Consider the following 54,524-nt stretch of genomic DNA (forward strand, 5'->3'; position numbering starts at 1 on the left):
GCCCGCGAGCGCGGCTTCGGCCGCGGCGGCGCCCGCACCGGGCAGCGACGTGCTGCGGTCGCGCGAAGCGTTCCGCAGCCGCTCGCGCGAAGACGATACGAAGTAACGGGAGCGCAGAACATGAACCGAATCATTGCGCTCGTCGTCGCAATCGTGATCGTCGCCTTCGCGGCGTCGTCGACCGTGCTGACCGTCGATCCGCGCCATACGGCCGTGCTGTCGGGCCGCGACGGCACGCAGCCCGAACTCGCGGGCCCCGGCATCCATTTCAAGCTGCCGCCGCCGCTGCAGACGGCGACGCTGATCGACACGCGCCTGCAATCGCTCGAATCATCGGATCCGCTGCAACTGGCGACCGAAGACAAGCACGATCTGCTCGTCACGTATGCGGTCAAGTATCGGATCAGCGATCCGATGAAGTACTTCGCGGCGACGGGCGGCGACTCGGCCGCCGCCACCGAGCGTCTGGCCGGCGCGCTGAAGAGCGCGCTCGGTGATGCGTTCGGCAAGCGCGCGCTCGACGACGCACTCGGCGGACAGCGCGACATCGCCAATGCGGCTCGCGATGCGGTGCGCGCGAAGGCATCCGGCTTCGGCGTCGACGTGGTCGATGTCCAGTTGACGCGCGTCGACTTGCCGGCTGCGCAGGCTGACGCCGTCTATCAGCGGATGATTGCCGCGCTGCGCGCTCAGGCCGCACAGGTCCGCGCGGATGGTGCTGCGGATATCGAACAGATCAAGGCCGATGCGGAACGCGAACAGCAGGCGGTGCTCGCGAATGCGTACAAATCCGCGCAGACGATCAAGGGCGAGGGCGATGCGAAGGCCGCGTCGATCGCCGCCGACGCGTTCGGCCGCGATCCGCAGTTCTATCAGTTCTACGCGAGCCTGCAGGCTTACCGGAATACCTTCAAGCGCAACGACATCATCGTTGTCGATCCCGACAGCGAGTTTTTCCGTTTCATGCGCAGCCCGACGGGCGGTGCCGCACCGGCGGCACCTGCTCCCCGCAAACACTGACCTTGGGGCGCCGCGTCGAGCGGCGCCGTCGCTCGCATGGATCTGGCTGGTTCGTTGTTGCTCGCGGTAGCACTGATGCTGATCATCGAGGGGGCGTTTCCCTTCGTGTTTCCCGTCGCCTGGCGCGACACGTTTCGTAGAATAGCGGAGCGGCCGCCGCATCATATCCGGATCGGCGGGCTCATCGTGATGGCGCTGGGGCTCATCCTGCTGCTGCTCGCCACCTGAACGGAGACCTGAACCGGACGGCGCATCCGCCGTCCGTTCCGCACGATTCCGATTTCCGATTCATCTCGTGGCGCGCGCGTCGCGCCCTGTTTCCCGTCGTAGGACCGTACCGATGTCGACCTGGTTACTTCCCGAGAATATCGCCGACGTACTGCCGTCGGAAGCGCGCAAGATCGAGGAGCTGCGCCGCAGGCTGCTCGACCGCTTCCGTTCGTACGGCTACGAAATGGTGATGCCGCCGCTGCTCGAATACCTCGAGTCGCTCCTGACGAGCGGCGGCACCGACCTGCGCCTGCGCACCTTCAAGCTGGTCGACCAGCTGTCGGGCCGCACGCTCGGCCTGCGCGCGGACATCACGCCGCAGGTCGCGCGCATCGACGCACACCTGCTGAACCGCCAGGGCGTCACGCGCCTTTGCTATGCGGGGCATGTGATGCATACGCGTCCGCGCGGCCTGCACGCGACGCGCGAACAGATTCAGATCGGCGCCGAAATCTACGGGCATGCCGGGCTGGAAGCCGATCTCGAGATCCAGCAACTGATGCTCGACGCGCTGCATCTCGCGGGGCTGTCGCGAATCCGTCTGGACCTCTGCCATGCAGGTGTGCTCGCGGCGCTGCTCGCGCGCGACGCGCAGGCCGCCGAGCGCGGCGAGTCGCTGTACGACGCGCTGTCGGGCAAGGACGTGCCGCTGCTGAACGAACTCACCGACGATCTCGGCGCCGACACGCGCGCGGCGCTGCGTGCGCTGCCGCATCTGTACGGCGACGCGAGCGTGCTCGACGAGGCGCGCGCACGGCTGCCGGTGCTGCCCGAGATCACGCGCGCGCTCGACGATCTCGCGCAGCTCGCGGCCCAGGCGAAGGGCGTCGAGGTGGCGATCGATCTGGCCGACCTGCGCGGCTATGCGTACCACAGCGGCGCGATGTTTACGGCATACATCGACGGCGTGCCGAACGCGATCGCGCGCGGCGGCCGTTATGACCACGTGGGGCAGGCTTACGGTCGCGCCCGCCCGGCGACGGGCTTCTCGCTCGACCTGCGCGAGCTCGCGCGCATTTCACCGATCGAGGCGCGCGGCACCGCGATTCTCGCGCCGTGGGCGCAGGACGATGCGCTGGGCGCGGCCGTTGCGGCGCTGCGCGATGCGGGGGAGGTCGTGATCCAGGCATTGCCGGGGCACGATCACGTGCTCGACGAATTCGCGTGCGACCGTTCGCTCGTCGAGCGCAACGGCGCATGGGTGGTCGAACCCCGTTAAACAGGTGTTCGCGGGCCGTCGTTCAGCGTGCATATCGTTGAAGCGAAACGGAAAAATTCGGAAACGCCCGCGAACATAGGTAGAATACGTTTTTAACCAGCTAACGAATCAACATGTCTGCCAGCGCAGTGAACGTGACTCCCGGGCGCAATGTCGTCGTCGTGGGAACGCAATGGGGTGATGAAGGCAAGGGCAAGATCGTCGACTGGCTGACGGACCACGCTCAGGGCGTCGTGCGTTTCCAGGGCGGTCACAACGCCGGCCACACCCTCATCATCGGCGGCAAGAAAACCATCTTGCGCCTCATTCCGTCGGGCATCATGCGTGAAGGCGTCGCCTGCTACATCGGCAACGGCGTCGTCCTGTCCCCCGAGGCACTGTTCAAGGAAATCGGCGAGTTGGAAGAAGCCGGCGTGAACGTTCGCGATCGCCTGTTCATTTCCGAAGCCACGACGCTGATCCTGCCGTACCACATCGCGATCGATCAGGCGCGCGAAGCGCGCAAGGGCGCGGGCAAGATCGGTACGACCGGCCGCGGCATCGGCCCCGCGTACGAAGACAAGGTCGGCCGCCGCGCGCTGCGCGTGCAGGACCTGTTCGACGCGAAGACCTTCGCCGACCGCCTGCGCGAAAACCTCGATTTCCACAACTTCGTGCTGACCCAGTACCTGGGCGGCGCAGCCGTCGATTTCCAGGCCACGCTCGACACGATGCTCGGCTATGCCGATCGCCTGAAGCCGATGGTGGTCGACGTGTCGCGCCGCCTGTACGACGCGAACAACGCCGGTCAGAATCTGCTGTTCGAAGGCGCGCAAGGCACGCTGCTCGACATCGACCACGGTACTTATCCGTTCGTCACGTCGAGCAACTGCGTCGCGGGTGCGGCATCGGCCGGCGCCGGCGTCGGTCCGCAGAAACTGAACTACATCCTCGGCATCACGAAGGCGTATTGCACGCGCGTCGGCGCGGGCCCGTTCCCGAGCGAGCTGTACGATGCGGACAACCCGCAGCGTCAGGACCAGGTCGGCGTCACGCTGGCGAACGTCGGCAAGGAATTCGGCTCGGTCACCGGCCGTCCGCGCCGCACCGGCTGGCTCGACGCAGCCGCACTGCGCCGCTCGATCCAGATCAACGGCGTGTCGGGCCTGTGCATGACGAAGCTCGACGTGCTCGACGGCCTCGATGAAGTCAAGCTGTGCGTCGGCTACAAGATCGACGGCAAGGACGTGGACATCCTGCCGCGCGGTGCGGCCGATGTCGCGCGTTGCGAGCCCGTGTACGAAACCTTCGCCGGCTGGAAGGAAAGCACCGTCGGCATCAAGACGTGGGACGCGCTGCCGGCGAATGCGCAGGCATACCTGACCCGTGTCCAGGAAGTGGCCGGCGTGCCGGTCGACATGGTTTCGACTGGCCCGGATCGCGACGAAACGATCCTGCTCCGCCATCCGTTCAAGGTGTAATTTTCAGCATGACGCAGCAAATCACGATGACGGCGGCAGACTTGATGACCGATCCGCGCAACGACGACAAGAACCTGTGGGTAGGCTGGGACGAATACCATCGTCTGATCGAGCTGCTCGCGCTTCAGGTGCATGAATCGGGCTGGAAGTTCGACCAGATCCTGTGCCTCGCGCGCGGCGGTCTGCGGGTCGGCGATCAGCTCTCGCGCATCTATGACGTTCCGCTCGCGATCCTCGCGACGAGTTCGTACCGCGAAGCGGCCGGCACCGAGCAGGGTGAGCTCGACATCGCGCAGTACATCACGATGACGCGCGGCAACCTCGCGGGCAACGTGCTGCTGGTCGACGATCTCGTCGATTCGGGCGTCACGCTCGCGCGCGTGCAGGAGCATCTTAAGGAGCGCTATCCGTCCGTCACGGCCGTGCGTTCGGCCGTGCTCTGGTACAAGGGCTGCTCGAAGGTGAAGCCTGACTATCACACGCAGTATCTGCCGACGAACCCGTGGATTCATCAGCCGTTCGAAGAGTGGGACACCGTTCGTCCGCACAACATCGAGGCGTGGATCAAGCGTGGTCGCTCGCAGCGCGACGGTTCGGGCGCGTAAGCGCCCGGCCGATCGAAGAAAAGCCTTGTACGGCGCCGCTTGCGGCGCCGTTTTTCATTGGGGCGCCACGCCGGCGGGCGCGGCGATCGGGCATTCGCGGTAGGCAGGCGGCGCGGCCCCGGCTATGATGGCAGCCCTGCCACAGCTTGCGCGGGATTGCATGCGCGGCGTGGATCACGTGGTTTCAGGGCAACACGGCAGGGCGGTGTTTCAGGGGGGCGCGAGTAGAATAGCGCTCGTTTTGTCCGAACCGGACCCGATTATTACGCTTCATATGAACGACACGATCCAGGCGACCGACGCAGCCCATGCGCATTCGACGCACCAACACTCGATGCGGGCGCTTGCGATAGCGGCCATTGGCGTCGTGTTCGGCGACATCGGCACCAGCCCGCTGTATTCGCTGAAGGAGGCGTTCAGCCCCGCACACGGCATCCCGCTGACCGAAAGCTCGATTCTGGGGGTGATCTCGCTGCTGTTCTGGGCAATCATCCTGGTGGTCGGTATCAAATATCTGCTGTTCGTGATGCGAGCCGACAACAACGGCGAGGGCGGCGTGCTTGCGCTGATGGCCCTGTCGCTGCGGCCGCTCGACTCGAAAACCCGCGTCGCGGGCGCGCTGATGGCGCTCGGGATATTCGGCGCGTGCATGTTCTACGGGGACGCGGTGATCACGCCGGCGATCTCGGTGATGTCGGCGGTCGAAGGTCTCGAAATCGCGACGCCACACCTGTCCCACCTCGTGCTGCCGATCACGATCGTGATCCTGATCGCGCTGTTCTGGATCCAGCGCCACGGCACCGCACTGGTCGGCAAGCTGTTCGGCCCGATCATGGTCGTGTGGTTCGTCGTGATCGCGGCACTCGGCGTGTACCACATCGTGCGCGTGCCGGGCATCATGGCGGCGATCAATCCGTACTACGCGGCGTCGTTCATGGCGGACCACCTGCTGCAGGCCTACGTCGTGCTGGGTTCGGTCGTGCTGGTGCTGACCGGTGCGGAAGCGCTCTACGCCGACATGGGGCACTTTGGTGCGAAGCCGATCCGTCTCGCTGCGTACGGGCTCGTGATGCCGTCGCTCGTGCTGAACTACTTCGGCCAGGGCGCGCTGCTGATCCAGAACCCGAAAGCGATCGAAAACCCGTTCTTCCTGCTGGCGCCCGAATGGGGGTTGCTGCCGCTCGTCGTGCTGTCGACGGTCGCGACCGTGATCGCGTCGCAGGCCGTGATCTCGGGCGCGTATTCGCTGACGTCGCAGGCGATCCAGCTCGGCTACGTGCCGCGCATGAAGGTGCTGCATACGTCCGAGCTGGCGATCGGCCAGATCTACGTTCCGGTCGTGAACTGGCTGCTGCTGTTCGTGATTCTCTGCATCGTGATCGGCTTCAAGAGCTCCGACAACCTGGCGGCAGCGTACGGTATCGCGGTGACGGCGACGATGGTCATCACCACCGTGCTGGCGTGCGTCGTGATGGTGAAGGTGTGGAACTGGAACCGGCTGCTCGTCGGCGCGATCATCGCGGTGTTCCTCGCGATCGACCTCGGCTTCTTCGGCGCGAACCTGCTGAAGGTCGCGCAGGGCGGCTGGCTGCCGCTCGGCATCGGCGCGCTGCTGTTCTTCCTGCTGATGACCTGGTACAAGGGCCGCCACATCGTCAAGGAGCGCACGGCCGCGGACGGTATCCCGCTCGAGCCGTTCCTGCAGGGGCTGCTCGCGCATCCGCCGCACCGCGTGTCGGGCACCGCGATCTACCTGACCGGCAACGACAAGCTCGTGCCCGTCAGCCTGCTGCACAACCTGAAGCACAACAAGGTGCTCCACGAGCGGACCATCTTCCTGACGTTCGTCACGCGCGACATTCCGTACGTGCGCGACGACACGCGCCTGAGTTCGCGCGATGCGGGTGGTGGCCTGTACATCGTCAAGGCCCAGTACGGCTTCAACGAGACACCGGACGTGAAGGCCGTGCTCGAGGAATTCGGCCGCTCGCACGACATGACGTTCGAGCTGATGGACACGTCGTTCTTCCTCGCGCGCGAAACGGTCGTGCCGACGCATCTGCCCGGCATGTCGATCTGGCGCGAGCGCGTGTTCGCATGGATGCATCAGAACGCGGCGAAGCCGACCGACTTCTTCTCGATCCCGGCGAACCGCGTCGTCGAGCTCGGCACCAAGATCGAGATCTGACCGACGCGCGTGGGCCGCGGATGCGGCCCGATCCGGCAGTGCGCTTGCCGACGCCATGAAAAAGCCCGCCTGTCGGCGGGCTTTTTTTCGTGCGTCGACGACCTTCGCGCGTTTAGCGCTTCAGCTTCGCGAACGCCGCCGCCATCGCGCCGGCCGGTTCCGGCTCGCGCGAACGCTGCGGGCGGGCCGCACCGCGGCCGGCATTGCCGCGATCCTGACTGCTGCGCGGCGCCATGCCGGGCGCGGCCGCTTCGTCGTCGAGGCGCATCGTCAGCGCAATGCGCTGACGCTTCACGTCGACGTCGAGCACCTTGACCTTGACGACCTGGCCGGCCTTCACGACTTCGTGCGGATCCTTGATGAACTTCGTCGACATCGCCGACACGTGGACGAGACCGTCCTGGTGCACGCCGATATCCACGAACGCGCCGAATGCCGCGACGTTCGTCACGACCCCTTCAAGGAGCATGCCGGGCATCAGATCGGACACCTTCTCGACGCCGTCGCGGAACGTTGCGGTCTTGAATTCGGGCCGCGGGTCGCGACCCGGTTTTTCGAGTTCGGACAGGATGTCGCGCACGGTCGGCAGGCCGAAACGTTCGTCAACAAATTCCGTCGGCGACAGGCCGGACAGCGCGTCGCGGCTGCCGAGCACGTCGTCGATGCGTTTGTTGATCTTCGCGAGGATCCGTTGGACGACCGGATAGGCCTCCGGGTGGACCGAGGAGCGGTCGAGCGGATTCTCGCCGCCGTTGATGCGCAGGAAGCCGGCCGCCTGTTCGAAGGTCTTGTCGCCGAGACGCGGCACCTTGCGCAGATGGTCGCGCGACGGGAACGGCCCGTTCGCGTCGCGGTAGTCGACGATGTTGCGCGCGAGCGTGGCGTTCAGGCCCGATACGCGTGCGAGCAGCGCGACCGACGCGGTATTCGCGTCGACGCCGACCGCGTTCACGCAATCCTCGACGACCGCGTCGAGCGAGCGGGCGAGTTCGCGCTGGTTCACGTCGTGCTGGTACTGGCCGACGCCGATCGCCTTCGGCTCGATCTTCACGAGCTCGGCGAGCGGATCCTGCAGGCGGCGCGCGATCGACACGGCGCCGCGCAGCGACACGTCGAGTTCCGGGAATTCCTTCGCGGCCAGCTCGGACGCCGAGTAGACCGACGCGCCGGCTTCCGACACGACGATCTTCTGCAGCCGCAGTTCGGGGTGCTTCGTGATCAGCTCGCTCGCGAGCTTGTCGGTTTCACGGGACGCGGTGCCGTTGCCGATGCTGATCAGCTCCGCCTGCGTCTGCGCGGCGATGCGCGCGAGCTTCGCGAGCGAGCCGTCCCAGTCGCGGCGCGGCTCGTGCGGGTAGATCGTGTCGGTCGCGAGGAGCTTGCCGGTGCGGTCGACCACGGCGACCTTTACGCCCGTGCGCAGGCCGGGGTCGAGACCGATCACGGCCTTCGGGCCGGCCGGCGCGGCCAGCAGCAGGTCCTTCAGGTTGCGCGCGAACACGCGGATCGCCTCGGCTTCCGCTGTTTCACGCAGCTGCGTGAGCAGTTCGTTCTCGATGTGCGGCTGCACCTTCACGCGCCAGCACCAGCGGCACACGTCGGACAGCCACTTGTCGGCGGGACGGCTCTGGTTCGCGATCCCGAAATGGCGCGCGATCATCGCTTCGCCGGGATGCGGAACCTGCGCGTCGAGTTCCTCGCCGAGGCCCAGCTTGACGGTCAGCACACCGGCGTTGCGGCCGCGGAACAGCGCGAGCGCGCGGTGCGACGGCACGGTCCGGATCGTCTCCGCGTAGTCGTAGTAGTCGCGGAACTTCTCGCCTTCCTCGTTTTCCTTGCCTTCGACCACGGCCGACGACACGACGCCCTGGCTGTGCAGGTAGTCGCGCAGCTTGCCGAGCAGTTCGGCCGTTTCGCCGAACTGTTCGGACAGGATGTCGCGCGCGCCGTCGAGCGCGGCCTTCACGTCGGCGACACCCTTGTCGGCATCGACATACGCGGCGGCTTCCGCCTGCGGGTCGAGCAGGGGATTCGCGAGCAGCGCGTGCGCGAGCGGCTCGAGGCCGGCTTCGCGGGCGATCTGCGCGCGCGTGCGGCGCTTCGGCTTGTACGGCAGATAAAGGTCTTCGAGCACCTGCTTGCTGTCGGCCGCGTCGATCGCGGCGCGCAGTTCGTCGGTCAGCTTGCCCTGTTCGTCGATGCTCGACAGGATCGTCGCGCGGCGATCCTCGAGTTCGCGCAGATACAGGAGGCGTTCCTCGAGCTGGCGCAGCTGCGTGTCGTCCAGGTTGCCGGTCACTTCCTTGCGGTATCGGGCAATGAACGGAACGGTCGAGCCTTCGTCGAGGAGTTGCACTGCCGCCGCGACCTGGCGCGGCTGGACGGACAGTTCGGTGGCGATGCGCTGTACGATCTTGAGTGCTACGGTTTCCGTCATGTCGTGGATGATGTGCCTGCTGAAATCGCGGCGCGGGCCGGCAGACCGCGCGCGGCGGGCTGCGAGACGGGCCCGCCGGACCAGATGCCGCGGGTGAGTGAAGCGGGGCATTTTGCCATAAATGGCGGAGCGTCCAGCCGGGGGTGATAGAATTTGACACATGTCCCGCAGCTTTCCTACGACGTTGCCAACTTCCCGCATTTCTCTCGTCGCGCTCGGCGCAGCGCTTGCCGCGGCTTTGTCCGCCGGGTCCACCGTCGCGTACGCACAGGCATCGGGCGCAACCGCGTCTGACGCCGCTGCCGCCGTGCCCGTCGCAGCCTCCGCCACGCAGGATTTTGACGCCCGTCAAAAAGTGCTCAATCAACGTTCCGCGGAAAACGATTATCGTTATGCCGTGGCGGAGCACGATTGCTACAGCAAGTTCTTCGTCAATCACTGTCTCGGCAACGCGCGCGACCGGATGCGCGAGGAGCGGGCGAGCATCCGTCAGGAGCAGCTCGCGCTCGATGACGAACAGCGTGCGGTGCGGGCCCAGCAGCGCGACCAGCAGCAGGCGCTGAAGCAGGCGCAGAATGCGGCGGAAGCGCCGCAGCGTGCAGCGAACGACGCGGCGAACGCGGCTGCATTCCGCGACAAGCAGGAGCAGAATGCAGTGAAGCAGGCGCAGCGCGGCGCGGAAGGGCCGCAGCACGCCGCGAGCAAGCGGGCATACGACCAGAAGCAGGCCGACTTCCAGCGCAAGCTCGACCAGGCGCACCAGCAGGCTGCGCAGAAGGCGCAGGAGCGGGCGGACAACGCCACGCGCTACGAGCAGAAGCAGAAGGAAGCCGCCCAGCACAAGGCCGATGTCGAGAGGCGTCAGCAGGAAGCGGCCCAAAAGGCCAAGCAGCAGCAACAGCAGGGGCAGTAACGTATTGGATTGATCCGGACCAGTCTCGTGCGTGCCGGCACGCCAGTCGGCGCGCTGCTTTCGATGAGGAGGCGCATATGCAAAACCGTCCCACGGAACAGCAGCAGGAATTGCACAACCGTTTGGCAGCATTGCAGGAGCAGCACCAGCAGCTCGCTCGAGAGATCGAGCTGAAGGAAGGACACTCCGACATCGACGACATTACGCTGCACCGGCTGAAGAAGGAAAAGCTGGCGGCCAAGGACAAAATCATTTTGCTGCAATCGCAGCTGGAACCGGATAAGCGCGCCTGAGCGCGGCCTGGCAAGCGCCGGCGCCGCCTGGGCGCTGGACACAGGAACGCTTGCCTTGAATTCACCGCTTGAAGCCAACCCCGATGCCCGGCGTGACGCGTCGTCTGCCGGGCGCGTTCGTGCGCCCGAAGGCACCTTCGAGCTGAGCCGCAAGCGCGTCGACGAACTCGACACGATCTTCGGTGAAGGCGGACTGCTTGCGCGCGCGCTCGACGGCTATCATCCGCGTCTGTCGCAGATCGAGATGGCGCGTGCGGTCGCGTCCGCGATGGAGGCGTCCGCGCGCCGTCTGCCCGAACCGGAAATCTTCGAAACCCGCAAGCGGCCGGCGCGCCGCCTCGGCGAAGGCGACAAGGCGGCCGAATCCGCCGTGGACGGTGCGGCGGCCGACACCGACAGCGACGCCGGCGACAACACGCTGATCGTCGAGGCCGGCACCGGTACCGGCAAGACCTATGCGTACCTGGTGCCCGCGATGCTGTGGGGCGGCAAGGTGATCGTGTCGACCGGCACGAAGCACCTGCAGGATCAGCTGTTCCAGCGCGACATCCCGACCGTGCGCAACGCGCTCGCGGTGCCGGTGACGGTCGCGATGCTCAAGGGCCGCTCGAACTACCTGTGCCATTACTATCTGCAGCGCACGGCCGACAACGGCCGCCTGCCGTCGCGACAGGACACCGCATACCTGCAGGAAATCGTCCGGTTCGCGAAGATCACGAAAAGCGGCGACAAGGCCGAGCTCGCGAGCGTGCCGGAGACGGCGCCGGTGTGGTCGATGGTCACGTCCACGCGCGACAACTGCCTCGGCCAGGAGTGCCCGCATTACAAGGAGTGCTTCGTGATGCAGGCGCGGCGCGAGGCGCAGCAGGCCGACGTCGTCGTCGTCAATCATCACCTGTTCTTCGCGGACATCATGCTGCGCGACACCGGGATGGCCGAGCTGCTGCCGAACGCGAACACGGTGATCTTCGACGAAGCGCACCAGCTGCCGGAGACGGCGACGCTGTTCTTCGGCGAGACGCTGTCGACCACGCAGATCCTCGAACTCGCACGCGACACGGTCGCCGAAGGCCTGAGCCATGCGCGCGATGCGGTCGAGTGGGTGAAGCTCGGCGGCGATCTGGAGCGCGCGGCGCGCGACCTGCGCCTCGCATTCGCGAATGACCAGATCGTGCGCATGTCGCTCGCGCAACTGGGCGATGATCACCCGATGTTCGGCGCGCTCGACGCGCTCGAAGCGGCGCTCGATGCGCTCGCATCGGCGCTCGCGAGCCAGGCCGAGCGGGCGGAATCGCTCGGTGCGTGCCTGCGGCGTGCGCGCGAGCTGCAGGACCTGCTCGCGGGCTGGGTCGCGCCCGGGGCGGCGCAAGCGGCCGCGCAGGCCGATGCCGCGGCAGCCGGCGACAAGGCGGCTGCCGACGACCCGAACGAGAAGGTGCGCTGGGTCGAAGTGTTCGCGCATACCGTCCAGCTGCACGAGACGCCGTTGTCGGTCGCGCCGATCTTCGCGAAGCAGCGCGCCGGCGTGCCGCGCGCGTGGGTCTTCACGTCGGCGACGCTGTCGGTGCGCGGCGACTTCACGCACTACGCGGCCCAGATGGGCCTCAGCTCGCGGCGCTCGATGACGCTCGCGAGCCCGTTCGACTATCAGACGCAGGGCCTGCTGTACGTGCCGCGCAACCTGCCGCAGCCGTCGTCGCCGGCGTTTACCGACGCCGTATTCGATGCCGCGCTGCCGGCGATCGAGGCGTCGGGCGGCGGTGTCTTCATGCTGTGCACGACGCTGCGCGCGGTCGACCGGATCGCGTCGAAGCTGCGCGACGTGATCGAGTCGCGCGGCTGGAATACGCCGCTGCTGGTGCAGGGCGATGCCAGCCGCACCGAGCTGCTCGACCGCTTCCGTTCGTACGGCAATGCGATTCTCGTCGGCAGCCAGAGCTTCTGGGAAGGCGTCGACGTGCGTGGCGACGCGCTATCGCTCGTCGTGATCGACAAGCTGCCGTTCGCGCCGCCCGACGATCCGGTGCTGGCCGCGCGACTCGATGCGCTGACCAAGAAGGGTTTGAGCCCGTTCGCGGTTCACCAGCTGCCGCAGGCCGTGATCACGCTGAAGCAGGGTGCGGGCCGCCTGATTCGCGCGGAGACGGATCGCGGCGTGCTGATGATCTGCGACACGCGGCTGGTCGACAAGCCGTACGGTCGCCGGATCTGGCAGAGCCTGCCGCCGTTCAAGCGCACGCGCGAGATCGCGGTCGTGCAGGACTTCTTCGACGAACATCGCGCGAAAAAGCGCGCGTGACGCACCGCCGCCTGCTACGGGCGGCGCCAATAAAAAACCCGGCTCGATGGCCGGGTTTTTTTGTACAGCGGGCGTCGCTCAGAACTGCCACCACGACTTCTTCGTGCCGGGGCGCGAGTGGCCGGTGATGTACGGGCTGTCCGGGAAGGTCCCCGCGAGCACGCGCTTCGTGTCTTCTGCGAGTTGCGGCTGGTTCAGCTTGCCGTACGACAGGATCATGATGTGCAGCGCGTCCTCGATCGCCGGCGCGCCCTTGTAGTCCTTGATCGCGAGCTGCGCGCGGTTGATTGCCGCGACGTAGGCGCCGCGCCGATAGTAGTAGTCGGCCGCGTGTACTTCGTGCGACGCGAGCGCGTTGACGATGTAGCGCATCCGCGCCGCGGCGTCGGGCGCATACTTGCTCTTCGGGTAGCGGTCGACGACGACCTTGAACGCATCGTACGATTCACGCAGTGCCTGCGGATCGCGCTCGCTCATGTCCTGGCCGGAGAAGCGGCCGAACAGGCCGAGATCGTCGTTGAAGTGGATCATCCCCTTCAGGTAGTACGCGTACGGGATATCCGGGTGATCCGGGTGCAGCTGGATGAAGCGGTCGACGGCCTGGTCGGCGGCCGCCGCTTCGTTGTCCTTCCAGTTGCAGTACGCGACGTTGATCTGCGCCTGTTGCGCGAAATGACCGAACGGATCGCGGCCTTGCAGCGATTCGAAATATTTCGCGCACTTGCCCCAGTCGCCGCCAGACAGCGCGTCCTGGGCCTCTGAGTATAATTTGTTGTTCGACCAGGTAGCCGTCTCGTCCTGCTTCTGCGGTAAGCCGTGGCAGCCGGCGATGAGGGCCGCGGCCGCTACCGCCGCAGCTCGGGCGGCGACGGTTTTGGCCGTACGTTTGGTCGAATTCATCATGCTCGCATGTCCTAGCTTCAAGTCTCGGTGACCCAGTCTAAATGACCCGTTCAAGTTCGCAGAATGCCCCGCGGGGCAAGTCAAATCGCGAAGATTATAGCCCAAGCGATCGGCCCGCCGACGCTGCATCGGGGGATTCTCCCGATGACGGCCTGGCTGCAGGCGCGATGCAACCGCCTGTCGTGCCGTCCGCGGCGGCCGATGAGACGCCGCGCGTCGTCGAAGTGCCGCTGTCGCTCGCGGGCGAACGCCTCGACAAGGCGCTTGCCCAGCTATTCCCCGAATTCTCCCGCAGCCGCCTGCAGAGCTGGATCGAGGCGCAGCGCGTGCTGATCGACGGCGCGCCGGCGAAGATCCGCCAGCCGGTGCCGCTCGGCGCCAGGATCGAGCTCGTGCCCGACCTGCTGCCGGAGCAGCTGGCGTTCACGCCGGAGCCGGTGCCGCTCGACGTGATCTACGAGGACGATGCGCTCCTCGTCATCAACAAGCCGGCCGGCGTCGTCGTCCACCCCGCCGCCGGCAACTGGAGCGGCACGATTCTCAACGGGCTGCTGCATCGCTACGGCGACGCCGCGGCCGGCCTGCCGCGTGCCGGGATCGTGCACCGGCTCGACAAGGAAACGTCCGGCCTGATGGTGGTCGCGCGCACGCTTGCCGCGCAGACCGACCTCGTGCGCCAGTTGCAGGCGCGCACGGTGAAGCGCCGCTATTTCGCGCTCGTCTGGGGCACGATGCCCGAAGACGGCACGATCGACGCGCCGATCGGCCGCGACCCGCGCGAGCGCACGCGCATGGCCGTCGTCACCGGTGCGTCGGGCAAGCCCGCGCGCACCCATTTCCGCACGGTTGACACATGCCTGTGGCAACGTCAGCCGGTGTCCGCGATCCAGTGCGACCTCGAAACCGGCCGCACGCACCAGATCCGCGTGCACTGCGCGCATATCGGGCATCCGCTGCTCGGCGATCCGGTGTACGGGCGCGCGCGCGGCAAGCGCTCGGTCGCGCCGCTGCCCGACGGGTTCGCGCGGCAGGCGCTGCACGCATGGCGGCTCGGCCTCGTGCATCCGCTCACGGGCAAGACGATGCAGTGGCGCTGCCCGTTGCCGGACGACATGAACGCGCTTATCGCGGCGCTCGGTTTCGGGCAGGCCGACGAGGAATTCGACGATGAAGACGGCGTCTACGACGATGACGATTTCGCCGGCGAATATCAGGATCACGACGAGGATTTCGATGACGAGTCGGATCCGGACGACGAGGAGGAGTGAGTGCCGATGACGAACCTGGCGCCGTTGACGTGGCAGGACTGCGTACAGCCCGACTGGCAGGTGTCACCGCGCGTTCGCGCGCTGATCACGACCCGCGACGGCGGTGTGAGCGAAGGTCCTTACGGGCGCTGGCGGGACGGCGCCGAGTTGCCGGGCGGGATGAATCTCGGCTTGCATACCGGTGACGATCCGGCCCATGTCGCCGCGAATCGCGCGCGCTTGCTCGCGCTGGCCGGCCAGTCGCGCGCGGCCTGGCTCGAGCAGGTTCACGGCGCGCGGATCGTGCGCGCAGACGAGGTGATCGGGGCCGCGCCGGGCGCCGCGGCGCCCGTGCAGGCCGACGCGAGCGTGACGGACCGCGCGGGCGCGGTCTGTGTCGTGATGGTCGCGGATTGCCTGCCGGTGCTGCTGTGCGACGCGCAGGGCCGGGCGGTCGGCGCCGCGCACGCAGGCTGGCGCGGGCTCGCGGCCGGCATCGTTGAACAGACCGCGGCCCGCGTCGCGGCGCTTGCCGGCGGCGCGACGGATGAAGTCCATGCGTACCTCGGGCCCGCGATCGGCCCGCAGGCGTTCGAAGTCGGCGCCGACGTGCGCGACGCGTTTCTCGACACGGCTGCGCAGTCGGAGCATGATGAGACGGGGCAAGCGTTCGTCGCGATCGACGGCGCGCCCGGCAAGTTCCTCGCCGACCTCCATGCGCTCGCGCGCCTGCGCCTCGCGCGTGCAGGTGTTGGGCACGTGAGCGGCGGGTCCGCCTGCACGGTCACCGAACAAGCGCGCTTCTATTCATATCGGCGCGACCGCGTGACCGGCCGCATGGCGGCGGCGATCTGGCTGGCCGATTGACGACTGACCGCGCGCTTGCGCGCGTGGTTTGTTGCGCTGCAAAATCGAGTTATCTCGATATTGACGCGGCAATGCGGCGTTGCATGGACAACCGAATGAATAATCCCGAAGTCAAGTCAACCAAAATATTTTATGGTTCGCCGGAAGCCTTGTCCCGCCTGTTGCGCGCGGATTATCTCCGAGCAGAAATGTTCGGTGGTTTGACGCAGGGCTTCACATGGGGAAAACGATAATGATAAAAGTACCGCACTGCGGCAGAATCTGGAGACGCCTCTCCAGAGCATGACGGCCCGGCTCGCACCGGCACGCCGCGCGCGAGCAGGATTTCACGATTGACGCTCACGAATCACCGGTAAGGCAGGTAATGACAGCATCGAAAAATTCGTCGACGTCCGCTCAGGCGGGCACTTCCGCAAGCAGCGCCGGATTCGGCCAGGCGGTCCAGCCGATGCAGCAGATGTTCGAAGCATGGCTGAACGCCTGGCGTGGTTTCGCCGATCCGGCACGCGCCGCAACGGCGGCGACCACCGCGAACCCGTTCGCCGCATTCCAGTTCCCGACCTCGGTTCCGTTCCAGATGCCGTCGATGCCCGATCTGAGCAGCTTCGGCGGCCTGGCATCGCCGTTCGCGGGGCTGAAGCTGCCGGCGGCCGCGATCTCGCCCGAACGGCTCCAGAAGTTGCAGGCCGACTATGCGCGCGACTGCGTGACGCTGATGCAGCAGGCAGCCGCCGCGAAGCTCGAGTCGCCCGAGCTGAAGGACCGCCGCTTCAGCTCGGATGCGTGGAAGGCCTCGCCCGCGCATGCGTTCGCGGCGGCGTGGTATCTGCTCAATGCGCGCTACCTGCAGGAACTGGCCGACGCGCTCGAGACCGATCCGAAGACGCGCGAACGCATTCGTTTCTCCGTCCAGCAATGGACGGCCGCCGCCGCGCCGAGCAACTTCCTTGCGCTCAATCCCGATGCACAGAAGTCGATCCTCGAGACGCAGGGCGAAAGCCTGCGGCAGGGGATGATGAACCTGCTCGGCGACATGCAGCGCGGCAAGATTTCGCAGACCGACGAATCGCAATTCGTGGTCGGCAAGAACCTTGGGTGTACCGAAGGCGCGGTCGTCTACGAGAACGACCTGATCCAGCTGATCCAGTACTCGCCGAAGACGGACAAGGTGTTCGAGCGGCCGCTGCTGATCGTGCCGCCGTGCATCAACAAGTTCTACATCCTCGACCTGCAGCCCGAGAATTCGCTCGTCGCGCATGCGCTGTCGAGCGGCCATCAGGTGTTCCTCGTGTCGTGGCGCAACGCCGATGCGTCGGTCGCGCACAAGACGTGGGACGACTACATGAACGAAGGGCTGCTCGCCGCGATCGACGCGGTGCAGCAGGTCAGCGGCCGCGAGCAGATCAACACGCTCGGCTTTTGCGTCGGCGGCACGATGCTCGCGACCGCGCTGGCGGTGCTCGCCGCGCGCGGCGAACATCCGGCCGCGTCGATGACGCTGCTGACCGCGATGCTCGACTTCACCGACACCGGCATCCTCGACGTGTTCGTCGACGAGGCGCACGTGCAGATGCGCGAGCAGACCATCGGCGGCAAGAACGGCGCGGCGCCGGGGCTGATGCGCGGCGTCGAGTTCGCGAACACGTTCTCGTTCCTGCGGCCGAACGACCTCGTGTGGAACTACGTCGTCGACAACTACCTGAAGGGCCGCACGCCCGCGGCGTTCGACCTGCTGTACTGGAACAGCGACTCGACGAGCCTGCCCGGTCCGATGTACGCGTGGTACCTGCGCAATACCTATCTCGAGAACAAGCTCCGCGTGCCGGGCGCGCTGACCGTGTGCGGCGAATCCGTCGACCTGTCGCGCATCGACGTGCCGACCTTCATCTACGGGTCGCGCGAGGATCACATCGTGCCGTGGCAGACGGCCTACGCGTCGACGTCGATCCTGACGGGGCCGCTGAAGTTCGTGCTGGGCGCGTCGGGTCATATCGCGGGCGTGATCAATCCGCCGGCGAAGAAGAAGCGCAGCTTCTGGGTCAACGACGGCGACCTGCCCGAATCCGCGGACGACTGGCTTGCCGGGGCGACCGAGCAGCCGGGCAGCTGGTGGACGACGTGGGTCGAGTGGCTCGACCAGTACGGCGGCCGCAAGGTGGCGCCGCCCGCCCAACCCGGTTCCGCGCAGTTCCCGGTGATCGAGCCGGCACCGGGCCGTTACGTGTTGCAGCGCGATTGACGAAAGCCGGACAGCAGCGCACGCTGTCCGGTGCACCGCAGTTTTTTTAACAGGGCCGGCAGCGATGCGCCGTGTCGTGCGGGCCTGGAGGAAAGGGAAATGACGGACGTAGTGATCGTATCGGCCGCGCGGACCGCGGTCGGCAAATTCGGCGGCTCGCTCGCGAAGATCGCGGCACCGGAACTGGGCGCGACGGTGATTCGCGCGGTGCTGGAGCGCTCGGGCGTGAAGCCCGAGCAGGTGAGCGAAGTGATCATGGGTCAGGTGCTGGCGGCAGGCTCGGGGCAGAACCCGGCGCGTCAGTCGCTGATCAAGGCCGGCCTGCCGAGCGCGGTGCCGGGCATGACGATCAACAAGGTGTGCGGCTCGGGCCTGAAGGCCGTGATGCTGGCGGCGAACGCGATCGCGGCGGGCGACGCGGAGATCGTGATCGCGGGCGGCCAGGAAAACATGAGCGCGGCGCCGCACGTGCTGCCGGGCTCGCGCGACGGGTTCCGGATGGGTGACGCGAAGCTGGTCGACACGATGATCGTCGACGGCCTGTGGGACGTGTACAACCAGTACCACATGGGCATCACGGCGGAGAACGTCGCGAAGGAATACGGGATCACGCGCGACGAGCAGGACGCGTTCGCGGCGCTGTCGCAGAACAAGGCGGAAGCCGCGCAGAAGGCCGGCCGCTTCAACGACGAGATCGTGCCGGTGTCGATTCCGCAGCGCAAGGGCGAGCCGCTGCAGTTCGCGACCGACGAGTTCGTGCGTCACGGCGTGACGGCGGAATCGCTGGCGGGTCTGAAGCCGGCGTTCGCGAAGGAAGGCACGGTGACGGCGGCGAACGCGTCGGGTCTGAACGACGGCGCGGCGGCGGTGCTGGTGATGTCGGCGCAGAAGGCGGCGGCGCTGGGCTTGACGCCGCTGGCGCGGATCAAGGCGTACGCGAATGCGGGCGTGGATCCGAGCGTGATGGGCATGGGTCCGGTGCCGGCATCGCGCCGCTGCCTGGAGCGTGCGGGCTGGACGCCGGGCGACCTGGACCTGATGGAAATCAACGAGGCATTCGCGGCGCAGGCGCTGGCGGTGCACAAGCAGATGGGCTGGGACACGTCGAAGGTGAACGTGAACGGCGGGGCGATCGCGATCGGTCACCCGATCGGCGCGTCGGGCTGCCGGATCCTGGTGACGCTGCTGCACGAGATGGTCAAGCGCGACGCGAAGCGCGGTCTGGCGTCGCTGTGCATCGGCGGCGGGATGGGTGTCGCACTCGCGGTCGAACGTCCGTAACCGGCCGTCCGTCAACGCCAAACCAATCCGTGCGCCGGTCGATTGCGGCTTCGACCGGCGCCACGTGAAGTCAGAGGGGCCTCCGGCGGCTCTCGAAACCAAAAAATGGAGTGAGATTCATGTCACAGCGAATTGCGTACGTAACGGGCGGGATGGGCGGCATCGGCACCAGCATCTGCCAGCGTCTGTTGAAAGACGGCTTCAAGGTGGTCGCGGGTTGCGGCCCGAACTCGCCGCGCCGTGTGAAATGGATCGAGGACCAGAAGGCGCTCGGCTACGATTTCATTGCGTCGGAAGGCAACGTCGGCGACTGGGACTCGACCAAGGCAGCGTTCGACAAGGTCAAGGCTGAAGTCGGCGAGATCGACGTGCTGGTCAACAATGCGGGCATCACGCGCGACGTCGTGTTCCGCAAGATGACGCACGAAGACTGGACGGCCGTGATCGACACCAACCTGACGAGCCTGTTCAACGTGACGAAGCAGGTGATCGACGGCATGGTCGAGCGCGGCTGGGGCCGGATCATCAACATTTCGTCGGTGAACGGCCAGAAGGGGCAATTCGGCCAGACGAACTACTCGACCGCGAAGGCCGGCATCCACGGTTTCACGATGTCGCTCGCGCAGGAAGTCGCAACGAAGGGCGTGACCGTCAACACAGTTTCGCCCGGCTACATCGGCACCGACATGGTGAAGGCGATCCGTCCGGACGTGCTCGAGAAGATCGTCGCGACGATCCCGGTGCGTCGTCTTGGCGCACCGGAGGAAATCGGTTCGATCGTCGCGTGGCTCGCGTCGAACGAATCCGGTTTCTCGACGGGCGCCGACTTCTCGCTGAACGGCGGCCTGCACATGGGCTGAACGTCCGGCTGCTCGGGCCCGGTTGGCCGCGCAGCCTGGCGTTTCCGAAAGCCCCCGCTTCCCGGATTCGGGAGGCGGGGATTTGTCACTTGCGCTACGCTGCACTCAAAGGCGTTACATGACTACTACAAAGAAAACGGCCGAGCGGCTCATCAAGAAGTACCCGAACCGCCGGCTCTACGATACCGAGACGAGCACGTACATCACGCTGACCGACGTCAAGCAACTCGTGCTGGAACAAGAGGACTTCAAGGTCGTCGATGCGAAATCCAACGAAGACCTGACGCGCAGCATCCTGCTGCAGATCATCCTCGAGGAGGAGAGTGGCGGCGTGCCGATGTTCTCGTCGTCGATGCTGTCGCAGATCATCCGTTTCTACGGTCATGCGATGCAGGGCATGATGGGCACGTACCTGGAAAAGAACATCCAGGCGTTCATCGACATCCAGAACAAGCTTACCGATCAGTCGAAGAACCTGTACGAAGGCAACGCGATGAATCCGGAAGTCTGGTCGCAGTTCATGAACATGCAGGCGCCGATGATGCAAGGGATGATGACGAGCTACATCGAGCAGTCGAAGAACATGTTCGTGCAGATGCAGGAGCAGATGCAGAACCAGGCGAAGTCGATGTTCAGCACGTTCCCGTTCAAGCAACCGGGCGCGACGGAGCCGGAGAAGAAGTAACGCTTGCGCGGCAGCCGGCCGCCGCGGCGCAAGCCGCCGGACGGCCGGTGCCGCGGCGTGCGGCGGTGTAATGCGGCCGATTGTGTGCTCGGGCGCGACGACGATTGGTGGCCCACTGCCGCGAGATGTCGCCGACGGTCGTTCTTGATCGTCGGCACTGAATGCCCGTGCCCTCGCGTGCGGCGGGCATGACCGTCGTCCGGTCGATCGAATCCAACAAGCAGCGAAATACAACCGGGACATGTCGCGCCTGACGGCACGCGCTTGAGCTATGGCGGCGCGCTGAAGGCCGCGCCTGACGCCGCCATTCGCGACATGCTGGTGGGCAGCCAGCGCCGCCGGATCAACGCGCGGAACAAGCGTCCCGGTTTCCGTGAGCGCCGGACAGGATTCGCGGAAGCCCGCTTCGGCGGGCTTGCTTACGCTCCCGTTGCGGGGCGTTTTCGCGCAAGGCGGTCCGCACGCCTGCGATTGCCCGCGGCAACGCCGACGTTACCGGACCGGATGGTTTCAGAGTGCCGGGAAACCCGGCTCGTCGTCGTGCGGAGGCAGGTCCAGCACGAGCTTGACGGCGCTGTAGTTGGCCTTCAGCGAAAACACGCGACCGATCACGAGAAACGTCTGCCGCGAATTCTCGAGCTCGACGAAGTCGCCGGGTTGCGGCACATGGGCGCCCTGGTCATAGGAAAAGCTGGTGCTGGTCTGCTCATCGATGGCTTCGGTGGCGTGCTCGGTGAATTCGATCGTGATGTGCGTGGTCATGCGAACCCCGTTGGGTAAGTGAAGAGAGCGGATGTCGGGATTTTCGCATGGCGGAGGGGTGGTTTCGGAGCGATTGTCGCGCGGTGGCCAGCGATGATCGTATCGGTCGCTTCATCGCCGCTGGCGTGAAAGGGCAGGATCAACAGTCCGTGGCGGCCCGCTGCGATCGCGTGCGCGGCATATTGGGGGCGCCATCCGCGGCGTCGCGACCGCCGGTTTTGCCTCGCTGACCCATAAATAGCTGTAAACTCACGCTTTTGCTGCCACGCCCCCACATTCCAGATGTCCCAATCCCCCAAAGTAGGGTTCGTATCCCTCGGCTGCCCGAAAGCGCTCGTCGACTCCGAACAAATCATCACGCAGTTGCGCGCCGAAGGTTATGAAATCTCCGGCACGTACGACGGCGCCGACCTCGTTGTCGTCAACACCTGCGGTTTCATCGACGAAGCCGTGCAGGAAAGCCTCGATGCGATCGGCGAAGCGCTGACCGAGAACGGCAAGGTGATCGTCACCGGCTGCCTCGGCGCGAAGTCGAGCGCCAGCGGCTCGAACCTCATCGAGGAAGTCCACCCGAAGGTGCTCGCCGTCACCGGCCCGCACGCGGTGGGCGAAGTGATGCAGGCCGTGCATTCGCACCTGCCGAAGCCGCACGACCCGTTCGTCGATCTCGTGCCGGCCGCCGGCATCAAGCTCACGCCGCGCCACTACGCATACCTGAAGATCTCCGAAGGCTGCAACCACCGCTGCACGTTCTGCATCATCCCGTCGATGCGCGGCGATCTCGTGTCGCGTCCGGTCGCCGAAGTGATGCTCGAGGCGGAGAACCTGTTCAAGTCGGGTGTGAAGGAACTGCTCGTGATCTCGCAGGACACGAGCGCGTACGGCGTCGACGTGAAGTACCGCACGGGCTTCTGGAACGGCAAGCCGATCAAGACGCGCATGACCGACCTCGTCGCCGCGCTCGGCGAACTCGCCGCGCAGTACGGCGCATGGGTGCGCCTGCACTACGTGTATCCGTATCCGAGCGTCGACGAAGTCATTCCGCTGATGGCCGAAGGCCCGTTCAAGGGCCACGTGCTGCCGTATCTCGACGTGCCGTTCCAGCACGCGCATCCGGAAGTGCTGAAGCGCATGAAGCGCCCGGCCAACGCGGAGAAGGTGCTCGAGCGCGTGCAGAAGTGGCGCGAGATCTGCCCGGACCTGACGATCCGCAGCACGTTCATCGCCGGCTTCCCCGGCGAGACGGAAGAGCAGTTCGAAACGCTGCTCGACTTCATTCGCGAGGCGGAACTCGATCGCGTCGGCTGCTTTGCGTATTCGCCAGTCGAAGGCGCGACCGCGAACGAACTGGACGGCGCGCTGCCGGACGACGTTCGCGAAGCGCGCCGCGCGCGCTTCATGGAAGTCGCCGAGGAAGTGTCGGCGCAGCGCATCCAGCGCAAGGTCGGCAAGACCCTCAAGGTGCTGATCGACGAAGTCAGCGCAGAAGGCGGCATCGGCCGCACGGCGGCGGATGCGCCGGAGATCGACGGCGTCGTTTATGTCGAGCCGGCGACGAAGGCGTCGAAGCGCTACAAGGTCGGCGATTTCGTGTCGGTGAAGATCACGGGCGCGGACGGCCACGACCTGTGGGGCGAGGTTTAAGCGATGACCGCCGCATTTCCGCAGATCCTCGCGCTCGGCGAGGCGATGATCGAATTCAACCAGTCGCAGCCGGGCCGTCCTGAGTTCCTGCAGGGCTTCGGCGGCGACACGTCGAACTTCTGCATCGCCGCGGCGCGCCAGGGCGCGTCGACGGGCTTCGTGTCGGCGATCGGTGACGATCCGTTCGGCCGCTTGCTGACCGGCATGTGGGCTGCGGAGCATGTCGACACGACCTACGTGCGGATCGACCGCACGGCGCCCACCGGCGTGTATTTCGTCACGCACGGCGCCGACGGCCACCAGTTCGACTATCTGCGCGCGGGCTCCGCGGCGAGCCGCTACACGGTGGCCGACCTGCCGCTCGACGCGCTGGCCGCGGCGAAGGCCGTGCACCTGTCGGGCATCAGCCTCGCGATCAGCGCGGCCGCGTGCGACGCCGCGTTCGCGGCGATCGACCATGCACGCAGCAACGGCGCGCAGGTCAGCTTCGACACGAACCTGCGCCTGAAGCTGTGGCCGCTACCGCGCGCCCGTGCGGTGATGCGGGAGGCGCTGCGCCAGACGGACATCTGCCTGCCGAGCTGGGACGATGTCACGGCGCTCACGGGCGCGAACGATCGCGATGCGATCGTCGATGCGATGCTCGAACACGGGCCGCGGGTCGTCGCGCTGAAGCTCGGCAAGGAAGGCGCGTATGTCGCGACCCCGAACGAACGGCGCGTGGTGCCGGGCTTCGCGGTCGAGGCCGTCGATGCGACGGGCGCGGGCGACTGCTTCGGCGGCGCGTTCGTCGCGCGGATCGTCGCGGGCGACGATCCGTTCGCGGCCGCGCGTTATGCGAACGCGGCGGCGGCGCTGTCGACGACGGGCTACGGCGCGGTCGCGCCGATTCCGCACCGCGATGCGGTGGAACGCCTGATGCAGGGCTGACGCGGATCGCGCACGCCGGCCATGCGACGCGCTCATTCGAACCTTCGGATGACGGGCGACCTGAACGGGGGCGGGCGGCACGCGTCCCGCATCGGCGGTGACTAAACGCTCGTGACGGTCTGCATCGGCGGCGAGCAACTCATTGCCGCGTTTTTCGAGCGAATCTGAAGCAAGGGAGCAACACAAGGTGGGTCGATATCTGGAATGGCAACGGGCGCTGGTGATCGCCGGCGCGCTGGCGGCGGGCCTCGCGGTGCCTGGCGTGGTCGCGGCCCAGGCCGTCGCGCCGGGCGCGCAGCAGGATGAAGCGGCGCCCGTACGGCCGCTGCGGCCGAACCCGGAATTCGCCCGCCTGCCGCGCTACGAAGGCACGCTCGGCGACCGGCCGATCGTCGCGCATCTCGGCCCGAAGACGGACGAGGAAGGCGTGCACGGCGAATACCAGTTCACGGACACGGGTGAGGTGATCCTGCTCGCCGGCGATCGCGACGGCGACACGCTCGAAATCGAGGAATCGAACGACGGCACGAACATCACGGGCGTGTGGATCGGGCGCTTCGATTCGACGGGCGAGCTGAAGGCCGACCGCATGAACTCGGACGAATCGGATCCGCAACCGGTCGTGCTGCGCGCGGCGCCGGGCAAGCGCGCGGCGCTGCAGGTACGCGAGGGCCGCGTGCAGGAAATCGAGACGGTCGGCAGCATCGTCAACTTGCGCACCGACGACTGAGCGCGCTGGCTCGGTGCGTGCGGCGCGCATTGTACCGGGCCAACCGCGCCGAATTTGGCTAATCTAGCGACACATTCCGCAACCGAACGGCCTTTCCCCCGGCCTCCTGCCATGACTGCATCCACTCCGAAGCGCGCACTCCAGACCCGCATCGTTCAACCCGACGACGTCATTCCGGAAGGCTTCCGTTCGTTCGTGCCGCCGGTTGCACGTGCATCGACGGTCGTGTTCCCCGATCTCGCGACGATGCGCGCGCTGGTCTGGCACAACGACAACCAGTGGCGCTACGGCCTGCACGCGACCCCGACGTCGCTCGCGCTCGCGCAGCGGCTGGCCGACATCGAGGGCGGCACGCATGCGCTGCTGCAGCCGTCGGGCCTCGCGGCGATCATGAACGTCTATTTCGGGGTCGTGAAGGCGGGCGACGACGTGCTGATCCCGCACAACGTCTACGGGCCGAACGCCGATTTCGGCAACTGGCTCGCGAAGGATTTCGGTATCACCGCACGCTTCTACGATCCGCTCGTCGGCGCCGGGATTGCCGACCTGATCCAGCCGAACACGCGGTTGATCTGGATCGAGGCGCCGGGCTCGGTGACGATGGAAGTGCCCGACGTGCGCGCGATCACGACGGTCGCGCAGGCGCGCGGCATCGTCACCGCGATCGACAACACGTATTCGGCCGGGCTCGCGTTCAAGCCGTTCGAGCATGGCGTCGACATCTCGGTGCAGGCGCTGACCAAGTATCAATCGGGCGGCAGCGACGTGCTGATGGGCGCGACGATCACCGCGAACGCCGAACTGCACGCGCAACTGAAGCTCGCGCGGATGCGCTGCGGGATCGGCGTTTCGGTCGACGATTGCTCGCTCGTGCTGCGCAGCCTGCCGAGCATGCAGGTGCGCTTCGATGCGCACAGCAAGAGCGCGCTCGCGCTCGCGCAGTGGCTGAAGGCGCGGCCGGAAATCGCGGCCGTGCTGCATCCGCAGTTGGCTGATTGCCCGGGACACGCGTCGTTCGTGCGCGACTTCACCGGCGCGGGCGGGCTGTTCTCGGTGATATTCGACGAACGCTACAGCAGCGCGCAGATCGATCGTTTCGTCGAGGCGCTCGAACTGTTCGCGATCGGCTGGAGCTGGGGCGGCGCGTGCAGCCTCGCGATGCCTTACGACGTGGCGTCGATGCGTGCGGACTGGCCGCATCGCGGCACGCTGGTGCGCTTCTACGTCGGTCTCGAGGACGAAGCCGACCTGCGCGCGGACATCGAGCGCGCGATGCAGGCTACGCTCGGCTGATAACGAAACCGCAGCGAAAAAACACAACGCCGGCGCGATGCAACATCGCGCCGGCGTTTTTCATGGGCGGCTTGCGCGGCTCAGAACAGCCGCAGCAGCCCGTCGAGGCCGACATGGTCGAATGCGACGGTGGCCGCACCGCGCACGACGGGCTTCGCGTGGAACGCGATCGACAGCCCGGCTTCGGCCATCATCTTCATGTCGTTCGACCCATCGCCCATTGCAATCGCGCGGCTCGGCTCGATGCCGAGCGATGCACAGGTCTCGCGCAGCAGGCGCGCCTTCACGTCCGCGTTGACGATCTCGCCGAGCACCTTGCCGGTCAGCTTGCCGTCGACGATCTCGAGCGTGTTCGCATGCGCGTAGTCGATGCCGAGACGTGCCTTAAGGCGCTCGGTGAAGAACGTGAAGCCGCCCGACACGAGCAGCGTCTTCAGGCCCGCGGCCTTCACGCCGGCGAGCATCGTCTCCGCGCCGGGCGACAACTGCAGCCGCTCCTCGTACACGCGCTCGAGCGCCTGCGCGTCGAGCCCCGCGAGCAGCGCGACGCGGCGCGTGAGGCTTTCGTTGAAGTCGCGGATCTCGCCGCGCATCGCCGCCTCGGTGATCTCCGCGACCTGCGTCTTCAGCCCGCAGAAATCGGCGATCTCGTCGATGCATTCGATCGTGATCAGCGTCGAATCCATGTCCATCACGGCGAGCCCGAAGTCGCCGAGCGTGCGGCCGGCTTCGACGAAGCCGAAGTCGAGCGCATGCGTGCCGCAGTACGCGTCGATGTCGAGACGCTGCGCGGGGTTCGCGTTTTCGATGCGCAGCGCGTGATCGTGGGTCTGCACGATGCGGGCGCCGCGCGACAGCGCGAGCAGCGGTTTGTGATGCGCGTCCGACAGCGGCGCGAGACTCTGGATGACGAGGTTGTGGGTCATGGCGGAATGATTGAAAGCGAATGAAACGCGTGCGCGGCCGGCATGCGACCGCCTGCGAACGCGGGCCCTGTCCGGCGTCGGGCCGCTGCGCCGCGGACGCGCCATTGTAGCCGGTTGGTATCCGCTCGCGGCCGGATCGCCGCGGATGGCCGGCCAGCCCCGCCGCCAGCGCTGCTCACGGGATGGCGTTCAGCGTTCGTCCGCGCGATCCCAGTAAGGCGGATCGCCGAAGTGTTCGGCCAGGAACGCGATGAACGCAAGCGTCTTCAGCGGCACGTGCGCGCGGCTCGGATAGACGGCCCAGATCGCGACGTCGTGCGCGAACGCGTAGTCGTCGAGCACGGTGACGAGCGTGCCGTTCGCGAGCAGCGGGCCGACGTCCCAGGTCGACTTGATCGCGATGCCGAAGCCGTCGACGAGCGCTTCGCGGATCGCCTCGCCGTTGCTCGCGACGAGCCGGCCGCCGACCCGCACGGTGAGCGGACCCTGCGGCGTGACGAACGACCAGTCGCGCTGGTCGCCGAGGATCACGCATTCGTGTTGCGTGAGGTCGGCCGGATGGCGCGGCGTCCCGTGTTCGGCGAGATACGCGGGCGAGCAGCACAGCACGCGCCGGTTCGCGGCGAGCTTGCGCGCGACCAGCGTCGAATCCTTCAGCGCGCCGAGGCGGATCGCGACGTCGTAGCCGTCGTCGACGAGATCGACGATCTCATCGGAGAGCCGCAGGTCCAGCGACACGGACGGGTAGCGGCGCAGGAACGCGGGAATCACGGGCGCGACGTGCTGGCGGCCGAACGACGACGACATCGACACTTTCAGCCGTCCATACGGCTCGCTGCGGCCGTGGCCGACCGACGCCCGCGCGGCGTCGGCGGCCGACAGCAGCGCCTCGGCCCGGGCCATGAAGACTTCGCCGTCCTGCGTGAGGCTGATGCGGCGGGTGGTGCGGTGCAGCAATCGCGCGCCGAGCTGGCGTTCGAGCTGCGCGATGCGCGCGCTTGCGACCGCGGCCGACACGCCGAACTCGCGTCCGGCCGCCGTCACGTTCGCGAGCAGCGCGGCGCGCACGAACAGACCGACGTCGAGCAGGTCGAGCGGCTTATCCGGGGTCGGAATTGGATCGGACCTCATTGTTCTGAAATTCCTGAAAATGTTTCAGGAAATATAGCGGTTTTCTCGAAGGATCGGGCAGCCTACGATGGCATGCATGGGGCTGCGCCGCGGCCCACCCGATTTCCCTGAAGGAGTTTCGTGATGAAAGCCGTTGGATTGACCCGTTACCTGCCGATCGACGACCCGCAGGCGCTGCTCGACGTAGAACTGCCGCAACCGGTGCCGGGCCCGCGCGACCTGCTCGTGAAGGTCGAGGCGATTTCCGTGAACCCGGTCGACACCAAGGTGCGCGCGCCGAAGGCGCAGGTCGAGGCGGTGCCGCGCGTGCTCGGCTGGGATGCGGCCGGCACGGTTGTCGCGGTCGGCGCCGAGGTCACGCTGTTTCGGCCCGGCGACGAGGTGTTCTACGCGGGCAGCATCACGCGCCCCGGCGCGAACAGCGAATTCCACGCGGTCGACGAGCGGATCGCCGCACGCAAACCGCGTACGCTCGATTTCGCGGCGTCGGCCGCATTGCCGCTCACCGCGCTGACCGCGTGGGAGGCGCTGTTCGACCGGCTGCGCGTGTCGCCGCAGGGCGCGGACGCGGGCAAGTCGGTGCTGATCATCGGCGGCGCGGGCGGGGTGGGGTCGATCGCGATCCAGCTTGCGAAGACGCTCGCCAAGCTGCGCGTGATCGCGACCGCGTCGCGTCCGGCGTCGGCCGAATGGGTGCGCTCGCTCGGCGCGGACGACGTGGTCGATCATTTCGGCGACCTGCCCGCGCAGTTGCGTGACATCGGCCATCCGGAGGTCGACTACGTGCTGATCTTCAACGACACGGACCGTCATTTCCCGGCCGCGGCGGAAGTCATCCGGCCGCAGGGCGGCATTTGCACGATCGTCGAGAACGGCAAGCCGGTGCCGGTCGAACTGCTGAAGGCGAAGAGCGCGGCGTTTCACTGGGAATTCATGTTCACGCGCGCGATGTTCGAGACGCCGGACATGATCGAGCAGCACAAGATCCTGAGCGAGGTCGCCCGGCTCGTCGACGGCGGCACGCTGCGCACGACCGTCGGCGAACAGCTCGGCACGATCAACGCGGCGAACGTGCGGCGCGCGCACCAGTTGCTCGAGGCCGGCCGCGCGATCGGCAAGCTGGTGCTGAGCGGCTTCTGAGCCGGCGTCGCGCGTAAGAGGGGCGCTGCGTCGCGAACGCAAGCGGGGTAACACCCGATGCGTTTGCGGCGCATTGCATGCCGCTTGGCGGTAGACTGGCAACGCATCATGCATCGAAAACCGCGCGGCACGCGCGTGCCGCCGCATTACAAGGAGGTCAGCATGAGCCAACGCAGCTTGTCAGTCGCCGCATCGTGGTCGGCCGTGTTCGCGGCGGCGTGCGTCAGCGCGAGCGTATTCGCGGCGCCGCCGGTCAAGGGCAGCCTGAAGGGCGGCGGGACAGGGCAGCTCGAATACACCGTCAAGGTCGACTCGAAGACCTTCGGCAATACGCAGGAGACCCGCAAGATCCGCTCGGGCGAAACGGACGACTTCAACTGGAAGTCGGTGCCGCCGAGTGGCGCGGTCGCGATGCCGGACGGTTGCCCGAACGCCGACAACCTGCCGCGCGACGCGAACGGCGCGATGGTGCGCCAGACCCAGGTGCGGCTCGCGCCGTCGGTCGACGCGAAGGGGATCGCGAACGTGCAGATGAGCTTCCAGGCGGCCGCGCCGAAAGGCACGCGCAACGCGAGCGCGGGCGGCAAGTCGCTGCAATGCCCGGACGTCGTGTCGGTGAGCCAGGTCAAGTGGGTGTCGATTTCGACCAATGGCGGTTCGAAGTCCGTCACGATGAGCGACGGCACCAGGGTGACGGTGTCGATCAAGCGCTGAGTGCTGCGCGCGGGCCGGCGGCGTCCGGTGCGCGCGCAACCAATCGCGGTGCGTTGCAGAGCCGCGCGTGACGGTTTCGTGGCGCGCGGCTTCGGGCTTTTCATCGTGTGAAGTTCGACTTCGTCGAGCCGGGCGTGCGTGACGCCATGCGGGTGTCACGCTATCCTCGCGGCATCCGCCACCTCCTTCCCCGAACGACATTTCCATGAAACATCACATGCGCGCGCTGCTGTCGGCCGCTGCGTTCGTCGCCGCCCATGCGCAGGCGGCCGACGATTGCAGCTTCGTGAAAAAAGTCGAGCTGCCGTCACGACAGCAGACCGCCGTCGTGTCGAGCGGCGTGCTCGAACCGTGCTCGGCGGGCAGCTATGCGGTGCGCGTGTATTCGACCGCGCATACGGCGCCCGGCTTCGATACGGACGACTACGTGACGGGCGTGCTGCATGCGCGTGACGGCAACGTCGCCGATGCGTTCACGGCCGATCTCGGCGCACGTGCGCCGCAGGCGCTCGTCGTCACGACGCGCTCGGCCGGCAGCGGCGGTTATGTCGGTGCGCAGGCCTATGTGACGACGCCGCGGGCGGTGCGGCTCGTCGCGTCGGTCGACGGGCTGGCGCCCGACGCCGACGTGACGGCCGCGTTGCGTCAGGCCCTCGGGAAACGCCGCGCTGCCCGCTGACCGCCCGCCGCGCGAAGGCCGCGTGCGTGGCGGCATTCGCGCGTCACTGCGTGCGCTCCTCGAGCCGCGACGCGAGAAAGCGGTGGTCGGCCGAGAATAGCCGGCGATACGTCATCAGCACCGCGCCGACGGTACCGAGCGCGGACGCCGCGGCGATCAGGAACATGATCACGATCTGGTAGCGCACGGCCTGCAGCGGCGACTGGCCGGCCAGCACCTGGCCCGTCATCATCCCCGGCAGGCTCACGACGCCGACCACGGCCATCTGGTTGAGCGTGGGCAGCATGCCCGCGCGCACGGCCTGGCGCGCGGCGTCCTGCGCGGCTTCCCAGCGCGTTGCGCCGAGCGCGAGTGCGGTCTCGACGCGGTCGCGCCGCGCGGTCAGTTCCTCCATCATCCGTTCGACGCCGAGCGACACGCCCGTCAGCGTATTGCCGAGGATCATCCCGAGGATCGGGATCGCATATTGCGGCGCGTACCACGGATGAATGCGGATCACGACGAACAGGCCGATCGCCGCGACGAACCAGCTGCTGAACCAGATCGATGCGATGCTGTCGACGCGTTGTCCGCGATACGCATGCTTGCCGCGACCGGCGCCCGCCAAGCCGGCGATCAACGTCATCAGCGCGGTGATCGGCAGCACGACGCTCCAGTGCGGGTGGCCGAACACCCAGCCGAGCACGTAGCCGATCGCGAGCAGCTGCACGACGGTGCGCACGGCGGCGAGCGCGAGCTTGCGCCCGAGGCCGAGCGACAGCGCGGCCGAGATCGCGCCGTTGACCGCGACGAGCGCGGCGGCGATGCCGACGTCGACGAGACTCAGGTCCTGCAGTGACGGGCTCATTGCGCCGCCTGCATCGCGCGCGCGGCGTGCAGCACGCCGGCCTGCATCACGAGCCGCGTCGTGCCGATCCGTGCGACCTGCGCCGGATCGTGCGAGATCCACATGTACGCGCGCGCGTCGGATGCCGCGTCGAACCAGGCGCCGACGAGCGCTTCGATCGCGCGCGTCGAGTCGGGATCGAGCGCGGACGTCGGCTCGTCGAGCAGCAGCACGTCGGGATCGAGCTGCAGCACGCGCAGCAGCGCGGCGATCTGCGCTTCGCCGCCCGACAGTTCGCTCGCACGCTTGTCGAGAAAGCCGGCGCCGCGGCCGGCACGCGCCGCGAGCGCTTCGGCGCGCGCACGGTCGAACGTCGCGTCGCGATAGATCGCGAGCGAGTACGGGTAGCGCAATTGCGCTTCGACGGTACCGTCCATCTGCGCGGGCCGCTGGCGCACGTACGCGACACGGCGCCGGTAGCCCGGAATCGCGCCGCGCCGGATGCGCTTGCCGCGCCACAGGATGTGACCGCCGTCGAGCGGATCGAGCAACGCGAGTGCGCGCAGCAGCACGCTCTTGCCGGAACCCGACGCTCCGGTGATAGCAATTCGCGATCCCGCGGCGAGGTTGAAGTCGGTCGGCGTCAGCAATGTCTTGCCGCTGCTGGCGTCGCGGCGCGTGATCTGTTGCGCATCGATGAGACCGGTGGGGGCTGTCATGTCACAAATGAAAAAAAGCGTTAATGGCGCCGAAGCGTTGCCGCAGCGTGCGCCATAATACCGATTGAAAGCCGCCGGTGTCGTGTTCCATTCACTCACGCGAGGGGCCCGACATGGCGCGCAAACTCTGCAGAACAACAACGGAACCGCCATGACGCTAGCCCGAGCCATCGGCAAGTCGGCTGCATGGACCGTCGGTATCGTCGCACTGATCATCGCGGCCACCGGCGTCTTTATTTTCACGTTCGATTGGAACCGCGCGAAACCGTGGGTCAACGAACATGTGAGTACCGCACTTGGCCGTTCGTTTGCGATCAACGGCGATCTCAGGGTCGACTGGCGACGCCCGCAAGGCGAGACCGGCTGGCGCGCCTGGGTGCCCTGGCCGCGTTTCTCCGCCACGCAGCTCGAGATCGGCAACCCGGACTGGGCGAAGGGCCCGAAGTTCGCCACGCTCGACGCCGCCCACTTCGATCTCGCGATTCTCCCGCTCCTCACGCACCAGATCGTCATTCCGTCGATCGACGTCGTCAATCCCGCAGTCGACCTCGAGCGGCTCGCCGATGGGCGCAACACGTGGACCTTCGAGTTCAAGCAATCGGGACAGCCGTCGCGGTGGAACCTGCGGCTCGACAGCTTCGGGTTCGCGAAAGGGACCATCGTCTATCGCGACGCGATCACCAAGGCCGATCTCACGATCGCGGTTGATACGCTCGGCCATCCGATTCCGATCGGCGACGTGCTGAAGGAGCAGGAACAGACGTCGCGCGCGGCGTCGGCACAGCATGTCGGCAAGCAGGGGGCCGCACAAATGGCCGCAAAGGCGAATGCGGAGGCCGCGTCCGCTGCGTCGGGTGCATCCGCTGCGCGGGGCGCGAGCGCGGCGTCGGCGCCCGTGGCCGCGTCGGTGGCGGCGTCCGCTTCCGCAGCCAAGCCGGTCTCGTCAGCATCGACGGCCGTGCCGGCATCCGGCGCGAGCGGTGCATCCGGCGCCGCGGTGCCCGCGAAGCCGTCGGAGCCGACGTATGCGTTCGGCCTCAAGGTCGACGGCCGCTACAAGAACGTGCCGATCAGCGGTACCGGCAAGGTGGGCGGCGTGCTGGCGGTCGAGAACGCGACGCAGCCGTTCCCGCTGCAGGCCGACGTGAAGGCCGGCGATACGCGGCTCGCGCTCGTCGGCACGCTGACCGATCCGAGGCATCTCGCGGCGCTGAACTTGCGGCTGTGGCTGCAGGGCACGTCGATGTCGCACCTCTACCAGCTCACCGGCATCACGCTGCCCGACACGCCGCCGTATGCGACCGAAGGGCGGCTGATCGGCAACTTCAATCCGCCCACGAGCACGTTCCGCTACGAGAACTTCAACGGCCGCGTCGGCGGCAGTGATCTGCACGGCACGCTCACCTGGGCGCAGCGCAAGCCGCGGCCGAAGCTGTCGGGCGAAGTCGTGTCGAACCTGCTGCAGTTCTCCGACCTCGCGCCGGTGATCGGCGCCGACTCGGCCGCGAGCAAGGCGAAGCGCGGCGACACGACGCGCCAGCCGCCGGACCGCGTGCTGCCGGTCGCGGCGTTCCGCACCGAGCGCTGGAGCGCGATCGACGCGGACGTGAAATTCACCGGTCGCAAGCTGATCAAGAGCCCGCAGTTGCCGATCACCAACCTGTACACGCACATCCTGCTGCAGGACGGCGTGCTGACGCTCGAGCCGCTGCAATTCGGCGTCGCCGGCGGCACGCTCGCGACGAATGCGCATCTCGACGGCAGCCGCACGCCGCTCAAGGGCCGCTTCACGCTGAGCGCGCGTCACCTGAAGCTCAAGCAGCTGTTCCCGACGCAGAAGGTGATGCAGACCGCGCTCGGCGAGATCAACGGCGACGCGTCGCTGTCGGCGACCGGCAACTCGCCGGCCGCGCTCGCCGCGACGTCGACCGGCGAAGTGAAGGCGCTCATCACGGACGGCCGCATCAGCCTCCTGCTGATGGAGGCGGCGGGCCTGAACGTCGCGAACGTCGTCTACGAGAAGCTGTTCGGCACCCGCGACGTGAAGATCAATTGCGCGGCGTTCGATTTCGTCGCGAATGACGGCATGCTCGACCCGAAAGTCTTCGCGCTCGATACGGACGACGCGCTGATCAACGTCGACGGCCCGATCAACCTGCGCGACGAATCGGTCGACCTGAAGATCCATCCGCACACGAAGGGTTTCCGGGTCTTCTCGCTGCGCTCGCCGCTGTACGCGAAGGGCACGTTCAAGAACCCGAAGGTCGGCGTCGAGGCGGGCGCGCTCGCGCTGCGCGCCGGCGCGATGGTCGGGCTCGGGCTGATCAACCCGTTCGCGGCGCTGATTCCGCTGATCGCGCCGAGCAATAACCGCGACGTGCCGTGTTCGCAGCTGTTCGGGCAGATGAAGGCCAAGGCGGCGCAGAAAGAAGCGGCGAAAGCCGGCAAGTGACCCGCGACGGCGGTGCGGCATGCGGCACGGCTGCGCGCTGGCCGGCCGCGCTCGTTGCCACGCCGGGCATGGTCGCTCCGTCTGGTCCCGTCACCGTCGCGCCGTGTCTCCAGCAGCCGCTGCTCAGCGGCGGGCGCGCACCCACACGAGTACCGCGTCAACCTGCCGGCCGCTGATGACGACGGGCCCGGCGGTGCCGAGTTGCAGCCGGTCGCCGTCGATACTGACAACGCGCTGCTGGACGTTGCCGATCCAGTTTGGATACAGGCTCACGTCCATTTCATGGGTCAGCGTGCCGTTGTCGTCGACGTTAAAGGGGCCCGAATACGCGATGTAGCCGTGCGCCGCGGCGGCGCGTTCCTCGGCGCTGCCGCCCTGCAGGTCGCCGTCCGCATAAGGGGGCCGGCCGGGCGCCATCAACTGCGCGGACATGTAGCCGTCCGGCGTGTACAGGATCCAGCCGCGCGCGTCGCGGCCGAGCGGGTAGGTGATGGTGCCGCCGTCGCGCGGGCGGATTTCGTAGGAAACGAGGCGCCATGCGCCGACGAGTTGTTCGCGAAGCTGGCTGGTTGGCATGCGGGGTTCCGGTGTGACGGCGAGGGTGCGTCTGCCGTCGTGTTGACGGGGCAGCCCGGCACCGGGCAACGGCCGTATCACGGGGGCCGCAGCGGTGCGGTCGGCAGTTTCTCCGACACCTGCTAAAATACACGGTTTTCCGTCGATTTCTCTCTTACGGGACCTGCCGTGCTTTCTACTGCCAACATCACGATGCAATTCGGGCCGAAGCCCTTGTTCGAGAATATCTCGGTCAAATTCGGCGAGGGCAACCGCTATGGTCTGATCGGCGCGAACGGCTGTGGCAAGTCGACCTTCATGAAGATCCTCGGCGGCGACCTCGAGCCGAGCGGCGGCAACGTCGCGCTGGAGCCGAACGTGCGTCTCGGCAAGCTGCGCCAGGACCAGTTCGCGTATGAAGACGTGCGCGTGCTCGACGTCGTGATGATGGGTCACACCGAGATGTGGGCCGCGATGACCGAGCGCGACGCGATCTACGCGAACCCGGAAGCCACCGACGACGACTACATGCACGCGGCCGAGCTCGAAGGCAAGTTCGCCGAATACGGCGGCTACGACGCCGAGGCGCGCGCGGGCGCGCTGCTGCTCGGCATCGGCATCGAGGAGAAGTTCCACACCGGCACGATGGCCGACGTCGCGCCGGGCTGGAAGCTGCGCGTGCTGCTCGCGCAGGCGCTGTTCTCGAAGCCGGATGTGCTGCTGCTCGACGAGCCGACCAACAACCTCGACATCAACTCGATCCGTTGGCTCGAGCAAACGCTCAACGAGTACAACTCGACGATGATCATCATCTCGCACGATCGTCACTTCCTGAACTCGGTGTGCACGCACATGGCCGACATGGACTTCGGCACGCTGAAGGTCTGGCCGGGCAACTACGACGACTACATGCTCGCATCGGCACAGGCGCGCGAGCGCCAGGCTGCGGCGAACACGCGGGCGAAGGAACGCGTGGCCGAGCTGCAGGACTTCGTGCGCCGCTTCTCGGCGAACAAGTCGAAGGCTCGCCAGGCAACGAGCCGCGCGAAGCAGATCGACAAGATCAAGATCGAGGAATTCAAGCCGTCGTCGCGCCAGAACCCGTTCATCCGCTTCGAGTTCGAGAAGAAGCTGCACAACGTCGCGGTGGTCGCCGAAGACATCACGAAGAAGTACGAGCGCACGATCTTCCAGAACTTCAACCTGTCGGTGCAGCCGGGCGAGCGCATCGCGATCATCGGCGAGAACGGCGCGGGGAAGACGACGCTGCTGCGTTCGCTGCTCGGCGCGCTTCCGCTCGATCACGGGACGGTGAAGTGGTCCGAGAACGCGAATGTCGGCTACATGCCGCAGGATACGTACGAGGAGTTCCCGAACGACATCACGCTGATGGACTGGATCGACCAGTACCGCAAGGACGGCGATGACGAGACGATGGTGCGCGGCACGCTGGGCCGCCTGCTGTTTTCGTCGGACGACATCAAGAAGTCGGTGAAGGTGCTGTCGGGCGGCGAGAAGGGCCGCATGATCTGGGGCAAGCTGATGCTCGGCCGCCACAACGTGCTGCTGATGGACGAGCCGACCAACCACATGGACATGGAGTCGATCGAGTCGCTGCAGATCGCGCTCGAGCAGTTCGAAGGCACGCTGATCTTCGTGTCGCACGACCGCGAGTTCGTGAGCGGGCTGGCGAACCGGATCATCGAAGTGCGCACGGACGGCACACTGTTCGACTTCGGCGGCAATTACGAGGAGTTCCTGACGAGTCAGGGGCAGGAGTAAGTGTTCGGGCGGTCATGCCCGGCCTGATGTACCGGAAGCCCGCCAGGTGGAAGCCTGGCGGGCTTTTTCGTATCGGGGCGGGCGCTCGCGGCGACTGGCGCCGGTTTCGGTCGTGCACGCGCAGCTTGGCGATGTGCTGAAGCAGGCCGGCGGCGGCGACTCGGGCACCAGCGCGCGCGGCGGCAGGAGCCGACTGCCGCCACCGCCCGCGCTATCAGCCCGCCGCCGTCAGCCCGAAAAATCCGTCACGACCGTCACGCCGGCGCCTTCGAACCGGTTCATGTTCATCAGCGCATCAATCGACTGGCCGAGACTGATTTCCTTGCCGATCAACCGGTTCGGCGCGAGCGTGCCGGCGTGCACCATGTCGAGCATCGCGTCGTAACGATGCGCCTGCATCCCGTGGCTGCCGAGAATCTCCAGTTCGTGCGCGATGACCTTGCTCATCGGCACGGCCGGCGTCGCGTGCTCGCCGAGCATCAGCCCGACCTGCACATGCTTGCCGCGGCGGCGCAGATTGCTGATCGAGTTGAAGCAGGTGGTCGGATGGCCGAGCGCATCGAGCGACACGTGTGCGCCGCCGCGCGTGATCTCCTTCACCGCATCGACAACGTCAGCGGCTTGCGACGCATTGACGGTCGCCGCTGCGCCGACCGATCGCGCGAGCGCGAGCGCCTGGTCCGAAATGTCGATCGCCACGACATTCGCCCCGATCGCATTCGCGATCATGATCGCCGACAGACCGACGCCTCCGCAGCCGTGCACGGCGACCCACTGGCCGGCCGACGTGCGCCCCTGGTCGACCACCGCGCGAAATGACGTCACGAAGCGGCATCCGAGGCTCGCCGCGGTCGGGAAATCGAGCGCGTCGGGCAGCCGCACGAGGTTCAGGTCCGCGTGATGGATGCCGACGAACTGGGCGAACGAGCCCCAGTGCGTGAAGCCGGGCTGAAACTGTTGCTCGCATACCTGCTGGTTGCCCGAGTGGCATTCCGGGCAGTGCCCGCAGCCGCCGACGAACGGCACCGTCACGCGGTCGCCAGCCTTCCAGCGCGTGACCGCCGCGCCCGCCGCGACCACGACGCCGGCGAGTTCGTGCCCCGGCACATGCGGCAGCACGATGTCCGGGTCGTGCCCCATCCAGCCGTGCCAGTCGCTGCGGCACACGCCTGTCGCCTTCACTTCGATCACGACGCCGTCGGGTGCCGGCGTCGGATCGTCGACATTCATCAACCGCGGCGCTGCGCCGAACGCTTCATAAACGACTGCTTTCACTATCTCCTCCTGGATCGAATGAGTCTTTCAATATAGCCGGACGAAAGCGGATTTATCTTTCATTTTGCGATTGAGAAACGCGTAGTCTTGAGATAGCCTTGCGAGGATCGGGCGAATGCCGCAAGGAGCTTTCATGGAACAACTGGACAGGATCGATCGCGGCATGCTCGACATGCTCCAGCAGGACGGGCGCGTATCGAATGCGCGGCTCGCCGAAGCGTTCTCGCTGAGCGAGACATCCTGCTGGCGCCGGCTCAGGCGGCTGGAGGAAGCGGGGTTGATCGCGGGCTATCACGCGCGGCTCGACCGTCGAAAGCTCGGGCTCGGCGTGATGGCGTTCGTGCAGATCGTCTGCACGCAGCACAGCGAGGAGGTGACGGCCGAGTTCGAGCGTCTGATCCAGGCGAGCCCCAACGTGCTTGCATGCGACAACACGACAGGCGAAGCGGATTTCCTGCTGCAGGTGGTGGCGGCCGACCTTGACGACTACAGTCATTTCGTCGAAAGGGTGCTGCGCAGATTGCCGGGCGTGCTGAGCATCCGCTCGAACCTGTCGCTGCGGCAGTTGAAGTCGACGCAGCGGCTGCCGATAGCGTGATGGCGCAAGCCGGCGCGCGCGCATGCGTGAGCGGTCAGTCGGCCAGCCGCTTGTCGGCGAGCGCCTTGCAGCAGTCTTCGTAGACCCATTGCACGAGTTTCGCCCGGTAGTCGAGATCGTCGGTATCGACGATTTCCTCGACCGCGTCGCGCGCCCATGACGCTTCAACGAAGCCGGCGTGCCGCTTGGCGATGTCCTGCGCCAGCGCGGCCAGCTTCGCGATCGCGAGCCAGTCGGCCTGCCGGTGATGGCGGTCGAGCCAGCGGTGCGCGGCCTGCACCTGGAAAGACGCGTCCGGCCAGGATTCATTCAGGTAAAACGCGCCGAGATTGCCGCAGGTGAGCCAGCACAGCAGCTCCAGGCGATCTTGCGAACCGAGGGTACGGGATGCGTCGGTCATGGCAGCGCTCGCGAAAGGCATCGATTCCGGGTGGCGCGGCCTGCAACGGCCGGCGCCGATACTAAAAACATAGCACGATGCGGACCACGTCGTGAACCCGCGTGGCGTGGATGCCGCAGCCGCGGGAAGCGGGTGTGCGGCGCACCGTCCGTCCGCGCTTGAGGCCGCTCGACGTCATCGCCGTGCCGCGCCACACTCGTTAGAATGGCCGTTTTCCGGGAGACAGGAAGCGATGAAAATCTACGACCAGTTCTACATCGACGGCGCATGGCGCAAACCGGCCGGAACGGGCACGATCGACGTGATCGACTCGGGTACCGAGGCCGTGATCGGCCGGATTCCCGAAGGCGTCGCGTCGGATGCGCAGGATGCGATCCGCGCGGCGCGCGCGGCATTCGACGCATGGGCCGCGACGCCGGCCGCGACGCGCGCGGGCTACCTGCGCAAGATCGTCGAACGCTTGCAGGCGCGCAGCGAGGAACTCGCGCAGTCGATCACCGGCGAAGTCGGGATGCCGATCAAGCTGTCGCGGGCGATCCAGGTCGGCGGCCCGATCTACAACTGGAAGGCGTACGCGAAGCTCGCCGAATCGTTCGAATTCGAGGCGACGGTCGGCAACTCGCTGGTCGTGCGCGAGCCGGTCGGCGTCGTCGCGGCGATCACGCCGTGGAACTATCCGCTCAACCAGGTCACGCTGAAGGTCGCACCGGCACTCGCGGCCGGCTGCACGGTCGTCCTGAAGCCGTCTGAAGTCGCGCCGCTCAATGCGTTCATGCTCGCCGAAGCGATTCACGAAGCGGGCCTGCCGCCGGGCGTGTTCAACCTCGTGTGCGGTTATGGCCCGGTCGTCGGGGAGGTGCTGGCGACCGATCCGGACGTCGACATGGTCTCATTCACCGGTTCGACGCGTGCCGGCAAGCGCGTGGCCGAACTCGCGGCCGCGGGCGTGAAGCGCGTCGCGCTCGAGCTGGGCGGCAAGTCGGCGTCGGTGATCCTCGACGATGCCGATTTTGCGACGGCGGTGAAGGGCACGGTCAACGCGTGCTATCTGAACGCAGGCCAGACCTGTTCGGCGCACACGCGGATGCTGGTGCCGGAGGCGCGCTACGACGAGGCGCGCGAGATCGCGAAGAAGGCGGCCGAAGCGTATGTCGCGGGCGATCCGCGTCAGGAAGCGACGCGTCTCGGCGCGCTCGCGTCGGCCGCTCAGCAGCAGCGCGTGCAAGCGTATATCCAGCGCGGGATCGACGATGGCGCGGAACTCGTGACGGGCGGCACGGGCCTGCCGGAAGGGCTCGCGAAGGGCTTCTTCGTGAAGCCGACGGTGTTCGGCCGCGTCGATCCGAAATCGACGATCGCGCAGGAGGAGATCTTCGGGCCGGTGCTGTCGATCATCACGTATCGCGACGAAGACGAAGCGGTGCGCATCGCGAACGATTCGCCGTACGGACTCGGCGGCGCGGTGTGGGCGGGCAGCGACGAACGCGCGATGCGCGTCGCGCGCCGCATCCGCACGGGTCAGGTCGACATCAACGGCGGCATGTGGAACGGCGCCGCGCCGTTCGGCGGCTACAAGCAGTCGGGACACGGCCGCGAGAACGGCGTGTACGGGCTCGAAGAGTATCTCGAGTACAAGTCGATGCAGCTCAAGCCGGCGAATCCGGCCTGAGCGTTTTACCCCGCATGACCCGAAACGGCACGCTCGCGTGCCGTTTTTTATTGACGGCCGTCAAGGTGCGCGCCGGTGGATCGTCGATCATCGCGTTTCCGATTTTCGTTTGTCTCGACGAGGTTCAGATGACCGCACGCACTTCCTTCCCGCCGCTCAAGATTCGCGGCCGCACGTTGCTGCCCGTGGTGCAGGGCGGCATGGGCGTCGGCGTTTCCGCGCACCGCCTCGCCGGCAGCGTCGCGCGCGAAGGCGCGCTCGGCACGATCGCCAGCATCGACCTGCGTCACCACCATGCGGACCTGCTCGCGCGCTGCCGCGCGAATCCCGATCGCCCGACGCTCGAAGCCGCGAACCTCGACGCGCTCGCGCGCGAGATTCGCCTCGCGAAAACCTTCAGCGAAGGGCGCGGGATGATCGCGGTCAATGTGATGAAGGCGGTGAGCGCGCATGCGGACTACGTGCGCGTCGCGTGCGACGAGGGCGCGGACGCGATCGTGATGGGCGCCGGCCTGCCGCTCGATCTGCCCGACCTCACGCAGGGTCACGACATCGCGCTGATCCCGATCCTGTCGGACAGCCGCGGCATCGCGCTGGTGCTGAAGAAGTGGATGAAGAAGGGGCGGCTGCCCGATGCGATCGTGATCGAGCATCCTGCGCATGCGGGCGGCCATCTCGGCGTCACGCAGATCGACGACATGCACGATGCGCGCTTCGATTTCGCGCGCGTGCTCGACGAGACCGTGCAGGTGATGGCGTCGCTCGGCCTCGCGCGCGACACGATCCCGCTGATCGTCGCGGGCGGGATCAACAGTCACGACACGGTGCGCGCGGCGCTCGCGGCCGGCGCGAACGGCGTGCAGGTGGGCACACCATTCGCGGTGACGGAGGAGGGCGATGCGCATCCGAACTTCAAGCGCGTGCTGGCCGATGCGCTGCCCGATGACATCGTCGAATTCGTCAGCGTGACGGGGCTGCCGGCGCGCGCGGTGAAGACACCCTGGCTCGATCGCTACCTGCGCAACGAAACGCGCATTCGCGACAAGCTCGGCGCGTTCCGGCAGCGCTGCCCGACCGCGCTCGAATGCCTGAGCGTCTGCGGGCTGCGCGACGGCATCGAGAAGTTCGGCCATTTCTGCATCGACACGCGGCTCGCGGCCGCGCTGCGCGGCGACATCGCGAACGGCCTGTTCTTCCGCGGCCGTGAAGCGCTGCCGTTCGGCAACGCGATCCGCAGCGTACGCGATCTGCTCGATCTGCTGCTGACGGGCCGCGCGGCGGAGCCTGCGACAAACCGTCCGATGTTTACGCTGGCTTGACGGATATCAAGACGGCTCAAAGACCCTACAGGGAGAATGGAATGCATTCTTCGAGGGTCAGCACCATGCATAAAACGATTCGAACTTGTGTCACCGCTGCCGCGATCGCGGCGAGTCTCGCCGCGCTGCCTTCGCTGTCGCACGCGGCTTCGTCGGGTGACGGCATCAACCAGGGTGACGTACTGGTCCGGCTGCGCGCGATCAGCATCCAGCCGAACGAGCGCGCGAGCGACACGCTGGGCGCGATCAACACCGGCGTGAACAACGCGATCGTGCCGGAGCTCGACTTCACGTACATGATCCGCGACTACCTGGGCGTGGAACTGATCCTGGGCACGTCGCGGCACCAGATGACGTCGAGCCTCGGCAATCTCGGCGGCGTGGGCGTGCTGCCGCCGACGCTGCTGCTGCAGTACCACTTCAACCATGCCGGCAAGGTGCGCCCATACGTCGGCGCGGGCCTGAACTACACGTACTTCTACAACAACGGGCTCAATGTCGGCGGCGAGGGCGTGTCGATCAACAAGAGCAGCTTCGGTCCGGCGCTGCAGTTCGGCGTCGACGTGCAGGTCACGAAGAAGGTGTTCATGAACGTCGACGTGAAGAAGATCTGGATGAGCACCGATGCGACGCTCGGCGACAAGGGCATCGGCACACTGCACATCGATCCGCTGATCGTCGGCGTGGGCGTCGGGATGAAATTCTAGGCGCGCGCGGAAAAGAACAGAGTTGGGGTTGGCGGCATGGCAGTCGGCATGCCGCTCTTTTTTTGTGCGGCTTGCGCGACGGACGCGGGCAACGACTCGCACCGCGCGTCGGCCCGCTCGTAATAGCGCGTCGTCGCAGGCGGCGTGGCCGGCAACGCGATCGCCAGGCGGCAGTACGTGCCGTTCGGCAAGGCGACGCGCAGCGGCGTCGTCAGTTGGGCGCCCGTGAGCAGCAACCTGCCTTCGCTTCCGGCGACGGTCACGAACCGGTCGTCGTCGTCGGTGACGGTCGACAGCACCGGCAGCGGCGCACCGTCCGCCAGCGTGACGGTCAGCAGCACGCGCCGCGTTTGCTCGACGGCAAATTCGACACGGCTGACCGAGCCGCGGCCGGCTTCGACGGTCTGTATGCCGTTCTTCAGGTCGAGATTGCGCGGCAGGCTCTTCGTGTTGATCCGCACGAGCGTTCGCGCGTACGCGGGCAGCGATGCGATGACGGCGCGGCCGTGGCGATCGGTCCAGACTGGGCCCGACGGCGTGACGAGTTCGATGCCGGCGCGATCGCCGACGCGGGCGAGTGCGAGCGTGTCGCGGATTTCGTACGGCGACAGCATGCCGACGCCATCGAGCAGCGCGACCGCACCGCGCAGATTGACACCGAGCGTGGCGCGATCGGCGCCGTAGAGGCCCGCGTTGACGATCGCGCGTACATGCTTCGGTGTGGCGCTGACCGTCGCGCGGATCGACGGAGACCGGATCGCGGTGTCGTAGTCGGCCGCGACGCTGTAACTGCCGGTCCGGCCGAACGTGTCGGAATAGCGGGCGCCCGAACGCACCGCGTCGCCGGTGACGTTCGCAAAGGCGCTGACGCTGCGCGTGCCGATCGGCACGGTCGCGCTCACATAAACCTGGGTGCCGACGGCGCCGCGGGTGCCGAACGTCCGGCTCACGTTCAACGCGAGCGAGCCCCGCCCGAACGGGCGCGTCCATGCGCCGGCGATGCGCCGCATCGCGGGGCCGTCGAACACCGCGACCCGCGTGTAGTCGAACGACAGCATGCCGAGCGTGCGATTGCTCCAGCCGAGCGCCGCCGCGAACTGGGTGCGCGCCGGCGGCGTGAATGCGTCGATCGACCGCACCGCATCGGTCAGTTCACGGTATCCGGACGTGCGGCGGACGAACGACACATCGGCGCGCAATGGCGTGTCGCCGTTGCTCGACAGCGCGAGACGCGTCTGGGCGCCGTGGCGACCGGCGGCGCGGGTGACGTCGACGCCGACGGCCGCGGCGACGCCGGCAAGCGGTGCGAATTCGACGCTCGCGGCGCCCGACTGCAACGGCGACGACATGAGGATGCCGGCGTTGAGCCGCGCGCGTTGTCGGATCTGCCAGCCGCGCGTGGCGGTCGCGAGCCACGGGGCTTGTGCGTATCCGTCGTTCCGCAGGCGGCCGACCGCGATCGCCAGCCCTTGCGCGGCGGCGAGCCCGGCACCGGGCAGTGACGAACCCGGCACGATGAAATGCTGCACGTCGCCCGTGGCCTCGACGACGGTCACGTCGAGATCCGCGCTGCCGCTGACGAGCGGCAGGTCGGTCAGCGTGAACGGCCCCGGCGGCAACTGCGACGCATGGATCAGTACGCCGAGCTGGCGCACCTCGACGCGCGCCTGCGTGCGGGCGATCCCCGTCACGCGTGCGGCCGCGCCGGGCGTGACGGCGAGTGCTTCGTCCGGAAACATCTGCACACCGAACGTCCGGCCGATCGCGAACAGCGTCGAGCGCGGGACGATCTGCCCGGCCTGCAGCGTCGTGCCGCGCGATGCGAACGTGCGCTGGGCGTAGGCCGCCTGATGATCGACGCCGGCATGGCCATCCACGACCGTGGCGATCTGGCTGCTGCGCACGATCCAGTCCGCCGCGTTGAAGCCGGCTTCGGTCGTGGCTTGCCAGTATTGCGACGTGCCGGCCGGGTTGCGCGTCGTCATCGCGAGCAGGTCGTAGTTGACGAGCCCGGCGAAGCCGCCGTGCTCGAACATATCGGGCGTGCGCCGGCCCGTGTCGAGCGCGTCGGGCGGCACGACCAAGTCGACGGCGCCGTCGGCCGGGCGCAGCGTGACGATCGCCTGCGGATAGGCGCGCCGGTAGTCGTAGCATGGCGGCGTGTCGGCGCTGGCGCTCCGCGCGGTCGCCGCGGCCGCATCCCGGAGCGCGGCGGGCACGACGAGGCCGGCTGCGCGCAGCAGGCCGGGCGTCGCGCACAGGTTGCCGTTGTCGTCGAATCGCGCATCGGCACGGCCGGCGCGCTTGCCGTTGACCGTCAGCCGAACGGAAGCCGTGCCGGGCATGAAGCGCGGCGCGTGCGCGAAATAGCGGCTCGCCGTGGCGTCGATCCCGTGCTCGCGCAGCGCGCCGGTGTCGAACTCGACCGTGTCGGGCGCGGTGTGGCCCGGACTGGTGGCGGCGGCGCACGGCATGCAGCTCGCGATGGCGGACAGCCCGAGCGCGAAGAGCCCGCGCGGGCCATGAATGGCACCTGACATGGCAGATCCGGAATCGAAGACGCGGTGCTTACCGTTGCGTGACCGCAGCGGGGGCAAGCGCTGCGTCGTAGTGATCGACCGAGTAGCCGTAGACGGTGGCGGGGAAGAGGCGCACGCGTTCCGGCGTCGCGGCCTCGTGGGCCAGTGCGATCCGGCGGGTCTGTCCGGCCAGCACGTAGGGGGCCGGCAGCGACACGATCTGTCCCGACGGCAGCAACTGCACCTTCTGTTCGAGACGCACCACATAGCGGCTGTCGTTGCGCACGATCAGCTTGCCATCCTCGATCGACCACTTCAGCAGTTCCCATGGCCTGTCGTTGCGCGCGAGGTCTTGCGGCTGGATCAGCACCGGCAGGTTCTGGCGAATGATCGTCTGGATCTCGTTTTTGTTCTGGCGTTTCGGCGGAATGCCGGAGAACGATACGCGGGCGAGGCGTTGCGTGACGAGCGGCTCGTTGCCGGCGAGAACGAACCGGACGAGCTGCACCGCACCGCCTTCGACACGCGCGATCGGGGGCGTCACGATGAGGCGCTCGGCCTTGTCCTCGGGAATGGGCTCGACCGTCGTATGCAGGAGCGTCGGGTGGGTGTCGGTGTTCCTGACCGAGATCGTTCCTTCGCCGTCGGCTTCGTCGACGATCACCACGGACGTCTCGGGCACGACGCCCATCGCGTGTACGACGCCCGAACCGATCAGGCAACCGAGGAGCGGGGCGAGCAACGACGCCCGCAAGGTATGGCGTGCAGGGAATTTCATGGCGGTGGCAGGCTAGGCGGTAATCGTGCTGCGCACCGCCGCTTCGGCGAAGCGGCGGTGCGGTCGACGCCTGTCAGGCAATCGACGCGATCGGAGGAAAGACGCGTACCGGAATTACAGGTACACGAGCGACACGGTGGCGAGGCCGTCGAGATTGATTTCCTGGCTCAGGTCGAGATTCGACGTCCTGTCGATCGCGGCCTGCACGTCGAGCGTGCCGGTGAAGACCTTCGCCGCGACCGGGACGGTCTGGCCTTTCTTCGCCCACGACTCGTAGCCGCCGGTGTTGTTGACGATCCCGTTGGACGTCACCCAGGTGGCGCCGCTGGTGTTCGAATAAATCGAATCGACCGCTGCACCATCCGCCTGGAACGTGTTCGTTCTGAATCGGAATGCAAAGGCGCCGATATTCTTGCCGCCGGCCGAGCCGAGTCCGAATTGCGTGGCAATCGAATTGGACGAGCCGAAGAAATTGACATTACCGGTAAATGCGCCGGTGCCGGCGCGATTGTCCTGCGCGGTCAGTGCGACGCGGGCGGCTGCATCACAGGTGATCGTGATCGAATCCGACAGGACCGGGAGCAGCGTGGGCGTGGTCGCACTGAGTTCGGCCGAGCCGATCAGTCCGTAATCGAACGTGCCGCCGCCGGCGAGCGTCGGCGTGCAGGCGCCGGGCTTGATCTTCCCGGTGACCTTGACGTCGAACGAGTCGGCGAACGCCGATGCGCTCCCCAGGGCGAGCAGACCTGCCATCACGAGGTGCGACGCTTGGTTCGTCATCTTAACGAATTTCATATGAGCGGATTCCTTTAACTAGCCGGAGTTCCGAATTCAATTCGGTGATCCGGTTTTTTTCGATTGGTGGAAGATAAATCGCTCACCATAATTTCCGGAGAGCGGATGGAATTTATCAATTAGATTTACGAATTGAAATCGTACTTGTACAGATTTTTACGGCTATTTCCGTGGAATTTATGGCATTTAATCGAGAAAATAATCCGATTTATTGATGGAAGCTGGTGTTTTGATCGTTACGAATGTCAGATGTAATATTTTTCAGCTTCGATAAGGATCGAGCGGTATGGATTCGATCTGAGCGGACAATATCGAAGAACGGGCGCGCGGGCATGCCGGTTGGCGACGGAAGATCGTGACGAAGGACGCGCGGCGTCATTGCGCCCAGGGCGCATGTCGGCAGCGGGAAGTCGGAACGGAAACGGGGTGCGTCGCGTCGATTGCGACGGAGCGAGTGCGGTGGTGAGGCGGGGGGAGTGAGGTGGGGCCGGGTCAGGCCCGCCAGCGGGCAGCCCGTGATCGGGCCCGCGGCGCCCGGGCGGGCGCATCGCGTCGGCATGCGCCGACGCGGGAAGGCTTACAGCTTGTCGTACTGGAAGCGCATCGCAGTGCCTTCGCGCTTGATGCGCTCCCACACGGCCAGCTTTTCGTCGTCGCTCAGGAACACCCAGTTCGATACTTCGGCGGCCGTGCGACCGCAGCCCTTGCAGACTTCGTCGAAGAGGGTCGAGCAGACGCCGATGCAGGGGCTGTCAGGCAGGTCGTGGAGATTGGAGGCCATCGGGAGGTTTTGCGCCGTGAAATCGTCAGGGCGTCATTTTAATGCATGGCGGCCGGGCGGCCGGCCGGATGCCGGATCGCCGCCGGTGCGCACGCGGTTTCGCCGCCGCTTTCTTTTCTTGATGGACAGGCGTCGATTAACCGATAGAATTCCCCCGGAACGCCCCGCTGTGCGGGCCGCCCGGGCGGCTTGCGGCGGGAATCTGTTCCGTTTGCGCGACACGGGCATGATTTTTTTGTGACGGCGCGCGAATGGTGGTAGCGTTCGGGGTTTTCGAGGGGCGGCGTGCCAGAATGCGCCGCCATGACGAGGCAGACGGCAGCCGGACACGCGGTCCGGCCGGAGGGAGAACGGGATGAAAGCAAAGGTAGTGGGCCGGTTCGCAGCGCTCGCGCTGTGCGTGGGTGCGTCGGCCGCAGCGGCGAAGGATACGCAGCTCAATATCTATAACTGGTCGGACTACATTGCGAAGGACACGATCCCGAACTTCGAGAAGCAGACGGGCGTCAAGGTTCGCTACGACAACTACGACAGCGACGACACGCTGCAGGCGAAGCTGCTGACAGGCAGCTCGGGCTACGACATCGTCGTGCCGACCAGCAACTACGCGGGCAAGCAGATCGCGGCCGGCATCTTCACGCCGCTCGACAAGTCGAAGCTGCCGAACCTCAAGCACCTCGATCCGCAACTGATGGCGCTCGTCGCCGGTGCCGATCCAGGCAACAAGTACACGGTGCCCTGGGCATACGGCACGACCGGTCTCGCCTACAACCTGACGAAGGCGCAGCAGGCGCTCGGCAAGGTCCCGCTCGACAATTGGGACATCCTGTTCAAGCCGGAAAACCTCTCGAAGCTGAAGACCTGCGGCGTGTCGGTGCTCGACGCGCCGGACCAGATGTTCGCGGCGGCGCTGCACTACATCGGCAAGGATCCGATGAGCACGAACCCGGCCGACTACAAGGCCGCGATGGAAGTGCTCAAGAAGATCCGCCCGTACATCACGCAGTTCAACTCGTCGGGCTACATCAACGACCTGGTCGGCGGCGACATCTGCTTCGCATACGGCTGGTCGGGCGACGTCGTGATCGCGAAGCATCGCGCGCTCGAAGCGAAGAAGCCGTACAAGGTCGAGTACTACATTCCGAAGGGCGGCGCACCGGTCTGGTTCGACGTGATGGCGATCCCGAAGGACGCGAAGAACAAGGACGCCGCGCTGCAGTGGATCAACTACATCGAGGATCCGAAGGTGCACGCGGCGATCACGAACGCCGTGTACTACCCGAGCGCGAACGCCGAGGCCCGCAAGTACGTGCGGCCGGACGTCGCGAACGACCCGGCCGTCTACCCGCCGGCCGACGTCGTGAAGACGCTGTTCCTGCTCAAGCCGCTGCCGCCTGAAATCCAGCGTCTGCAGACGCGTCTGTGGACCGAGCTGAAATCGGGCCGCTGACGCGAGCCGAAGTGAGCCAGCAGTCATGAAGCCCCTGGTGCCCCCGGGGGCTTTGTTCGTCAAACGCAGGAGAGAAGCAGCACATCATGAATAGCCAGTCGGGTGCGCCGGTTGCGGGCGCGCCGTCCTTCGTTCCTTCGTCCGGCGCGAATGTGCGCGCCGAGAACTTTGTCCAGATCGTCGACGCCGTCAAGAAATTCGGCGAGACCGAAGTGGTGCGCAACGTGAACCTGACGGTGCGCCAGGGCGAGCTGTTCGCGCTGCTCGGCAGCTCGGGTTCCGGCAAGTCGACGCTGCTGCGGATGCTCGCGGGCCTCGAGACGGTCACCTCGGGCAAGATCCTGATCGACGGCGAGGACCTCGCGCAGATGCCGCCGTACAAGCGGCCCGTGAACATGATGTTCCAGTCGTATGCGCTGTTCCCGCACATGTCGGTCGAATCGAACGTCGCCTACGGCCTGAAGCAGGAAGGCACGCCGAAGGCCGAGCTGAAGGAGCGCGTCGCCGCGGCGCTCGAGCTCGTGCAGATGAGCAAGTACGCGAAGCGCAAGCCGCACCAGCTGTCGGGCGGCCAGCAGCAGCGCGTCGCGCTCGCGCGTTCGCTCGTCAAGCGCCCGAAGGTGCTGCTGCTCGACGAGCCGATGTCGGCGCTCGACAAGCAGATCCGCCAGCGCACGCAGATCGAGCTCGTCAACATCCTGAAGAAGGTCGGCGTCACCTGCATCATGGTCACGCACGACCAGGAAGAGGCGATGACGATGGCCAACCGGCTCGCCGTGATGAGCGAAGGGCAGATCGTGCAGATCGGCTCGCCGAACGAAGTCTACGAATATCCGAACAGCCGCTTCTCGGCCGAGTTCATCGGCTCGACGAACCTGTTCGACGGCGTCACGGTCGAGGACGAACCCGACTACGTGTACATCGAATCCCCGGAGCTGCCGAGCCGGCTGTACGTGAGCCACGGGATCACGGGCCCGCTCGGGATGCCGGTCACGGTGTCGGTGCGCCCCGAGCGGATCGCGCTCACGCGCAAGCCGCCCGAAGGCGCGTTCAACTGGGCGCGCGGCAGGATCACCAACGTCGCGTACATGGGCGGCTATTCGCTGTATCACGTGAAGCTCGACGCGGGCAAGACGGTGATCGCGAACGTGTCGAGCCTCGCGATCACCGAGCTCGACACGCCGTCGCTCGGCGACGAGATCTACGTGCGCTGGAGCGCGACCGCAGGCGTGGTGCTGACGTCATGAACACGCTCAAGTCCCTGCTCGCATGGCCCGTGCGGCGCTTCAGCCTGACCGGCGGCTCGGCGGTCGTCGCGGGGCCGTACACATGGCTCGTGCTGTTCTTCCTCGTGCCGTTCGTGCTGGTCGTGAAGATCAGCTTCGCGGAGCTGCAGCTCGGCATCCCGCCGTACACGGAGCTCGCGTCGTACACCGACGGCGTGGTGCACATCGCGCTGAACCTGTCGCACTACGCGTTCCTGCTCACCGACAGCCTGTATTTCGCGACCTACGTCAATTCGGTGGTGGTCGCCGCGATCACGACGCTGCTGTGCCTGCTGATCGGCTATCCGATGGCGTACTACATCGCGCGTTCGAACCCGGCGACCCGCAACCTGCTGATGATGGGCGTGATGCTGCCGTTCTGGACGTCGTTCCTGATCCGCGTGTACGCATGGATCGGGATCCTGAAGAACAACGGGCTGCTGAACAACTTCCTGATGTGGATCGGCCTGACCCATACGCCGATCGAGCTGTACCGCACCAATTACGCGGTGTACATCGGGATGGTGTATTCGTACCTGCCGTTCCTCGTGATGCCGCTGTACGCGCACCTCGTGAAGATGGACCTGCGCCTGCTCGAAGCCGCGTACGACCTGGGCGCCAGGCCGTGGCGGGCGTTCGTGCAGATCACGCTGCCGCTGTCGAGGAACGGGATCATCGCGGGCTGCCTGTTGGTGTTCATTCCGGCGGTCGGCGAGTACGTGATTCCGGAGCTGCTCGGCGGCGCGAACACGCTGATGATCGGTCGCGTGATGTGGAATGAGTTCTTCAACAACGCAGACTGGCCGATGGCGTCGGCCGTGACCTGCGCGATGGTGCTGCTGCTGCTCGTGCCGATGGCGATGTTCCAGCACTTCCAGGCGAAGGAGCAGGAGGGCCGCCGTCGATGAAGCCGAATCGCTACCTGCAGTTCGCGGCGCTGTTTGCCGGCTTCGCGTTCCTGTACATCCCGATCATCAGCCTGATCGTCTATTCGTTCAACGAGTCGAAGCTCGTCACCGTGTGGTCGGGCTTCTCGTTGCGCTGGTACGCGGCGCTCGTGGACGACGACGAACTGCTGACGGCCGCGTGGCTGTCGCTGAAGATCGGCGTGCTGACCGCGTTCGCGTCGGTGTTCATCGGCACGTGGGCCGGCTTCGTGCTCGCGCGGATGGGCCGCTTTTGCGGCTTCGCGCTGTTCAGCGGGATGATCAACGCGCCGCTCGTGATCCCCGAGGTGATCCAGGGCATCTCGCTGCTGCTGCTGTTCATCGAACTGGCGAAGTGGATCGGCTGGCCGGCCGAGCGCGGCATGTTCACGATCTGGCTCGGCCACGTGATGCTGTGCATCTCGTACGTCGCGATCATCGTGCAGTCGCGCGTGCGCGAGCTCAATCCGTCGCTCGAGGAAGCCGCGCTCGATCTGGGCGCGACGCCGCTGAAGGTGTTCTTCACGATCACGCTGCCGCTGATCTCGCAGGCGCTGATCGCGGGCTGGCTGCTGGCGTTTACGCTGTCGATCGACGACCTCGTGCTGTCGGCGTTCCTGTCGGGGCCCGGTTCGACGACACTGCCGCTCGTCGTGTTCTCGCGCGTGCGCCTCGGCCTGAACCCGGAGATGAACGCGCTCGCGACGCTGTTCATCATCGCGGTGACGGCCGGCGTCGTGATCGCGAACTTCGTGATGCTGCGCCAGGAACGCAAGCGCATGGCCGCGTTCGCCGTCTGACGTTCTCGCGCACAGGTTGCGCACGCAACGAACAACGCCCGGTGCCGACGACGATTCGGGCCGGGCGTTTTGTTTTGGGGTGCGTGCCGCGTGCGGCGTGCGGCTCAGGCGCCGAACGCCGCCTTCGCCAGCAGCCCGCACGCCACGCAGACGAGCACGGCCGCGAAGCCGGCCTGCACGTGCCGCGCGGACAGGTGCCGGGACGCGCTGCGACCGGCGGCCATCCCGAGCGCGGTCGCGACCGTGAACCACAGCATCATGTCGAGCGGCGCGCGCGTGCCCGACACGAGCGTCGCGAACACGCCGCCGGTGCCGACCAGCGCGATCACCATCAGCGAGGTCGCGACCACGCCGTGCATCGACACGTTCGTGAACTTGCGCAGCATCGGCACGATCACGAAGCCGCCGCCGACACCCAGCAGCCCCGTCATCAGTCCCGTCACCGCGCCGGTCGACGCGAGCGCGACCCCGACCGGCCAGGACCATACGAGCCGGCCCGTATCGGGATTCACGCGACCGACGCACAGCGGCGATTCGGCCGTGTCTCCGGGCGCGTTGCGCAGCGCCTGCCGTAGCAGGCGGCCCGCGACGACCAGCATCGTCAGCGCGAACAGCGCCAGCAGCACGCGCTGCGGCAGCACATGCGCGAGCCGCACGCCGAGCGTCGTGAGCGGCACGCCGGCCACGGCCATCAGCAGCGCCGCGCGATAGCGCACGAGCCCGCGGCGAAACCCTTCGAGCGCGCCGAGCGCGGCACTGCCCGCGACCGCGACGAGGGCGACGGGCGTGGCTTGCTGCATCGGCCAGCCCATTCCGGCGACGAGCGCGGGCACCGCGAGAATGCCGCCGCCCGCGCCGGTGAGGCCGAGCACGGCGCCGACGAAGCCGCCGAGTACGAGGGAAATCAGCATGATGTCAGCGGGTTCCGGTCAACGGGCGATCGCGGGCTTCGCGAGCCATTCGCGGCCCTTGAGCATCGCCTTCCAGTAGAGCGGCGGCAGCACGCGCTCCTTGAGCAGCCACGCGAGCCGCGACGGACGCTTGCCGTCGATCAGCCATGCGGGGAAGGTCGGTGCGACCTTGCCGCCGTACAGGAATTCGGCCAGCACGATCTTGCCGCGCTCGACGGTGAGCGGGCACGATCCGTAGCCGTCGTACGCGGCGTTGCCGAGCGCGCGGCCGAGCGACGCGAGCAGGTTGTGCGCGACCACGGGCGCCTGCTTGCGTGCGGCCGCGGCGGTTTTCGCGTTGGTCGTGTTGGTGACGTCGCCGAGCGCGAAGATGTCCGCGAACCGCTGGTGCCGCAGCGTCGCCGGATCGACGTCGATCCAGCCGGCCGCGTCGGCGAGCGGGCTCGCGCGCACGAAATCGGGCGCCTTCTGCGGCGGCACGACGTGGATCATGTCGAACGCCCGCTCGACGGTTTCCGTGCCGCCGCCGGGCAGCGCGCGCGTGAACGTCGCGCGCCGTGCCGGGCCGTCGATCGCGACGAGGTTGTGGCCGAACGACAGCGCGATGTCATAGCGTTTCACGTACTCCATCAGCGCCGGCACGTAGTCGGCGACGCCGAACAGCGCGCCGCCCGCATTCAGGAACTCGACGTTCGCGGCGCCGAGGCGCCCCGTGCGCCGCCAGTGATCGCACGACAGGTACATCGCCTTTTGCGGCGCGCCCGCGCACTTGATCGGCATCGGCGGCTGCGTGAACAGCGCATTGCCGCCGCGGAACGCCTGCACCAGTTCCCACGTGTACGGCGCGAGATCGTAGCGATAGTTCGACGTGACGCCGTTGCGGCCGAGTGTCTGCGCGAGGCCGTCGATCGCGTGCCAGTCGAGCTTGAGCCCCGGGCACACGACCAGCCTGCGGTAGCCGATGCGCCGGCAGCCGTCGAGCACGACCGTGTGCGCGTCGGGTTCGAAGCCGGCGACCGCTGCCTGGATCCATTTCACGCCGCGCGGCAGCAGGTCGGCCATCCGGCGCGCGGTCGTGTGGGGCCGGAACACGCCCGCGCCGACCATCGTCCAGCCCGGCTGGTAGTAGTGGGTATCGGCCGGGTCGATCACCGCGATATCGAGCGACGCGTCGCGCGCAAGCAGGCTCGACGCGACCGCGACACCGGCCGCGCCGGCGCCGACGATCACGATGTCGTGCCGCGCGTCGACAGATCGGACGC

49 protein-coding genes are annotated in these 54,524 nt (G+C 66.8%); 33 read left to right on the forward strand and 16 right to left on the reverse strand.

The window, feature by feature from the left end; genetic code table 11:
- Nucleotides 1-120: 120 nt before the first annotated feature.
- From F3J14_RS12110 to F3J14_RS12135, 6 genes are all read left to right on the forward strand, one after another.
- Nucleotides 121-1,020, forward strand: a complete 900-nt coding sequence (locus F3J14_RS12110) for a protease modulator HflC (protein WP_166723187.1) — start codon at nt 121-123, stop codon at nt 1,018-1,020.
- 36 nt (nt 1,021-1,056) lie between these two features.
- Nucleotides 1,057-1,248, forward strand: a complete 192-nt coding sequence (locus tag F3J14_RS12115; RefSeq protein WP_006755322.1) for a DUF2065 domain-containing protein — start codon at nt 1,057-1,059, stop codon at nt 1,246-1,248.
- A 112-nt stretch (nt 1,249-1,360) separates the two neighbouring features.
- Nucleotides 1,361-2,509, forward strand: coding sequence for an ATP phosphoribosyltransferase regulatory subunit (locus F3J14_RS12120; RefSeq protein ID WP_166723188.1), 1,149 nt, complete (start codon nt 1,361-1,363; stop codon nt 2,507-2,509).
- A gap of 113 nt (nt 2,510-2,622) precedes the next feature.
- The gene (locus F3J14_RS12125) at nt 2,623-3,969 is read left to right on the forward strand and encodes an adenylosuccinate synthase (protein WP_166723189.1); all 1,347 of its coding nucleotides are present in this window, start codon (nt 2,623-2,625) and stop codon (nt 3,967-3,969) included.
- Between the two features lie 8 nt (nt 3,970-3,977).
- The gene (locus F3J14_RS12130; RefSeq protein ID WP_166723190.1) at nt 3,978-4,574 is read left to right on the forward strand and encodes a phosphoribosyltransferase; all 597 of its coding nucleotides are present in this window, start codon (nt 3,978-3,980) and stop codon (nt 4,572-4,574) included.
- A gap of 274 nt (nt 4,575-4,848) precedes the next feature.
- Nucleotides 4,849-6,762 carry a potassium transporter Kup gene (locus tag F3J14_RS12135; RefSeq protein ID WP_166723191.1) on the forward strand — a complete coding sequence of 638 codons (1,914 nt, stop codon included), beginning with the start codon at nt 4,849-4,851 and terminating at the stop codon, nt 6,760-6,762.
- Nucleotides 6,763-6,874: 112 nt separating this feature from the next.
- Here the strand turns inward: F3J14_RS12135 and F3J14_RS12140 are convergent, their stop codons facing one another.
- On the reverse strand, nt 6,875-9,199 hold the full coding sequence (locus tag F3J14_RS12140; protein ID WP_166723192.1) for a Tex family protein: 2,325 nt from the start codon (nt 9,197-9,199) through the stop codon (nt 6,875-6,877).
- 160 nt (nt 9,200-9,359) lie between these two features.
- Here F3J14_RS12140 and F3J14_RS12145 point away from each other — a divergent pair, with 160 nt between their 5' ends.
- From F3J14_RS12145 to F3J14_RS12155, 3 genes are all read left to right on the forward strand, one after another.
- On the forward strand, nt 9,360-10,112 hold the full coding sequence (locus tag F3J14_RS12145) for a hypothetical protein (RefSeq protein WP_166723193.1): 753 nt from the start codon (nt 9,360-9,362) through the stop codon (nt 10,110-10,112).
- Between the two features lie 77 nt (nt 10,113-10,189).
- Nucleotides 10,190-10,405 (forward strand): YdcH family protein, encoded by a 216-nt coding sequence (locus F3J14_RS12150; protein WP_006755091.1) that lies wholly within the window; start codon nt 10,190-10,192, stop codon nt 10,403-10,405.
- Nucleotides 10,406-10,460: 55 nt separating this feature from the next.
- Nucleotides 10,461-12,704, forward strand: coding sequence for an ATP-dependent DNA helicase (locus F3J14_RS12155; RefSeq protein ID WP_166723194.1), 2,244 nt, complete (start codon nt 10,461-10,463; stop codon nt 12,702-12,704).
- Between the two features lie 78 nt (nt 12,705-12,782).
- Here F3J14_RS12155 and F3J14_RS12160 read toward each other — a convergent pair whose 3' ends face one another.
- The gene (locus F3J14_RS12160; RefSeq protein WP_006755093.1) at nt 12,783-13,607 is read right to left on the reverse strand and encodes an outer membrane protein assembly factor BamD; all 825 of its coding nucleotides are present in this window, start codon (nt 13,605-13,607) and stop codon (nt 12,783-12,785) included.
- Nucleotides 13,608-13,648: 41 nt separating this feature from the next.
- Here F3J14_RS12160 and F3J14_RS12165 point away from each other — a divergent pair, with 41 nt between their 5' ends.
- From F3J14_RS12165 to phaR, 7 genes are all read left to right on the forward strand, one after another.
- Nucleotides 13,649-14,875: an RluA family pseudouridine synthase gene (locus F3J14_RS12165; RefSeq protein ID WP_166723195.1), complete on the forward strand. Its 1,227-nt coding sequence runs from the start codon at nt 13,649-13,651 to the stop codon at nt 14,873-14,875.
- A gap of 6 nt (nt 14,876-14,881) precedes the next feature.
- Nucleotides 14,882-15,721, forward strand: a complete 840-nt coding sequence (gene pgeF, locus F3J14_RS12170; RefSeq protein WP_166723196.1) for a peptidoglycan editing factor PgeF — start codon at nt 14,882-14,884, stop codon at nt 15,719-15,721.
- Nucleotides 15,722-15,816: 95 nt separating this feature from the next.
- The gene (locus tag F3J14_RS12175) at nt 15,817-15,954 is read left to right on the forward strand and encodes a hypothetical protein (protein WP_166723197.1); all 138 of its coding nucleotides are present in this window, start codon (nt 15,817-15,819) and stop codon (nt 15,952-15,954) included.
- A gap of 131 nt (nt 15,955-16,085) precedes the next feature.
- A complete protein-coding gene (gene phaC / locus F3J14_RS12180; RefSeq protein ID WP_166723198.1) occupies nt 16,086-17,960 on the forward strand; it encodes a class I poly(R)-hydroxyalkanoic acid synthase in 1,875 nt (624 codons plus the stop codon).
- Nucleotides 17,961-18,059: 99 nt separating this feature from the next.
- Complete coding sequence (locus F3J14_RS12185; protein WP_166723199.1) at nt 18,060-19,241, forward strand: acetyl-CoA C-acetyltransferase; 1,182 nt, start codon at nt 18,060-18,062, stop codon at nt 19,239-19,241.
- Nucleotides 19,242-19,360: 119 nt separating this feature from the next.
- Nucleotides 19,361-20,101 carry a 3-ketoacyl-ACP reductase gene (locus tag F3J14_RS12190; protein ID WP_006759981.1) on the forward strand — a complete coding sequence of 247 codons (741 nt, stop codon included), beginning with the start codon at nt 19,361-19,363 and terminating at the stop codon, nt 20,099-20,101.
- 118 nt (nt 20,102-20,219) lie between these two features.
- Nucleotides 20,220-20,786 (forward strand): polyhydroxyalkanoate synthesis repressor PhaR, encoded by a 567-nt coding sequence (phaR, locus tag F3J14_RS12195; protein ID WP_166723200.1) that lies wholly within the window; start codon nt 20,220-20,222, stop codon nt 20,784-20,786.
- A 510-nt stretch (nt 20,787-21,296) separates the two neighbouring features.
- Here phaR and F3J14_RS12200 read toward each other — a convergent pair.
- Nucleotides 21,297-21,548, reverse strand: coding sequence for a hypothetical protein (locus F3J14_RS12200; protein ID WP_006754350.1), 252 nt, complete (start codon nt 21,546-21,548; stop codon nt 21,297-21,299).
- A 282-nt stretch (nt 21,549-21,830) separates the two neighbouring features.
- On the opposite strand from F3J14_RS12200, the gene rimO reads away from it, so the two are divergent.
- From rimO to F3J14_RS12220, 4 genes are all read left to right on the forward strand, one after another.
- On the forward strand, nt 21,831-23,192 hold the full coding sequence (rimO, locus tag F3J14_RS12205; RefSeq protein ID WP_006754352.1) for a 30S ribosomal protein S12 methylthiotransferase RimO: 1,362 nt from the start codon (nt 21,831-21,833) through the stop codon (nt 23,190-23,192).
- Between the two features lie 3 nt (nt 23,193-23,195).
- On the forward strand, nt 23,196-24,122 hold the full coding sequence (locus F3J14_RS12210; RefSeq protein WP_166723201.1) for a sugar kinase: 927 nt from the start codon (nt 23,196-23,198) through the stop codon (nt 24,120-24,122).
- Between the two features lie 187 nt (nt 24,123-24,309).
- Nucleotides 24,310-24,852, forward strand: a complete 543-nt coding sequence (locus tag F3J14_RS12215) for a hypothetical protein (protein WP_166723202.1) — start codon at nt 24,310-24,312, stop codon at nt 24,850-24,852.
- Between the two features lie 111 nt (nt 24,853-24,963).
- Complete coding sequence (locus tag F3J14_RS12220) at nt 24,964-26,145, forward strand: cystathionine beta-lyase (RefSeq protein WP_166723203.1); 1,182 nt, start codon at nt 24,964-24,966, stop codon at nt 26,143-26,145.
- Between the two features lie 80 nt (nt 26,146-26,225).
- Here the strand turns inward: F3J14_RS12220 and serB are convergent, their stop codons facing one another.
- Both serB and F3J14_RS12230 read right to left on the reverse strand, forming a co-directional pair.
- The gene (serB, locus tag F3J14_RS12225) at nt 26,226-27,071 is read right to left on the reverse strand and encodes a phosphoserine phosphatase SerB (protein ID WP_166723204.1); all 846 of its coding nucleotides are present in this window, start codon (nt 27,069-27,071) and stop codon (nt 26,226-26,228) included.
- A gap of 189 nt (nt 27,072-27,260) precedes the next feature.
- Nucleotides 27,261-28,202: a LysR family transcriptional regulator gene (locus F3J14_RS12230; protein WP_166723205.1), complete on the reverse strand. Its 942-nt coding sequence runs from the start codon at nt 28,200-28,202 to the stop codon at nt 27,261-27,263.
- Between the two features lie 123 nt (nt 28,203-28,325).
- Here F3J14_RS12230 and F3J14_RS12235 point away from each other — a divergent pair, with 123 nt between their 5' ends.
- The 3 genes from F3J14_RS12235 (at nt 28,326) to F3J14_RS12245 (ending at nt 30,735) form a co-directional block, all read left to right on the forward strand.
- Entirely contained in the window at nt 28,326-29,342 is a 1,017-nt protein-coding gene (locus F3J14_RS12235) for a zinc-binding alcohol dehydrogenase family protein (protein ID WP_166723206.1), read from the forward strand.
- Between the two features lie 162 nt (nt 29,343-29,504).
- Complete coding sequence (locus F3J14_RS12240) at nt 29,505-30,056, forward strand: DUF6013 family protein (RefSeq protein WP_006754360.1); 552 nt, start codon at nt 29,505-29,507, stop codon at nt 30,054-30,056.
- Between the two features lie 205 nt (nt 30,057-30,261).
- Nucleotides 30,262-30,735: a PliI family lysozyme inhibitor of I-type lysozyme gene (locus tag F3J14_RS12245; RefSeq protein ID WP_166723207.1), complete on the forward strand. Its 474-nt coding sequence runs from the start codon at nt 30,262-30,264 to the stop codon at nt 30,733-30,735.
- A 43-nt stretch (nt 30,736-30,778) separates the two neighbouring features.
- Here the strand turns inward: F3J14_RS12245 and fetB are convergent, their stop codons facing one another.
- The gene (gene fetB / locus F3J14_RS12250; protein ID WP_166723208.1) at nt 30,779-31,582 is read right to left on the reverse strand and encodes an iron export ABC transporter permease subunit FetB; all 804 of its coding nucleotides are present in this window, start codon (nt 31,580-31,582) and stop codon (nt 30,779-30,781) included.
- Entirely contained in the window at nt 31,579-32,280 is a 702-nt protein-coding gene (locus F3J14_RS12255; protein ID WP_166723209.1) for an ATP-binding cassette domain-containing protein, read from the reverse strand. Before F3J14_RS12255 ends, fetB begins: the two co-directional genes overlap by 4 nt.
- A gap of 151 nt (nt 32,281-32,431) precedes the next feature.
- Here F3J14_RS12255 and F3J14_RS12260 point away from each other — a divergent pair, with 151 nt between their 5' ends.
- On the forward strand, nt 32,432-34,732 hold the full coding sequence (locus F3J14_RS12260) for an AsmA family protein (protein ID WP_166723210.1): 2,301 nt from the start codon (nt 32,432-32,434) through the stop codon (nt 34,730-34,732).
- Between the two features lie 123 nt (nt 34,733-34,855).
- Here the strand turns inward: F3J14_RS12260 and F3J14_RS12265 are convergent, their stop codons facing one another.
- Nucleotides 34,856-35,308 carry a lipocalin-like domain-containing protein gene (locus F3J14_RS12265; protein ID WP_166723211.1) on the reverse strand — a complete coding sequence of 151 codons (453 nt, stop codon included), beginning with the start codon at nt 35,306-35,308 and terminating at the stop codon, nt 34,856-34,858.
- Nucleotides 35,309-35,476: 168 nt separating this feature from the next.
- Between F3J14_RS12265 and F3J14_RS12270 the strand changes: the two genes are divergently transcribed.
- Nucleotides 35,477-37,069, forward strand: coding sequence for an ABC-F family ATPase (locus tag F3J14_RS12270; RefSeq protein WP_043174488.1), 1,593 nt, complete (start codon nt 35,477-35,479; stop codon nt 37,067-37,069).
- 228 nt (nt 37,070-37,297) lie between these two features.
- On the opposite strand, the gene F3J14_RS12275 is transcribed toward F3J14_RS12270, so the two are convergent.
- A complete protein-coding gene (locus F3J14_RS12275) occupies nt 37,298-38,344 on the reverse strand; it encodes a zinc-dependent alcohol dehydrogenase family protein (RefSeq protein WP_166723212.1) in 1,047 nt (348 codons plus the stop codon).
- A gap of 133 nt (nt 38,345-38,477) precedes the next feature.
- On the opposite strand from F3J14_RS12275, the gene F3J14_RS12280 reads away from it, so the two are divergent.
- Entirely contained in the window at nt 38,478-38,942 is a 465-nt protein-coding gene (locus tag F3J14_RS12280; RefSeq protein WP_006753484.1) for an Lrp/AsnC family transcriptional regulator, read from the forward strand.
- Nucleotides 38,943-38,976: 34 nt separating this feature from the next.
- On the opposite strand, the gene F3J14_RS12285 is transcribed toward F3J14_RS12280, so the two are convergent.
- Nucleotides 38,977-39,342, reverse strand: coding sequence for a hypothetical protein (locus F3J14_RS12285; RefSeq protein WP_166723213.1), 366 nt, complete (start codon nt 39,340-39,342; stop codon nt 38,977-38,979).
- A 232-nt stretch (nt 39,343-39,574) separates the two neighbouring features.
- Between F3J14_RS12285 and F3J14_RS12290 the strand changes: the two genes are divergently transcribed.
- The 3 genes from F3J14_RS12290 to F3J14_RS12300 all read left to right on the forward strand — a co-directional run bounded on the left by F3J14_RS12290 (nt 39,575) and on the right by F3J14_RS12300 (nt 43,037).
- Nucleotides 39,575-41,011: an aldehyde dehydrogenase family protein gene (locus tag F3J14_RS12290; RefSeq protein ID WP_166723214.1), complete on the forward strand. Its 1,437-nt coding sequence runs from the start codon at nt 39,575-39,577 to the stop codon at nt 41,009-41,011.
- A gap of 128 nt (nt 41,012-41,139) precedes the next feature.
- Nucleotides 41,140-42,330, forward strand: coding sequence for a nitronate monooxygenase family protein (locus tag F3J14_RS12295; RefSeq protein WP_166723215.1), 1,191 nt, complete (start codon nt 41,140-41,142; stop codon nt 42,328-42,330).
- 65 nt (nt 42,331-42,395) lie between these two features.
- A complete protein-coding gene (locus F3J14_RS12300; protein WP_166723216.1) occupies nt 42,396-43,037 on the forward strand; it encodes an OmpW family outer membrane protein in 642 nt (213 codons plus the stop codon).
- Here the strand turns inward: F3J14_RS12300 and F3J14_RS12305 are convergent.
- From F3J14_RS12305 to F3J14_RS12320, 4 genes are all read right to left on the reverse strand, one after another.
- Entirely contained in the window at nt 43,034-45,577 is a 2,544-nt protein-coding gene (locus F3J14_RS12305; RefSeq protein ID WP_247682202.1) for a fimbria/pilus outer membrane usher protein, read from the reverse strand. The genes F3J14_RS12300 and F3J14_RS12305 overlap by 4 nt on opposite strands.
- 28 nt (nt 45,578-45,605) lie before the next feature.
- Complete coding sequence (locus tag F3J14_RS12310) at nt 45,606-46,334, reverse strand: fimbria/pilus chaperone family protein (protein ID WP_166723217.1); 729 nt, start codon at nt 46,332-46,334, stop codon at nt 45,606-45,608.
- A gap of 114 nt (nt 46,335-46,448) precedes the next feature.
- Nucleotides 46,449-47,129, reverse strand: coding sequence for a DUF1120 domain-containing protein (locus F3J14_RS12315; RefSeq protein WP_166723218.1), 681 nt, complete (start codon nt 47,127-47,129; stop codon nt 46,449-46,451).
- Between the two features lie 577 nt (nt 47,130-47,706).
- Nucleotides 47,707-47,910 (reverse strand): DUF1289 domain-containing protein, encoded by a 204-nt coding sequence (locus F3J14_RS12320; protein ID WP_166723219.1) that lies wholly within the window; start codon nt 47,908-47,910, stop codon nt 47,707-47,709.
- 355 nt (nt 47,911-48,265) lie between these two features.
- Here F3J14_RS12320 and F3J14_RS12325 point away from each other — a divergent pair, with 355 nt between their 5' ends.
- From F3J14_RS12325 to F3J14_RS12340, 4 genes are all read left to right on the forward strand, one after another.
- Complete coding sequence (locus tag F3J14_RS12325) at nt 48,266-49,360, forward strand: polyamine ABC transporter substrate-binding protein (protein WP_105788906.1); 1,095 nt, start codon at nt 48,266-48,268, stop codon at nt 49,358-49,360.
- A gap of 86 nt (nt 49,361-49,446) precedes the next feature.
- Nucleotides 49,447-50,607, forward strand: a complete 1,161-nt coding sequence (gene potA, locus F3J14_RS12330; protein ID WP_166723220.1) for a polyamine ABC transporter ATP-binding protein — start codon at nt 49,447-49,449, stop codon at nt 50,605-50,607.
- Nucleotides 50,604-51,533 carry an ABC transporter permease subunit gene (locus tag F3J14_RS12335; protein WP_166723221.1) on the forward strand — a complete coding sequence of 310 codons (930 nt, stop codon included), beginning with the start codon at nt 50,604-50,606 and terminating at the stop codon, nt 51,531-51,533. The genes potA and F3J14_RS12335 overlap by 4 nt, the downstream gene beginning before the upstream one ends.
- Nucleotides 51,530-52,351, forward strand: a complete 822-nt coding sequence (locus F3J14_RS12340; protein WP_166723222.1) for an ABC transporter permease subunit — start codon at nt 51,530-51,532, stop codon at nt 52,349-52,351. Before F3J14_RS12335 ends, F3J14_RS12340 begins: the two co-directional genes overlap by 4 nt.
- Nucleotides 52,352-52,455: 104 nt before the next feature.
- Here the strand turns inward: F3J14_RS12340 and F3J14_RS12345 are convergent, their stop codons facing one another.
- Complete coding sequence (locus tag F3J14_RS12345) at nt 52,456-53,262, reverse strand: sulfite exporter TauE/SafE family protein (RefSeq protein ID WP_166723223.1); 807 nt, start codon at nt 53,260-53,262, stop codon at nt 52,456-52,458.
- Between the two features lie 18 nt (nt 53,263-53,280).
- Nucleotides 53,281-54,524: FAD/NAD(P)-binding oxidoreductase (locus tag F3J14_RS12350; protein WP_166723224.1), on the reverse strand; the 1,244-nt coding region annotated here is incomplete at its 5' end.

It is taken from the genome of Burkholderia sp. Tr-862 (assembly GCF_011753085.1).
Classification (GTDB): Bacteria; Pseudomonadota; Gammaproteobacteria; order Burkholderiales; family Burkholderiaceae; genus Burkholderia; species Burkholderia ambifaria.

What these genes read in the sequence shown, in the direction of transcription:
- F3J14_RS12110 (WP_166723187.1), top strand. Translation starts at nt 121, where the DNA reads ATGAACCGAATCATTGCGCTCGTCGTCGCAATCGTGATCGTCGCCTTC.
- F3J14_RS12115 (WP_006755322.1), top strand. Translation starts at nt 1,057, where the DNA reads ATGGATCTGGCTGGTTCGTTGTTGCTCGCGGTAGCACTGATGCTGATC.
- F3J14_RS12120 (WP_166723188.1), top strand. Translation starts at nt 1,361, where the DNA reads ATGTCGACCTGGTTACTTCCCGAGAATATCGCCGACGTACTGCCGTCG.
- F3J14_RS12125 (WP_166723189.1), top strand. Translation starts at nt 2,623, where the DNA reads ATGTCTGCCAGCGCAGTGAACGTGACTCCCGGGCGCAATGTCGTCGTC.
- F3J14_RS12130 (WP_166723190.1), top strand. Translation starts at nt 3,978, where the DNA reads ATGACGCAGCAAATCACGATGACGGCGGCAGACTTGATGACCGATCCG.
- F3J14_RS12135 (WP_166723191.1), top strand. Translation starts at nt 4,849, where the DNA reads ATGAACGACACGATCCAGGCGACCGACGCAGCCCATGCGCATTCGACG.
- F3J14_RS12140 (WP_166723192.1), bottom strand. Translation starts at nt 9,199, where the DNA reads ATGACGGAAACCGTAGCACTCAAGATCGTACAGCGCATCGCCACCGAA.
- F3J14_RS12145 (WP_166723193.1), top strand. Translation starts at nt 9,360, where the DNA reads ATGTCCCGCAGCTTTCCTACGACGTTGCCAACTTCCCGCATTTCTCTC.
- F3J14_RS12150 (WP_006755091.1), top strand. Translation starts at nt 10,190, where the DNA reads ATGCAAAACCGTCCCACGGAACAGCAGCAGGAATTGCACAACCGTTTG.
- F3J14_RS12160 (WP_006755093.1), bottom strand. Translation starts at nt 13,607, where the DNA reads ATGATGAATTCGACCAAACGTACGGCCAAAACCGTCGCCGCCCGAGCT.
- F3J14_RS12165 (WP_166723195.1), top strand. Translation starts at nt 13,649, where the DNA reads ATGACCCGTTCAAGTTCGCAGAATGCCCCGCGGGGCAAGTCAAATCGC.
- pgeF (WP_166723196.1), top strand. Translation starts at nt 14,882, where the DNA reads ATGACGAACCTGGCGCCGTTGACGTGGCAGGACTGCGTACAGCCCGAC.
- F3J14_RS12175 (WP_166723197.1), top strand. Translation starts at nt 15,817, where the DNA reads ATGAATAATCCCGAAGTCAAGTCAACCAAAATATTTTATGGTTCGCCG.
- phaC (WP_166723198.1), top strand. Translation starts at nt 16,086, where the DNA reads ATGACAGCATCGAAAAATTCGTCGACGTCCGCTCAGGCGGGCACTTCC.
- F3J14_RS12185 (WP_166723199.1), top strand. Translation starts at nt 18,060, where the DNA reads ATGACGGACGTAGTGATCGTATCGGCCGCGCGGACCGCGGTCGGCAAA.
- F3J14_RS12190 (WP_006759981.1), top strand. Translation starts at nt 19,361, where the DNA reads ATGTCACAGCGAATTGCGTACGTAACGGGCGGGATGGGCGGCATCGGC.
- phaR (WP_166723200.1), top strand. Translation starts at nt 20,220, where the DNA reads ATGACTACTACAAAGAAAACGGCCGAGCGGCTCATCAAGAAGTACCCG.
- F3J14_RS12200 (WP_006754350.1), bottom strand. Translation starts at nt 21,548, where the DNA reads ATGACCACGCACATCACGATCGAATTCACCGAGCACGCCACCGAAGCC.
- rimO (WP_006754352.1), top strand. Translation starts at nt 21,831, where the DNA reads ATGTCCCAATCCCCCAAAGTAGGGTTCGTATCCCTCGGCTGCCCGAAA.
- F3J14_RS12210 (WP_166723201.1), top strand. Translation starts at nt 23,196, where the DNA reads ATGACCGCCGCATTTCCGCAGATCCTCGCGCTCGGCGAGGCGATGATC.
- F3J14_RS12220 (WP_166723203.1), top strand. Translation starts at nt 24,964, where the DNA reads ATGACTGCATCCACTCCGAAGCGCGCACTCCAGACCCGCATCGTTCAA.
- serB (WP_166723204.1), bottom strand. Translation starts at nt 27,071, where the DNA reads ATGACCCACAACCTCGTCATCCAGAGTCTCGCGCCGCTGTCGGACGCG.
- F3J14_RS12230 (WP_166723205.1), bottom strand. Translation starts at nt 28,202, where the DNA reads ATGAGGTCCGATCCAATTCCGACCCCGGATAAGCCGCTCGACCTGCTC.
- F3J14_RS12235 (WP_166723206.1), top strand. Translation starts at nt 28,326, where the DNA reads ATGAAAGCCGTTGGATTGACCCGTTACCTGCCGATCGACGACCCGCAG.
- F3J14_RS12240 (WP_006754360.1), top strand. Translation starts at nt 29,505, where the DNA reads ATGAGCCAACGCAGCTTGTCAGTCGCCGCATCGTGGTCGGCCGTGTTC.
- F3J14_RS12245 (WP_166723207.1), top strand. Translation starts at nt 30,262, where the DNA reads ATGAAACATCACATGCGCGCGCTGCTGTCGGCCGCTGCGTTCGTCGCC.
- fetB (WP_166723208.1), bottom strand. Translation starts at nt 31,582, where the DNA reads ATGAGCCCGTCACTGCAGGACCTGAGTCTCGTCGACGTCGGCATCGCC.
- F3J14_RS12255 (WP_166723209.1), bottom strand. Translation starts at nt 32,280, where the DNA reads ATGACAGCCCCCACCGGTCTCATCGATGCGCAACAGATCACGCGCCGC.
- F3J14_RS12260 (WP_166723210.1), top strand. Translation starts at nt 32,432, where the DNA reads ATGACGCTAGCCCGAGCCATCGGCAAGTCGGCTGCATGGACCGTCGGT.
- F3J14_RS12265 (WP_166723211.1), bottom strand. Translation starts at nt 35,308, where the DNA reads ATGCCAACCAGCCAGCTTCGCGAACAACTCGTCGGCGCATGGCGCCTC.
- F3J14_RS12280 (WP_006753484.1), top strand. Translation starts at nt 38,478, where the DNA reads ATGGAACAACTGGACAGGATCGATCGCGGCATGCTCGACATGCTCCAG.
- F3J14_RS12285 (WP_166723213.1), bottom strand. Translation starts at nt 39,342, where the DNA reads ATGACCGACGCATCCCGTACCCTCGGTTCGCAAGATCGCCTGGAGCTG.
- F3J14_RS12290 (WP_166723214.1), top strand. Translation starts at nt 39,575, where the DNA reads ATGAAAATCTACGACCAGTTCTACATCGACGGCGCATGGCGCAAACCG.
- F3J14_RS12295 (WP_166723215.1), top strand. Translation starts at nt 41,140, where the DNA reads ATGACCGCACGCACTTCCTTCCCGCCGCTCAAGATTCGCGGCCGCACG.
- F3J14_RS12300 (WP_166723216.1), top strand. Translation starts at nt 42,396, where the DNA reads ATGCATAAAACGATTCGAACTTGTGTCACCGCTGCCGCGATCGCGGCG.
- F3J14_RS12305 (WP_247682202.1), bottom strand. Translation starts at nt 45,577, where the DNA reads ATGTCAGGTGCCATTCATGGCCCGCGCGGGCTCTTCGCGCTCGGGCTG.
- F3J14_RS12310 (WP_166723217.1), bottom strand. Translation starts at nt 46,334, where the DNA reads ATGAAATTCCCTGCACGCCATACCTTGCGGGCGTCGTTGCTCGCCCCG.
- F3J14_RS12315 (WP_166723218.1), bottom strand. Translation starts at nt 47,129, where the DNA reads ATGAAATTCGTTAAGATGACGAACCAAGCGTCGCACCTCGTGATGGCA.
- F3J14_RS12320 (WP_166723219.1), bottom strand. Translation starts at nt 47,910, where the DNA reads ATGGCCTCCAATCTCCACGACCTGCCTGACAGCCCCTGCATCGGCGTC.
- F3J14_RS12325 (WP_105788906.1), top strand. Translation starts at nt 48,266, where the DNA reads ATGAAAGCAAAGGTAGTGGGCCGGTTCGCAGCGCTCGCGCTGTGCGTG.
- potA (WP_166723220.1), top strand. Translation starts at nt 49,447, where the DNA reads ATGAATAGCCAGTCGGGTGCGCCGGTTGCGGGCGCGCCGTCCTTCGTT.
- F3J14_RS12335 (WP_166723221.1), top strand. Translation starts at nt 50,604, where the DNA reads ATGAACACGCTCAAGTCCCTGCTCGCATGGCCCGTGCGGCGCTTCAGC.
- F3J14_RS12340 (WP_166723222.1), top strand. Translation starts at nt 51,530, where the DNA reads ATGAAGCCGAATCGCTACCTGCAGTTCGCGGCGCTGTTTGCCGGCTTC.
- F3J14_RS12345 (WP_166723223.1), bottom strand. Translation starts at nt 53,262, where the DNA reads ATGCTGATTTCCCTCGTACTCGGCGGCTTCGTCGGCGCCGTGCTCGGC.